Origin of the sequence: Streptomyces sp. NPDC049597 (assembly GCF_040675505.1) — a bacterium.
Classification (GTDB): domain Bacteria; phylum Actinomycetota; class Actinomycetes; order Streptomycetales; family Streptomycetaceae; genus Streptomyces.
In genome coordinates this window covers 57,672-114,376 of sequence record NZ_JBFAOY010000015.1, presented here as the reverse complement: position 1 = coordinate 114,376, position 56,705 = coordinate 57,672, and the positions used below count along the sequence as shown (strand labels likewise).

The following is a 56,705-nucleotide window of genomic DNA, read 5'->3' as shown; positions in this document are numbered from 1 at the left end:
GCCACGCTGGAGGCCCAGCTGCGGCGCACGCCCTCGGAGGCCGAGGTCGCCGCCGAGATGGACATCACGGTCGAGGAACTGCACGCGGTTTTCAGCCAGTTGTCCCTGGCCAACGTCGTGGCGCTGGAAGAGCTGCTGCATGTGGGAGGCGAGGGGGGCGACCGGCTCAGCCTCATGGACACGCTGGAGGACACGGCGGCGGACAACCCGGTCGAGGTCGCCGAGGACCGGGAGCTGCGCCGGCTGCTCGCCCGGGCCATCAACACCCTGCCCGACCGGGAGAAGACCGTCGTCACGCTCTACTACTACGAAGGACTCACCCTGGCCGAGATCGGCCATGTCCTCGGGGTCACCGAGAGCCGCGTCAGCCAGATCCACACGAAGTCGGTCCTGCAACTGCGGGCGAAGCTGGCCGACGTAGGACGTTGACGCCGAGTCGTCCGGGCCGCATCCGTACAGTGGAGGCGTGCCCAGGATTCGAGCGGCCTCCGTGGCCGAGCACCGGACGATGCAGCGAGGCGCCCTGCTGGACGCCGCGCGCTCCCTCCTGTCCGAAGGCGGTACGGAGGCGCTGACCTTCCCCGCACTCGCCGAGCGCACGGGCCTGGCGAGGTCCTCCGTCTACGAGTACTTCCGCTCGCGCGCCGCGGTCGTCGAAGAGCTCTGCGCCGTGGACTTCCCCGTGTGGGCGGCGGAGGTCGAGGCCGCGATGGACCGCGCGGACACGCCCGAGGGCAGGGTCGAGGCGTATGTGCGCCGGCAGCTCGACCTGGTCGGCGACCGGCGCCACCGGGCGGTCGTCGCGATCTCCGCGAGCGAGCTGGACGCCGGAGCGCGCGAGAAGATCCGCGCCGCCCACGGCGGGCTGATCGCGATGATCGTCGAGGCACTGCGGGATTTGGGCCAGGAACAGCCCCGGCTCGGGGCGATGCTGCTGCAGGGCGTCGTGGACGCAGCGGTCCGCCGTATCGAGCTCGGCGCGGCCGAGGACCCGGCCACCGTCGCCGACGCGGCGGTCGCGATGGCGCTGCGCGGCGTCCGGGGCTGAGGCAGGCGGGGCGGCGGGCCAGGGGCGTCGCGGGCTAGGGGAGCGGTACGCCGAAGACCGGGAGCAGCCTGGACGGTGGTCGGCGCAGTATCGAGGGCGACAGCAGGCTGAGCGGATTCAGGTACTCCGTGCCCCGCAGCAGGCCCCAGTGCAGGCACCCCGCGGCGCAGTGCGACGGCCCCGCGTCGATCGTCCCCACGACCTGCCCGGCGGCGACCTCCTCTCCCTTGTCCACCAGGGGGCGGACCGGTTCGTACGTAATCCTCAGCGGCGGCTCACCCGTACCGGTGAGGCTGATGACCAGCACGCTGCGGTTCGCGACCCGGCCGGCGAAGGCGATCCGGCCGGCCGCCGCGGCGCGGACAGGGGTGCCGGGCGGGGCGGCGAGGTCGACGCCGCGATGCCCGGCGCCGTAGGGCGAAGAGGGCGGCGCCCAGCCCCGCACGACGACGGGCCGGGGCGCCCCGACCGGCCAGCTCCGGGCCCCGCCGTCCCCGCCGGCTTCCTGCGGCCGTGGACCCGCAGCCGCTCCGATCCCGAGAGCCGGTTCCCGATGCGTCGTGTGCGCGTGCGCGCCCGGCCCGGCCGCCGCCCCCGCACCCGAGCGCGCCCCCGCCGTCGCAGCCCGCGTCCCCGTCGAAGTCCCTACGGGTGCCGGCTCAGCACTCGGCCGCCCTCGTGGGGACGACGACGCGAGCAGCGTCAGCAGGATCAAGGTCAGGAGCAGGGCGGGCAGGGCGTGGCGCGGGTGCCTCGCGGGACCTGCGCAGTGCACGGCAAGTACGCGGCTCATGGGGGACACCGTCCCGCGGGCCGTCCCAACCGCGGTGATCTTGGCCCTGATCTGTGGACAACCGGGTGGTTGTGGACAGCGCCGTCACCCGGCACGTCACGGGTCCCGTACACTTCTTCTGGCGATCCGGGTCACCGGGTCGACTTCGCACGCCCCGCCACCCACCCTTTCCGCGGTCGGTGGCCGCGCTCCTCGGTCCCTTGTGGCACGGCGCGTCGGGGCGTCAGGACACAACCGAGAACCCAAGGAGATACGGCCATGGCCGTCGTCACGATGCGGGAGCTGCTGGAGAGCGGCGTCCACTTCGGTCACCAGACCCGTCGTTGGAACCCGAAGATGAAGCGCTTCATCTTCACCGAGCGCAACGGCATCTACATCATCGACCTGCTCCAGTCGCTGTCGTACATCGACCGCGCCTACGAGTTCGTCAAGGAGACCGTCGCGCACGGCGGCTCCATCATGTTCGTCGGTACGAAGAAGCAGGCCCAGGAGGCCATCGCCGAGCAGGCGACGCGCGTCGGCATGCCCTACGTCAACCAGCGCTGGCTGGGCGGCATGCTCACCAACTTCTCCACCGTCTACAAGCGTCTGCAGCGCCTCAAGGAGCTGGAGCAGATCGACTTCGAGGACGTGGCCGCCTCCGGCCTCACCAAGAAGGAGCTCCTGGTCCTCTCCCGCGAGAAGGCCAAGCTGGAGAAGACCCTCGGCGGTATCCGCGAGATGCAGAAGGTGCCGAGCGCCGTCTGGATCGTCGACACCAAGAAGGAGCACATCGCCGTCGGTGAGGCGCGCAAGCTCCACATCCCGGTCGTCGCGATCCTCGACACCAACTGCGACCCCGACGAGGTCGACTACAAGATCCCGGGCAACGACGACGCCATCCGCTCCGTCACCCTGCTCACCCGCGTGATCGCCGACGCCGTCGCCGAGGGCCTCATCGCCCGCTCCGGCGCCGCGACCGGCGACCAGAAGCCGGGCGACAAGGCCGCCGGTGAGCCGCTGGCCGAGTGGGAGCGCGACCTCCTCGAGGGCGAGAAGAAGGCGGACGCCGACAAGGCTGACGAGGCCAAGCCGGCCGAGGCCGCTGCCGAGGCTCCGGCCGCTGAGGCTCCGGCCGCCGAGGCCGAGCAGGCCTGACCTACGGCCTGACCTTCACAGGTTCGGTTGACGACGGCGGGGGCGTGCAGCCCCCGCCGTCCACCCGTAGATCTTCCAGATCTTCGTAGATCTTTCAGACTTCGAGAGAGAAACTCAGACTCATGGCGAACTACACCGCCGCTGACGTCAAGAAGCTCCGCGAGCTCACCGGCGCCGGCATGATGGACTGCAAGAAGGCGCTGGACGAGTCGGACGGCAACGTCGACAAGGCCGTCGAGGCCCTGCGCATCAAGGGCCAGAAGGGCGTCGCCAAGCGCGAGGGCCGCTCCGCCGAGAACGGTGCCGTCGTCTCCCTGATCGCCGACGACAACACCTCCGGTGTCATCGTCGAGCTGAAGTGCGAGACGGACTTCGTCGCCAAGGGCGACAAGTTCCAGGCAGTGGCGAACGCTCTCGCCGCGCACGTCGCCGCCACCTCCCCGGCGGACATCGAGGCGCTGCTCGCCTCCGAGATCGAGCCCGGCAAGACCGTGCAGGCGTACGTCGACGAGGCCAACGCCAACCTCGGCGAGAAGATCGTCCTGGACCGCTTCGCGCAGTTCTCCGGTGGCTACGTCACGGCGTACATGCACCGCACCATGCCCGACCTGCCCCCGCAGATCGGTGTTCTCGTCGAGTTCGACAAGGAGAACGCCGAGATCGCCAAGGGTGTCGCCCAGCACATCGCCGCCTTCGCCCCGAAGTACCTCTCCCGCGAGGACGTCCCGGCCGAGGTCGTCGAGGCCGAGCGCCGCGTCGCCGAGGAGACCACGCGCGCCGAGGGCAAGCCCGAGGCCGCTCTGCCGAAGATCGTCGAGGGCCGGGTCAACGGCTTCTTCAAGGAGGCCACCCTCCTCGGCCAGCCGTACGCGCTCGACAACAAGAAGTCCGTCCAGCAGATCCTGGACGAGGCCGGTGTCACCCTGAAGCGCTTCAGCCGCATCAAGGTCGGCATCTGAGTCCGTACGCGACGGACCCCGGACCCGGGTAGGGTCTGAAGCAGTCGCCCGCGCCAGCGCCGGACGACCGCAGATCTGACGAGGAGGCCATTGCCGGCAGGGACAGCATGACCCCAACGGCAATGGCCTTCTTCGCATGTGCACGAGGAGATCTCCATGAACCAGGGCGCCGTACAAGGCGACGACAACCACGACAAAAAGGCCGGCCGCTTCATGCTGAAGCTGTCAGGAGAGGCTTTCTCCGGCGGCACCGGTCTCGGCGTCGACCCCGACGTCGTGCACGCCATCGCACGGGAGATCGCAGCGGTCGTCCGCGACGGCGCAGAGATCGCCGTCGTGATCGGCGGCGGAAACTTCTTCCGCGGAGCCGAACTCCAGCAGCGCGGCATGGACCGGGCACGCTCGGATTACATGGGCATGCTCGGCACCGTCATGAACTGCCTCGCCCTCCAGGACTTCCTGGAGAAGGAGGGCATCGACTCACGTGTGCAGACGGCCATCACGATGGGTCAGGTCGCGGAGCCGTACATCCCGCTGCGTGCCGTACGGCACCTGGAGAAGGGCCGCGTCGTCATCTTCGGTGCCGGTATGGGCATGCCCTACTTCTCCACCGACACCACCGCCGCCCAGCGCGCCCTGGAGATCGACGCCGAAGCACTGCTGATGGGGAAGAACGGTGTCGACGGCGTCTACGACTCCGACCCCAAGGCCAACCCGGACGCGGTGAAGTTCGACGCGCTGGAGTACGGCGAGGTGCTGTCCCGCAACCTCAAGGTCGCCGACGCCACCGCCATCACCCTCTGCCGCGACAACGCTCTCCCGATCCTCGTCTTCGAACTCCTCGCCGAGGGCAATATCGCTCGGGCGGTCCGGGGTGAGAAGATCGGCACGCTCGTGAGCGACCGGGACACCCGGGCCTGACCCGAGGGCCTCGGGGCGCCCTCGGGGGATGGACAACGCCCTGCCGGTCGTACACCGTGCAGGGAACACGCGACGCAGGTTCCGCCGGCCCAGTCCGATGCCGGGCCCAACTCAAGACACGCAGGAGCAAGTGGTGATCGAAGAGACCCTCCTCGAGGCCGAGGAGAAGATGGAGAAGGCCGTCCTGGTCGCCAAGGATGACTTCGCCGCGATCCGCACCGGACGTGCGCACCCGGCGATGTTCAACAAGATCGTGGCGGACTACTACGGTGCCCTGACCCCGATCAACCAGCTGGCGTCGTTCTCGGTCCCGGAGCCGCGGATGGCCGTTGTGACGCCGTTCGACAAGACCGCTCTGCGCAACATCGAGCAGGCGATCCGCGACTCGGACCTCGGTGTCAACCCGAGCAACGACGGCAACATCATCCGCGTGGTCTTCCCGGAGCTCACGCAGGACCGCCGCAAGGAGTTCATCAAGGTCGCCAAGTCGAAGGCCGAGGACTCCAAGATCTCGATCCGCTCCGTCCGCCGCAAGGCGAAGGAGACCATCGACAAGTTCATCAAGGACGGCGAGGTCGGCGAGGACGAGGGCCGGCGTGCGGAGAAGGAGCTCGACGACACCACCGCGAAGTACGTCGCGCAGGTGGACGAGCTGCTCAAGCACAAGGAAGCCGAGCTGCTCGAGGTCTGATGAACGACTCTTCCTGGGGGGCCTCGCACGGCGCCGGATACGCCGGTGCATGGCCACCGCCCGAGCAGGGGCCCCTCCCGGCGGGTCCCGCCTACGATGGGCACGACGCACGGTATACATCAAAGACGCAGCCCATGCCCATCGGGCCGGACTTTCCCGACGCAGGTAGAGACGCCGAATCCCCCGAGGGACCCAGCGGCCGGGCCGGCCGCGAGGACCGCGACCAGGGGGCCGCACGGCCCGGTGGCCCCCTGTTCCGCGACGAGAACACGCAGGAGCCCATGCCCAGCCCGCCGCCGGCAGCGCCTCAGCAGCCGCAGCCGCCGAACAAGAAGCGGGCCGGCCGCGATCTGCGGGCGGCCATAGGGGTCGGCGTGGGGCTCGGCGCGGTGATCGTCGCGTCGCTCTTCATCGTCAAGGCCGTGTTCGTCGGCGTGGTGGCCGTCGCCGTCGTCGTCGGCCTGTGGGAGCTGACCTCGCGCCTGCAGGAGCGCAAGCAGATCAAGGCGCCGCTGGTACCGCTCGCGGTCGGCGGCGCGGCCATGGTCGTGGCCGGTTACGTGCGCGGGGCCGAGGGCGCCTGGGTGGCCATGGCGCTGACGGCGCTCGCGGTGCTCGTCTGGCGTATGACCGAGCCGCCCGAGGGCTACCTCAGGGACGTCACGGCAGGTGTCTTCGCCGCCTTCTACGTGCCCTTCCTCGCCACGTTCGTGGCGCTGATGCTCAGCGCGGACGACGGGCCGGAACGGGTGATCACCTTCCTGGTGCTCACGGTCGTCAGCGACACCGGTGCGTACGCGGTCGGCTGGCGCTTCGGCAAGCACAAGCTCGCGCCGCGCATCAGCCCCGGCAAGACCCGCGAAGGGCTGCTCGGAGCGGTGGCCTTCGCGATGGCGGCGGGCGCGCTGTGCATGCAGTTCCTCGTCGAGGGCGGCACCTGGTGGCAGGGTCTGCTGATCGGTCTCGCGGTCGCGGCCAGCGCGACGCTGGGCGACCTCGGGGAGTCGATGATCAAGCGGGATCTCGGCATCAAGGACATGGGCACCCTGCTCCCCGGCCACGGCGGCATCATGGACCGGCTGGACTCGCTGCTGCCGACGGCCCCGGTGGTGTGGCTGCTGCTGGTGCTGTTCGTCGGCGCCGGCTGACCTGCGGTCTTCTGCGTGAGGGCTCGTCGTCCACAGGGGCGGCGGGCCCTTTGTCGCGTCTCTGGGACACTGGCAGCACCCTGCCCGAGCCCGGAGGGCGCGCACCCAGAGCCCGCCAGTACGGCGCTTGACCCGGCCATACACGGGGGTGAGCGGCCCTGAGCGGGCGCCGGGTCGTCACGCACAGTCGGGGAGGCAGTGTGGCCAGGCGAAGGCAGCGCCGTAAGGCACCACCGCTCAACGCGATTTTCGCCGCTGATACGCAGGTGTTCCGCTTCTACCCGGACGGCACCGTCCTGGACGTGCTCGTACGACCCGCCCCTCAGCCCTCGAGCGCAGAGACTCTGGCGGGCTGGCTGCGCAGAGACAACGTGATCCCGGGCGTGCACGTGGCGCGGTACGTCCTTGAGGGCGAGCAGGTCACGTTCACGACGCGCGGACGCTACCGGGACGAGGAGATCACGGTCCGTGGGACGTGGGTCCGAGGCGTGCTGACGCTCGGCCAGGTCGGCCGAGGCTGGGAGATCCCCCCTCGACGCTTCCAGCGCTTCGATCAACGGCTGGGACGAGTCTGCGATCAGTGACCGGCCTGTGCTGAATCTCTCGGCAGAACACGGCATGACCGGTACTCGCTCACGGCAGTGACGCCCTGTCTCCAGCGATGGATCTCGGGCCGTCTCCGGGTCGTCTCCGGACCGTCCCGGGCCGCCGGAGACGACCCGGACGGCCGGGACGGCCAGCACCGGCGGCTCGGGCCCCTGGCCACAGGGATCCGTCTGCGACACTGGTAGCACCATGCCCAAGCCCGGAGAACTCACTTTCGTCGCGCCCCGCGGAGCCAAGAAGCCCCCGCGGCACCTTGCCGACCTCTCACCCGCCGAGCGCAAGGACGCCGTCGCCGCGATCGGCGAGAAGCCGTTCCGCGCCAAGCAGCTGTCCCAGCACTACTTCGCGCGCTACGCGCACGACCCGGCGCAGTGGACCGACATTCCCGCCTCCGCGCGGGAGAAGCTCGCCACGGAGCTGCTGCCCGACCTGATGTCGGTCGTGCGGCACATCTCCTGCGACAACGACACCACCCGCAAGACGCTGTGGCGCCTCCACGACGGCACGCTCGTCGAGTCCGTCCTGATGCGCTATCCGGACCGCGTCACGATGTGCATCTCCTCGCAGGCGGGCTGCGGGATGAACTGCCCGTTCTGCGCGACCGGGCAGGCCGGTCTCGACCGCAATCTGTCCACCGCCGAGATCGTGCACCAGATCGTCGACGGCATGCGCGCCCTGCGGGACGGAGAGGTGCCCGGGGGCCCCGCCCGGCTGTCCAACATCGTGTTCATGGGCATGGGTGAGCCGCTCGCCAACTACAAGCGGGTCGTCGGCGCCATCCGCCGGCTGACCGACCCCGAGCCGGACGGTCTCGGCCTCTCGCAGCGCGGCATCACCGTCTCCACGGTGGGCCTCGTCCCCGCGATGCTGCGCTTCGCCGACGAGGGCTTCAAGTGCCGCCTCGCCGTCTCCCTGCACGCACCGGACGACGAGCTGCGCGACACCCTCGTCCCGGTCAACACCCGCTGGAAGGTCCGCGAGGTCCTCGACGCCGCATGGGAGTACGCGGAGAAGTCCGGCCGCCGGATCTCCATCGAGTACGCGCTGATCCGCGACATCAACGACCAGGCGTGGCGCGGCGATCTGCTCGGCCGCCTCCTCAAGGGCAAGAGGGTCCACGTCAACCTGATCCCGCTGAACCCGACGCCCGGCTCCAAGTGGACGGCGTCGCGGCCGGAGGACGAGAAGGCGTTCGTCGAGGCCATCGCGGCCCATGGCGTACCGGTCACCGTCCGGGACACCCGGGGGCAGGAGATCGACGGCGCCTGCGGGCAGCTGGCAGCGCAGGAGCGGTGACCGGGGGCCGTCAGCCGTGTGGCTGATACTGTGCCCTGTGCGTTCGCACAAATGAACATCGAAACATTCCGACAGGGGAGCGCAGCAGCGCTGAGAGTGCGGCAGGGGCGCGTCAGGACGCGCCGGGGCCGCAGACCCTCGGACCTGATCCGGGTCATACCGGCGTAGGGAGTCAGCACCATCATGAACAGCCAGCTTCGGCGTGCCACCGGCACGGCGCTCGCCGCCGCCCTCGGCGTCACCGCCCTCGCGGCCTGCGGCGGACAGTCCGAGGACTCCGGGTCCGGCACCGGCGGCGCGTCAAAGACCGTCACCCTCGTCAGCCACGACTCCTTCGCGGCGTCCGACGCCGTGCTCAAGGAGTTCACCCGGCAGACCGGGTACACGGTCAAGGTCCTCAAGAGCGGGGACGCGGGCGCCGCGCTCAACAAGGAGATCCTCACCAAGGGCTCCCCGCAGGGCGACGTCTTCTTCGGCGTCGACAACACCCTGCTCTCCCGCGCCCTCGACAACGACCTGTTCACGCCGTACGAGGCCAAGGGGCTCGACCAGGTGGCGGACGAGGCGCGGCTCGACGCGGACAAGCACCGGGTCACGCCCGTCGACACCGGCGACATCTGCGTGAACTACGACAAGAAGTTCTTCGCCGACAAGAAGCTCGCGCCCCCGAAGACCTTCGCCGACCTCACGAAGCCCGAGTACAAGAACCTGCTCGTCGTGGAGAACCCGGCGACCTCCTCGCCCGGACTCGGCTTCCTGCTCGGCAGCGTCGGCGCGTTCGGCGAGTCCGGCTGGCAGGACTACTGGAAGAAGCTCAAGGCCAACGGCGTCAAGGTCGTCGACGGCTGGGAGCAGGCGTACAACGAGGAGTTCTCCGGCTCCGCCGGCGGGAAGAAGGCGGGGGCCGACCGTCCCCTCGTCGTCTCGTACGCCTCCAGCCCGCCGGTCGAGGTCCTCTACGCCGACCCGCAGCCCGCCGAGGCGCCCACGGGTGTCGCGACCGGCACCTGCTTCCGCCAGATCGAGTTCGCCGGTCTGCTCAAGGGCGCGAAGAACGAGGCGGGAGGCAAGGCGCTGCTGGACTTCCTGATCACCAGGACGTTCCAGGAGGACATGCCGCTCACCATGTTCGTCAACCCCGTGGTCGAGGGCACCAAGCTGCCCGAGCTGTTCACCGAGCACGGTGTGGTCGTCGACAAGCCCGAGACGGTCGCTCCCGGCACGATCGCCGAGAACCGTGAGCAGTGGATCCGGTCGTGGTCCTCGCTCGTCCTGAAGTAGGGCAATCCCTGCGGGGGAACGCGGCGCGGCTCGCCCTGATGGCCGGCCCCGTCGCGTTCTTCGCCGTCTTCTTCGCCTATCCGGTCACCGCGATCGTCGGCCGCGGCCTGCGCGTCGGGGGCGCCTGGCAGTTCGGGCGGTTCGGCGAGGTCCTCGCACGTCCGGACATCCTGCACGTCCTGTGGTTCACCACCTGGCAGGCGCTCGCCTCCACCGCGCTCACCCTGCTCGTCGCCCTGCCCGGCGCCTACGTGTTCGCCCGGCTCGACTTCCCCGGCAAGCGCCTCCTGCGCGCCGTGGTCACGGTGCCGTTCGTGCTGCCGACCGTCGTCGTCGGCACGGCCTTCCTCGCCCTGCTGGGCCGCGGCGGGCTGCTCGACGAGCTGTGGGGCATACGCCTGGACACCACGGTCTGGGCCATCCTGCTCGCGCACGTCTTCTTCAACTACGCCGTGGTCGTCCGCACCGTCGGCGGCCTGTGGTCGCAGCTCGACCCGCGTCAGGAGGAGGCCGCGCGGGTGCTCGGCGCCGGGCGGCTCGCGGCCTGGCGGCGGGTGACGCTTCCCGCGCTCGTGCCGTCCCTCGCCGCGGCGGCGCTGATGGTCTTCCTGTTCACCTTCAGCTCGTTCGGCGTCGTGCAGATCCTCGGCGGCCCCTCCTTCTCCACCCTCGAAGTGGAGATCTACCGGCAGACTGCCGAGATGCTCGACCTGCCGACGGCGGCCGTGCTCACCATGCTGCAGTTCCTGGCCGTCTGCGTCGTCCTCGCCGTCCATGCCCGGGTCGTGCGGCGCCGCGAGGGAGCGCTGAGGCTCGTCGACCCGGCCCGTACGGCGCGCCGGCCGCTCGGAGCCGCCCAGTGGACCGTGCTCTGCGGGGTGCTTCTCAGCGTCGCCCTGCTCCTGATCGCGCCGCTCGGCGTGCTGGTCGAGCGGTCCTTCGACACCCCTCGCGGCTACGGGCTCGACTACTACCGCGCGCTCACCGTGCTCGACGAGCGGGGCGGCGCCTTCCTCGTCCCGCCGATCGACGCCGTGGCCAACTCGCTGGAGTACGCGCTCGTCGCGACCGCCGTCTCGGTGCTGGTCGGGGGGCTCGCGGCGGCCGCCCTCACCCGGCGGGCCGGCCGGCTGGTCCGCGGCTTCGACGCCCTGCTGATGCTGCCCCTCGGCGTCTCGGCGGTGACCGTCGGCTTCGGGTTCCTGATCACGCTCGACGAGCCGCCGCTCGATCTGCGCGGCTCGTGGATGCTGGTGCCGCTCGCACAGGCGCTGGTCGGGGTGCCCTTCGTCGTACGGACCATGCTGCCCGTCCTGCGCGCGGTCGACGTCCGGCTGCGCGAGGCGGCGGCCGTGCTCGGCGCGTCGCCGCTGCGCGCCTGGCGCGAGGTGGACCTGCCGCTGGTGAGCCGGGCGCTGCTCGTGGCGGCGGGTTTCGCGTTCGCCGTCTCGCTCGGCGAGTTCGGCGCGACCGTCTTCATCGCCCGGCCCGACCAGCCGACGCTGCCCGTCGCCGTCGCCCGGCTGCTGGGCAGGCCCGGCGAGCTCAACTACGGGCAGGCGATGGCCCTCGGCACGATCCTGATGGTGGTGTGCGCCGCCGCGCTGCTCCTCCTCGAACGCCTCCGTACCGACACCCCCTCCGAGGAGTTGTGATGGCGCTGCTGGAACTGGAGGGCGTCACCGTACGGTTCGGTTCGCGGGCCGCCCTCGACGCGGTGGACCTGAAGGTCGCCGAGCACGAGATCGTCTGCGTGCTGGGACCGAGCGGCAGCGGCAAGTCCACGCTGCTCAGGGTGGTCGCCGGACTCCAGCGCGCCGACGCGGGCCGGGTGCTGCTCGCGGGAGCCGACCAGGCCGGGGTGCCGGTCCACCGTCGGGGCGTGGGGCTGATGTTCCAGGACCATCAGCTCTTCCCGCACCGCGACGTGGCGGGCAACGTCGCGTTCGGGCTGCGCATGCGTCCTCACCGGGCCGGGGAGACATCGCGCGCCGACCGTGGTGAACAGGGCCGCCGGGTGGAGGAGTTGCTGGAGCTCGTCGGTCTGCCGGGGGCGCAGCGGCGGTCCGTGGCCGCGCTGTCCGGCGGCGAGCAGCAGAGGGTCGCGCTCGCCAGGGCGCTGGCGCCGGAGCCCCAGCTGCTGATGCTCGACGAGCCGCTCGGCCAGCTGGACCGCGGGCTGCGCGAGCGGCTCGTCGTCGAACTGCGCGGGCTCTTCGGCAGGTTGGGGACCACGGTCCTCGCCGTCACCCACGACCAGGGGGAGGCCTTCGCGCTCGCCGACCGTGTCGTGGTCATGAGCGAGGGGCGCATCGCCCAGACGGGTACGCCGCTGGAGGTGTGGCAGCGCCCCGCGTCCGAGTTCGTCGCGCGCTTCCTCGGCTTCGACAACGTCGTGCCGGCCACGGTCGGCGGCGGGGCCGCCGACACCCCCTGGGGCAGGATTCCCGTCCCGGACCGCTCGCCGCAGGGCGCACGCATGCTGCTCGTACGGCCGTCCGGCGTGCATGTCGTTGAGCCGGGCCGGGGCTCGGCGGCCACGGTCGTCTCGCGGACCTTCCGCGGCAGCCACGTCGCCCTGCGCCTGCGTCCCGCCGAGGGGCCCGTGCTGGAGGCCGAGTGCTCCCTGCGGGACGCGCCGGGTGAAGGAGAGGGAGTCGGCGTGGTGTTCGCCGCGGACGACGTGGTGGTCCTGGAGTCCGGAGCCTGATCACGGGGCCCGCTGCCGGCAGCTACGCGCCGGCCCCCAGCCGCAGCAGTGCCCGGGGCACCTCGTCGACCGAGTCCACCAGGGCGATCCGCGACTCCATGGCCCGGCCCCGTGCGAGCGAGCGCAGCAGGGGCCACGTGGGCAGATGGCCGGTCCAGTGGGCGCGGTCGACGAGCACCATGGGGGTCGGTTCGCCGTGCGACCCGTAGTAGTTCGGGGTCGCGTTGTCGAAGATCTCCTGCACCGTTCCCGCCGCGCCCGGCAGGAAGACCACGCCCGCGTCGCAGCGGGCCAGCAGGCCGTCCTCGCGCGTGGCGTTGGCGAAGTACTTGGCGATGTGCCCGGCGAACGCGTTCGGCGGCTCGTGCCCGTAGAACCAGGTGGGGATGCCGACCGAGTCGGCGCCCCGCGGCCAGCGGGCGCGCACCTCGAAGGCCGCCTGTGCCCAGTCGGTCACCGAGGGCATGAAGGAAGGCGCCTTCGCCAGCAACTGGAGCGCGTCCTCCAGCATGTCCTCGGAGTGCGCGGCCGCGTAGGCGCCGAGGTTGGCGGCCTCCATCGCGCCCGGTCCGCCCCCGGTCGCCACCGTGAAGCCCGCACGGGTGAGAGTGCGGCCGAGCCGTGCCGCGCCGGCGTACGCCTCGGTGCCCCGGCCCATCGCGTGGCCGCCCATCACGCCCACCACACGTGCGCCGACGAGGAGTTCGTCGAGGGCGTCCGAGAGGGCGTCGTCGTGGATCGCGCGGAGCATCGAGGCGAACACGTCGCCGTCGGCCCTGGTGCGCCGGAACCAGTCGTGGGCGAGGGCGTCCGGGGTGGCCGCGTATCCGCCGTCGAGCCCGGCGAAGAGCTCGTCCGCGGTGTAGAGGCGGCCGCGGTACGGGTCGATGGGCACGTCCGGAACGGGTGGGAAGACGAGGGCCCCGTCGGCGCGGACCTTCGCCGCGGCCGCGGGCTCCATCGGGCAGCCGAGGAACACGGCCTGGTCGGTGTCCGCGGACAACAGCACGGACGTGCGCCGTGTGAGGTCGACGGACTGGACGCGGAATCCGGCGAGCGAGCCGCGGGAGACGACCCGGTCGAATGCCTCGAGTGACTCGATCTCGCGGTGCTCCGCCTGCGGTTCGGGGTGCGTCATGGGCCCACGATAGGCCGCGCCCGGGGGTCCGTACCGCCCGTGGGGAAGGGCGGGGGCCCGCGAGGGGGCGGGGTACGGAGGAGAGGCCTAGCCCTTCAGCGGCGCGGCCGCCAGAGTGGCGATCGTCAGGGTCAGCGGTGCGAACAGCAGCAGCAGCGCCCCCGCGCGCAGCCACGCGGCCCGGCGCAGCGCCGCCGGGTGCGCGCCCAGCCGCAGCAGGGCCTCGGTCGTGCCGGCGCGCGACTGCCGGGCCTCCAGCGCCGCGGTGAGAAGCGTGGCCGTCGTGCAGGCGACGACGAGTGCCGCGCCCAGCGCGGTCATCGGGCCCCAGAGGCGGGACACGTCCCCGTGGAGCGCGGTCACCGCGAGCGCCCCGGAGGCCGTCGCGCAGACCACCCCGAGCGGGCGGCCGATACGGCGGGCCTCCGCCATGAGGACGCGGCCCGCGAGCAGCCGGGTCGCACCGGGCCGTACGGCCTGCAGGAGACGGCCGCACAGGTGCGTCAGGGCCGGGCCCGCGAGCCACAGGCCGGCCGCGGCCAGCACCCAGCCGGCGAGGACTCCGGCCGGGTGGCCGCCGATCGGGCCGGGCAGGGCGAGCGCATGACCGGAGGGCCGTCCGCTCGCGTACGTCTCGACGGCGAGGCCGCCGGCGATCATGGCGACACCCCACGGCAGCCCGGCGGGCGCCGAGGCGGGAGCCTCGTCCTCGGCGGCGGGCCGGGGGCGCAGCGCGATCGCGGCGGCGGCCGTCGCGGTCACCGGAACGAGCGACAGCAGCGTCAGCACGGCGCCGATCGGCAGCGGGTGACCGGCCGCGAGCAGGTCGGCGGCCGCTCCGTCGAACGGCAGTCCGCCCAGATCGCCCCGCAGATGCAGGAAGAACAGCAGCGCGACCGCGCTGCCCAGCGTCGTCGCGACGGCCGTCGTCACCGCGGCGACCGCCATGAGCCCGGACGGGCCGAGACCGACGGCCGCGAGGCCCGACCGCGGCCGGGTGCTCGGGTCGGCGCGGGCGACGGCGACGGCGAAGTACGCGGTCGCCGCGAGCGGGATCGCACACCACAGCAGCCGCTCGGTCGCGGTGCGGGAGTCGGCGGGATGGGACAGCGCGTACGTCAGTGTGCAGAGCATCAGGAAGCCGACGCCCGCGGACGCCGCGGCCACCAGGAGGCGCCGCAGCTGGACGAGGGCGTGGGCGCCGCGGGTCAGACGGAGAGCGAGCACGCGGCCCGGCCTTCCGCCTCGGCCGCCTGCGGGGAGCCGGCCCGGCGGCCGTCGGCGAGCAGGATCACGCGGTCCGCGAGGGCGGCCACGTCGGCGTCGTGCGTGGCGAGGACCATGGTCATGCGGTGGGACCTGGCGGCGGCCACCACCGTACGCAGCACATGGGCGCGGTCGGCGCTGTGCAGCGTCGCGGTCGGCTCGTCGGCGAAGAGCACGGACGGGGTCGTGACGAGTGCGCGGGCGACGGCGACGCGTTGTTGCTCGGCACGGACGAGGCCGTGCGGCCGCTTGGCCGCGGTGGCACCGACGTCCAGGCGGTCCATCCACTCCAGGGCGGTCTTCTTGGCCTTGCGGTGGGAGACGCCGTGCATCAGCAGCGGCAGGGCGACGTTCTCCCAGGCCCGCAGCTCGGGAACGAGGGTCGGTTCGGAATCGATCCAGCCGAAGCGGTCGCGCCGCAGCCGCTCGCGCTGGAGCGGGCGCATGGTGTGGACGGGTGCGCTGTTGAACCAGACCTCGCCCCGCTGCGGCACGAGCTGGCCGGACAGGCACCGCAGGAGCGTGGTCTTCCCGCTCCCGCGCGCTCCGTGCACGGCGAGGATCTCGCCTTCGCGTACGCCGAGCGACACCCCGACGAGCGCCGGGGAGCCGCGGTGGGAGTGGTGCAGGGAACGAGCCCAGATCACGTCGTTGTCCGGCGGGGCAACCATCGCGCACACCTCGGTTCTGATCAGATTTCCGGCCCCCCTTACGGGGGAACGAAGACAGGGCCGATCGGTCACTGGGCACGCTAGGGAGTCACCGGCGGGCTCCTGGGAAGCACGCGGCCCGGGCACCGCCCATCTCACTCGGATGGGGGTACCCGGGCCGTTCGTGCGGGCGCCGGAGCCTGGGGCCTAGAGCTTCGTCCAGGCCTCGGTGAGGACCGAGCGCAGGATCTGCTCGATCTCGTCGAAGGTCGCCTGGTCCGAGATCAGCGGCGGCGCCAGCTGGATGACCGGGTCGCCGCGGTCGTCGGCCCGGCAGTACAGACCGGCGTCGAACAGTGCCTTGGACAGGAAGCCGTACAGGACGCGCTCGGTCTCCTCGTCGTTGAAGGACTCCTTGGTGACCTTGTCCTTCACCAGCTCGATGCCGTAGAAGAAGCCGTTGCCGCGGACGTCGCCGACGATCGGCAGGTCGTGCAGCTTCTGCAGCGTCGACAGGAAGTTGCCCTCGTTGTCGAGCACGTGCTGGTTGAGCTTCTCGTTCTCGAAGATGTCGAGGTTGGCGAGACCCACGGCCGCGGAGACCGGGTGGCCACCGAAGGTGTAGCCGTGCAGGAAGGTGTTGTCGCCCTTGTAGAACGGCTCCGCCAGGCGGTCCGAGACGATGCAGGCGCCGATCGGGGAGTAGCCCGAGGTCATGCCCTTGGCGCAGGTGATCATGTCCGGCACGTAGCCGAACTTGTCACAGGCGAAGGTCGTGCCGAGGCGGCCGAAGGCGCAGATGACCTCGTCGGAGACCAGCAGCACGTCGTACTGGTCGCAGATCTCGCGCACGCGCCGGAAGTACCCGGGCGGGGGCGGGAAGCAGCCGCCCGCGTTCTGCACGGGCTCCAGGAAGACCGCGGCGACGGTCTCGGGGCCCTCGAAGAGGATCTGCTGCTCGATCTGGTCGGCGGCCCAGCGGCCGAAGGCCTCGGGGTCGTCGCCGTGGATCGGGGCGCGGTAGATGTTGGTGTTCGGCACCTTGTGCGCACCGGGGACCAGCGGCTCGAAGGGGGCCTTCAGGCTGGGCAGGCCGGTGATGGACAGGGCGCCCTGCGGGGTGCCGTGGTAGGCGACCGCACGGGAGATGACCTTGTACTTGGTCGGCTTGCCCTGGAGCTTGAAGTACTGCTTGGCGAGCTTCCAGGCGGTCTCGACGGCCTCGCCGCCGCCGGTGGTGAAGAAGACCTTGTTGAGGTCGCCCGGGGCGTGGTGGGCGAGGCGCTCGGCCAGCTCGACGGCCTTCGGGTGGGCGTAGGACCACACGGGGAAGAACGCCAGCTCCTGTGCCTGCTTGGCGGCGACCTCGGCGAGCTCCCTGCGGCCGTGGCCCGCCTGGACCACGAAGAGGCCGGCGAGGCCGTCCAGGTAGCGCCTGCCCTTGTCGTCGAAGATGTAGGTGCCCTCACCACGAACGATGGTGGGCACGGGTGCGTTCTCGTACGACGACATGCGGGTGAAGTGCATCCACAGGTGGTCGTAGGCGGTCTTGGAGAGGTCCTTGCTCACGGCTATCGGGTTCCCCACATATAGGTCTGCTTCTTGAGCTTGAGGTAGACGAAGCTCTCGGTGGAGCGCACGCCGGGGAGCGCACGGATCCGCTTGTTGATCACTTCGAGCAGGTGGTCGTCGTCCTCGCAGACGATCTCCACCATCAGGTCGAAGGAGCCCGCGGTCATCACCACGTACTCGCACTCGGCCATGGCCGTGAGCGCGTCTGCCACGGGGTCGAGGTCTCCCTCGACCTTGATGCCGACCATCGCCTGGCGTCGCAGGCCCACGGTGAGCGGGTCCGTGACGGCGACGATCTGCATCACACCTTGATCAAGCAGCTTCTGGACGCGCTGTCGCACGGCGGCCTCGGAAAGGCCCACGGCCTTGCCGATCGCCGCGTACGGACGGCGCCCGTCCTCTTGAAGCTGTTCGATGATCGCGAGGGAGACAGCGTCGATCGTCGGGGACGACGAACCGCTGCCGACCTGGTTCCTGGAGTCTGCGCTACGACTGGCCACGACCTCACTCTGCACCGGTACCCGTCGATCTGGCAAGCCCCGAGTGATGAAATTCGTTGTTTGTGAGATCGAATCTCACTGAATCCGAAGTTGGGGGGCGTCGGGCCTGTTGAAAACGTCGCCCGAGACATTAGGGTGGGTTGTCTCACCCATCGGGACATCTGACAGGAGGGGTGGCAACAGTGACCACCGAGCTGCGTCGTCTGCGCAACTACATCAACGGGGAGTTCAGGGACGCCGCCGACGGCCGGACCATCGACGTCGTCAACCCCGTCACCGGCGAGGTGTACGCCACATCGCCGCTCTCCGGACAGGCTGACGTCGACGCCGCCATGGAGGCCGCCGCGGCCGCGTTCCCCGCCTGGCGTGACACCACGCCCGCCGAGCGCCAGAAGGTGCTCCTGAAGATCGCGGACGCCTTCGAGGAGCGGGCCGAGGACCTGATCGCCGCCGAGTCGGAGAACACGGGCAAGCCGCTCGGGCTGACCCGCACCGAAGAGATCCCGCCGATGGTGGACCAGATCCGCTTCTTCGCGGGCGCCGCGCGCATGCTCGAGGGCCGCTCCGCCGGTGAGTACATGGAGGGCATGACCTCCATCGTCCGCCGCGAGCCGGTCGGCGTCTGCGCCCAGGTCGCGCCGTGGAACTACCCGATGATGATGGCGGTCTGGAAGTTCGCCCCGGCGCTCGCGGCGGGCAACACCGTCGTTCTCAAGCCGTCCGACACCACCCCGGCGTCGACCGTGCTGATCGCCGAGATCATCGGCTCCGTGGTGCCCAAGGGCGTCTTCAACGTCATCTGCGGCGACCGCGAGACCGGCCGCGCGATGGTCGAGCACCCGACGCCGGCGATGGCCTCCATCACCGGCTCGGTCCGCGCCGGCATCCAGGTCGCCGCGTCCGCCGCCAAGGACGTCAAGCGCGTGCACCTGGAGCTCGGCGGCAAGGCGCCGGTCGTGGTCTTCGAGGACACCGACATCGCCAAGGCCGTCGAGGACATCTCGGTCGCGGGCTTCTTCAACGCCGGCCAGGACTGTACGGCCGCCACGCGCGTGCTCGTGCAGGAGTCGATCCACGACGAGTTCGTGGCGGCGCTCGCGAAGGCCGCGTCGGAGACCAAGACGGGTGCGCCGGACGACGACGACGTGCTCTTCGGCCCGCTCAACAACGCCAACCAGCTGGCGCAGGTGACCGGCTTCATCGACCGTCTGCCGGCGCACGCCAAGGTCGAGGCGGGCGGCCACCGCGTGGGCGACAAGGGCTACTTCTACGCCCCGACCGTCGTCTCCGGCCTCAAGCAGGACGACGAGATCATCCAGAACGAGGTCTTCGGCCCGGTGATCACCGTCCAGTCCTTCTCCGGCGAGGAGCAGGCGCTGGAGTGGGCGAACGGTGTGGAGTACGCGCTGGCCTCGTCGGTGTGGACCAAGGACCACGCGCGCGCGATGCGCATGTCCAAGGCGCTGGACTTCGGCTGCGTCTGGATCAACACGCACATCCCGCTGGTGGCCGAGATGCCGCACGGCGGCTTCAAGAAGTCCGGCTACGGCAAGGACCTGTCGGCGTACGGCTTCGACGACTACACGCGGATCAAGCACGTGATGACGTCGCTGGACGGCTGATCGCGCCCGGCCGCGAGGGGCGGAGCGGGGGAGTTTCCCCGCTCCGCCCCTTTTCCGTGCGCCGGGGCGCCTGGGCGGGGCAGACTGGCGATCATGACTGATGACCGCCTGAACCCCCTTGTCACCTATGGCCTGTTGGCCGCCTGGGCGCTCCACGACGCCGAGGAGCTGGCCACCGGACCGCGCTGGCTGCGCGAGAACGTGCCGGTGCTGCGCGAGCGGTTCCCGCAGGTGCCGGAGCGCGTGTGGCGCGTGATGGAGGCCGTCGACCAGCGCGAGTTCACGGCCGCCGTGGGCGTGATGGCCGCCGTCGTCGGCTCCGCCGCCGTCGCCGGTCACCGCTCGGGCGGCCGGTCCGGCTTCTACCAGGGCGCGTTGGACGGCTTCGGGCTGCACGGCCTGGTCCATCTCGCCCAGGCCGCCGCCGTCCGCGGCTACACCCCGGGCTCGGTGACCTCGCCGCTGATCGTGGTGCCGTTCACCCTCTGGGCGCGCGGCCGGCTGCGGCGGGCCGGGGTCCTGCGTCCCGCTCGGGCGCGGGACGCGGCGCTCGGTCTCGCCCTGGCCGCGGGCGCCACCGCCGTCTCGCACCTGATCGCCAGGAGAGTCACCGCGTGACTGTCTTTTGAACGCGTTCACTTCTCGCGTAGTGTGACGCCATGAGTGAGCGACAAGCCCTCCTGCGGGGGATACGCGTGTGGCTGGTCTTCTTCGTCGTGTGCCTGGTGCTCAGCGGCGCGACCGCCTTTCCGCTCGTCACCGAACTCCGCTGGCTGGAGGGGCTGGTGAGGTCCGCCGCCTCGCCCGTCCCGGAGCACCTGCCCGGCCTCGCCGAATGGATCGGCCGGGTGCGCGAGGGGCTCGACGCCACCGAGGAGGGCTACCCCTTCGTGCTGTACGGCACCGACTGGCTGGCCTTCGCGCACCTGGTGATCGCGGTCGCCTTCTACGGGCCCTACCGCGATCCGGTGCGCAACATCTGGGTGGTCGAGTTCGGCATGATCGCGTGCGCCGGGATCATTCCGCTCGCCCTGATCTGCGGCCCGATCCGGGGCATCCCGTTGTGGTGGTCGGTCATCGACATGTCCTTCGGCGTCTTCGGCGTGATCCCGCTGTACGCCGTCCGCCGCAGGATCAAGCGGCTGGAGGCGCTGGAGGCGCGGGGGGTCGGGGAGCCGACCGCCGTACCGGCCCCGGCGGGCGCGTGACGCGCCCGCCGGGGCCCGGGCGGCCGGACCGCCGACTGCTCGGCGGCCATCACGGCTTGCGGCCCGCCGCGCCGAACCGCGGCTTCAGGCTCGCCGTGCCGAACCGAGACCCTTCGGCCTGCCGCGCCGTGGCGCGCAGCTTTCGTGCCGTGCCGACCTGCGCGCACGTCGGGCGGGCCGTGTCGAACCGGGTGGGCTCGGGCCTGCCGCGCCGTGGGGAGCAGCTTTCGGCTTGCCGTGCCGACCTGCGCGCACGTCGGCGGGCCGTGCGGAACCGGGCGGGCTCGCGCCTGCCGCGCCGTGGCGCGCAGCTTTCGTGCCAGTGCCGACCTGCGCACATGTCGGCGGGCCGTGCGGAACCGGGTGGGCTCGGGCCCGCCGTGCCGTGGCGCGCAGACTTCTGCCCGCCGTGCGGAGCCGGGCGGCCCTCGGCTCGCCGCGCCGCAGTGCGCCCCTTCCCGCTGCTGCAAGCGCCGGACCGCGCGGTCTGCGGCTCGCCGCCCTCCATGGTCCCCAGCCCCGGCGTCGGCGCGCGGTGCGAGGGAGGTGCCGGACGGCGTGGCCTCCATCAGCGTGTGCCGGTGCCGAACTCTCCGGTCACGTACGGAGGTCCTTCGAGTGCCGTGCCTCGCGCAGTACGACGCCGAGCGCGTCCACACGGTTGGTCGTGATCGAGTCCACACCGCACGCGACCAGCCGGCGCATCGTGCGCCGCGTGTCCGCGGTCCAGGCCGACACCAGCATGCCCTGTTGGTGCACCCGGTCGGTCAGCTCACGCCCGACCAGCCCGAACCGGTAGTTCAGCCAGCGCGGCCGCACCGCGTCCAGCAGCACCGGGCGCGGCGGGGCGAGCGTCGTCCAGGTCATCGCGATCTCGGCCGACGGGTCGGCGGACCGGACGGCGAGCATGGTCCCCGGGCCCGCGCAGTAGTACACCCGCTCTCCGGCACCGCACTCGCGGACCGTTCCCACCACGGTGCGCACCGACTCCGCCGTGGCGCCGGGCAGATCGATCATCAGCCGGTGCCCGCCCACCTCGGCCAGCGCCTGCCGCAGCGTCGGCACACCGCCTCCGGTCAGGGACTCCACGTCGGCGTGCGTCAGCCGCGCGAGCGGTACGTCGTGCCCCCACAGCCGCTTCAGTGAGTCGTCGTGCAGCAGCACGGGCACGCCGTCCCGGGTCAGCCGCACGTCGATCTCGACCGCGTCCGCCCCGTGCTCGATCGCCGACCGCAGCGACGGCAGGGTGTTCTCCCGCGCCCGGTAGGGGTCGCCGCGGTGGGCGACGACGGTGACCGCACGCGCCGCCCCGGGAAGGCCCCCGGCCCGCCCTTGTGGCCCGCCGCGGGGAAACCCGCCACCGGACGGAAACCGCCCACGCCCCCTGGCCTGTTGAGCCATGGCCCGGGCAGGCCCGCTCAGCGGGCGAGCCACGCGGCGGTGTACTCGTCGATCTCGGCCGCGATGCGGGACTTGCCCGCCGCGTCCAGGAACGACGCCTCGACCGCGTTCTTCGCGAGGTCGGCCAGTCCGCGCTCGTCGAGGCCGAGCAGGCGGGCGGCGACCGCGTACTCGTTGTTCAGGTCGGTGCCGAACATCGGCGGGTCGTCGCTGTTGATCGTCACCAGCACACCCGCCGCGACCATCTCCTTGATCGGGTGCTCGTCGAGGTCGGTGACCGCCCGGGTGGCGATGTTGGAGGTGGGGCAGACCTCCAGCGGGATGCGCCGCTCGGCGAGGTGCGCCAGCAGCCGCGCGTCCTGCGTGGAGCTGGTGCCGTGGCCGATGCGCTCGGCACGCAGGTCGTTCAGCGCGTCCCAGACGGTCTGCGGTCCCGTCGTCTCGCCCGCGTGCGGCACGGAGTGCAGGCCCGCGGCGATCGCGCGGTCGAAGTACGGCTTGAACTGCGGGCGCGGCACGCCGATTTCGGGGCCGCCGAGCCCGAACGACACGAGGCCCTCCGGGCGCAGGTCCACCGCGAGCCGCGCCGTCTCCTCGGCCGCCTCCAGGCCCGCCTCGCCCGGGATGTCGAAGCACCAGCGCAGCACGACCCCGAGCTCGCTCTCGGCCGCCTTGCGGGCGTCCTCGATCGCCGCCATGAACGCCTTCTCCTCGATGCCGCGGCGGGTCGAGGAGAACGGCGTGATGGTCAGCTCCGCGTAGCGGATGTTCTGCCGGGCCATGTCGCGGGCCACCTCGAAGGTGAGGAGCCGTACGTCGTCCGGGGTGCGGACCAGGTCCACGACCGAGAGATAGACCTCGACGAAGTGTGCGAAGTCGGTGAAGGTGAAGTAGTCGGCCAGGGCCTCGGGGTCGGTCGGCACCTTGGAGTCGGGGTGGTTCGCGGCCAGTTCGGCGACGATGCGGGGCGAGGCCGAGCCGACGTGGTGCACATGCAGTTCGGCCTTGGGCAGCCCTGCGATGAAGGGGTGCAGATCGGTCATCGGGTACCTCCGTGTGCGATGCGCCGCGCCTGGTGAGGGGATCATCGTAGGCGGCCGGTCGGGCTCGGGACCGAGGTCGTAGCATGACCGGACCACCTATGGGGGAGATCCATGTCTGACTACCAGGGCAACCAGGGCGGGCCGGCGGGCGCGCCCCAGCCGAACGACCCGTGGGCCCCGCCGGCCGGCGGGGCCTCGCAGGACAAGGTGCCGCTGGACAAGCCGCAGTCCGCGCCCACGCCGCCGAGCGTGCACGACCAGCCGACGGTCATCGGGACGCCCGGCGACACCGGCTCCGTGCCGCCGCCCCCGGTCGCGCCGGGCGGGCCCGCGCCCGGCTACGGCTACCCGGCCGCCACGAGCCTGCCCCAGCCCCCCGCCTCCGGCGGCTTCGGCGCGCCCACGGAGGGCTTCGGCGCACCCTCCGACCCGTACGGCGCCGCCTACCCGGGCTACGCGCCCTACGCCGGACCGAACCCGGGCTGGACGCCGAGCCCGGCGAACGGCATGGGCATCACGGCGATGGTGCTCGGCATCCTGTCCGTGTGCCTGTTCTGCCTGTACGGGATCGTCGGCATCATCCTCGGCGTGCTCGCGCTGATCTTCGGCATCCTCGGGCGCAAGCGGGCCCAGCGGGGCGAGGCCACCAACGGCGGCATGGCGCTGTCCGGCATCATCCTCGGTTCCATCGGCATCGTGCTCGGCCTCATCTTCATCGCCCTCGTCGCCTGGGGCATCACCACGGCGATCAACGAGGAGAAGAAGAGGCAGGACGACTACGACTACGACAGCTACTCGAACCACCTGGTCGTCAACGTCACCCGCTGACAAGGGCGGGCCCTCGCTCCTGGGGGCCCGCCGCACCGGGGCCTACCCGCGGCCCCGCAGCTCCTCACGCGCCTCCATGAGCGCGAACCCGAGCAGATTCAGCCCGCGCCAGCGCGCCGGGTCCTGTGCCCGCTCGTCGTCCGCGGCCAGCCCGATGCCCCATATGCGGTCGAGCGGGCTGGCCTCCACGAGGACCCGGTCGCCGGTGCCCAGCAGGAAGTCCCGCAGCGCGGCGTCCTGGCCGAACTTGTGGACGCTGCCCGCGCGCACGATCGCGAACCGCTCCCGCCGCCACGCCGCCTCGTCGAAGCGGCGCACCAGCCGCCCCGCCTTCTTCGCCTCGGCGGGGCTCTTCGCCTCCAGCGCCCGCCGCTCCGCCTCCGCGTCCCCGAACAGCCGCGCCTTGGCCGCCATCATCCAGTGCTCCGCGGTCGCGTACCGCACGCCGTCGACCTCGAACGGCGAGGGCCACCACTGACTCAGGCAGCTCGCTCCGATCCGGCCGTCGCGGCGCGGCGTGTGCCCCCAGAAGTGCAGGTACTTGATTCGCTGTCCTTCGGCGGCCAGCTCGATCAGTTCTTCCGTCCCCATGCACGCGAGTCTGTCAGCCGCCTGTGACACTCCGTCTGGGGAGGGGGTCGCTGACGCGACACATGGTCGACCGAATCCGTCGCGTAATCAAAAGGCAACAACGGAATCCCTTGTTGCGTGGGTCACTCTCTGCCAGGATCGGCACTCACTTCGAGCTGGAACAACGGAGAGCATCATGGGCAACGGCCACCCGATGCGGGACCGCTTCGCGGCCGGCACGCAGTACATCGGCGGACGGCTTCGATCCGGCACCTCGGGACGCACGCAGGACGTGGTGGACCCCGCGACGGGCGAGACCGTCCACACCTACGAGCTCGCGTCGGCCGCGGACGTCGACGCCGCCGTCGCCGCCGCGCGGGAGGCACTGCCCGCCTGGGCGGGCGCCACCCCGGGCGAACGGTCGGACGCGCTGCACCGGTTCGCCGGGGTGCTCGCCGACCGGGCCGAGGACCTGGCGCACACGGAGTCCGTCCAGTGCGGCAAGCCGATCAGGCTCACCACCGAGTTCGACGTCCCCGGAACCGTGGACAACACCGCCTTCTTCGCCGGGGCCGCCCGCCACCTCCAGGGCCAGTCGGCCGGTGAGTACAGCGGCGACCACACCTCGTACGTACGGCGGGAGCCCATCGGGACGGTCGGCTCGATCGCGCCCTGGAACTACCCGCTGCAGATGGCGGCCTGGAAGATCCTCCCGGCGATCGCGGCGGGTAACACCATCGTCCTCAAGCCGGCCGAGATCACCCCGCTCACCTCGCTGATGTTCGCCGAGGCCGCCGCGGAGGCGGGCGTTCCCGATGGCGTCGTCAACATCGTCAACGGGGCGGGCCGGGACGCGGGCGAGCACCTGGTCGGCCACCCGGACATCGCCATGACGTCGTTCACCGGCTCCACCGCCGTCGGCAGGCGCGTCGCGGAGATCGCCACCAAGAGCGTCAAGCGGCTGCACCTCGAACTCGGCGGCAAGGCCCCCTTCGTGGTCTTCGACGACGCCGACGTCGAGGCCGCGGCCCACGGCGCGGTCGCGGGCTCCCTCATCAACTCGGGCCAGGACTGCACGGCGGCCACCCGTGCCTATGTGCAGCGGCCGCTGTACGACGCCTTCGTAGCCGCGGTCGCCGACCTGATGGCCACGGTCCGGCTCGGGGACCCCCTCGATCCCGCGACCGACCTCGGTCCGCTCGTGTCGCACCTCCAGCGTGACCGCGTCGCCGGTTTCGTCGACCGGGCGCGCGCCCACGCCACCGTCGTCACCGGCGGCGAAGCGCCCCAGGGCGACCTCAAGCGCGGTGCGTACTACCGGCCTACGCTGATCACAGGGGCCGCCCAGGACAGCGAGATCGTCCAGTGCGAGGTCTTCGGCCCGGTCCTGGTCGTGCTCCCCTTCGACACCGACGACGAGGGCATCGACCTCGCCAACGACACCCCCTACGGACTCGCCGCCTCCGCCTGGAGCCGCGACGTCTACCGGGCCGGCCGGGCCACCCGCGAGATCAAGGCCGGCTGCGTCTGGGTCAACGACCACATTCCGATCATCAGCGAGATGCCGCACGGCGGATACAAGGCATCCGGCTTCGGCAAGGACATGTCGGCGTACTCCTTCGAGGAGTACACGCAGGTCAAACACGTCATGTACGACAACACCGCGATCGCCAGGAAGGACTGGCACCGCACGATCTTCGGGGACCGTCCGTAACGACATGCGGCTACCGCCGCGTGGTGTCAGGCCGCGTGACAAGCGGCCGAACCCACCCGAAAGGGCAGAGCGTCATGGAGCAGTACGAGTCCGAGCGCCTCTCGGCGGCGCAGATCGCCGCGATGCGGCGCAGCCTGACCAACGGGCGGGGTGCCCTCTCCCGCCGTTCGATGCTGCGCGCGTCCGGTATCGGCGCACTCACGGCCGGCGGTGCCGGCCTGCTGAGCGCCTGCGGCATCCCGCCCGCCAAGCGCGAGGCCGGGGCCCAGGGCTCCGACGACTTCTCGGACAAGGAGAAGCGGCTGACCTTCTCCAACTGGACCGAGTACATGGACATCAGCGAGGACGGGAAGAGCCGTCCGACGCTGCAGGAGTTCACCCGGCGGACCGGGATCACGGTCAAGTACAACGAGGACATCAACGACAACGTCGAGTTCTTCGGCAAGATCCAGCCGCAGCTCGCTGCCGGGCAGGACACCGGCCGCGACCTGATCAACGTCACCGACTGGCTGGCCGCACGGATCATCCGCCTCGGCTGGGCGCAGAAGCTCGACCCCTCACTGCTGCCGAACGCCTACGCCAACCTCTCCCAGCAGTTCCGCAGCCCCGACTGGGACCCGGGCCGCGCCCACAGCTACCCCTGGACGGGCATCCCCACCGTCATCGCCTACAACATCAAGGCCACCGGCGGCCGCAAGGTGGACTCCGTCACCCAGCTGCTGGACGACCCGAGGCTCAAGGGCCGGGTCAGCTTCCTCACCGAGATGCGCGACACGGTCGGCATGACCCTCCTCGACATGGGCAAGGACCCGGTCAAGGTCACCGACGCCGACTACGACGCCGCACTCGGCAGGCTCCAGAAGGCCGTCGACAAGAAGCAGATCCGCCGCTTCACCGGCAACGACTACACCTCGGACCTCGACAAGGGCGACATCGCCGCCTGCGTCGCCTGGGCCGGTGACCTGATCCAGCTCCAGGTCGACAACCCCGACATCCGCTACGCGATCCCCGCCGCCGGCTACATGACGGCCACCGACAACCTGCTGGTGCCGGCCCAGGCACGGCACCGGAAGAACGCCACCCGGCTGATCGACTACTACTACGAGCTGCCGGTGGCCGCGAAGCTCGCCGCGTACATCAACTACGTCACGCCGGTCACCGGAGTCGGCCGGGAACTGGCGAAGATCGACCCCGCGCTGGCCGAGAACCCGCTGATCCTCCCGGACGAGGCCATGGCGGCCAAGTCCCACTCCTTCCGCTCGCTCAGCAGCGAGGAAGAGACGGCGTACGAAGAGAAGTTCGCCAAGCTCATCGGCGCCTGACCGCCCCCGTCCTGACGACCCGACACACCTGGGACCGCGACCCATGACTGAGAAGACAGAGGGCGGCGACGTCCGCCTCTCCGGGATCAGCAAGACCTACGGCTCCTTCACCGCCGTCCACCCGCTCGACCTGACCGTCCCGCAGGGGTCGTTCTTCGCGCTGCTCGGCGCGTCCGGCTGCGGCAAGACCACCACCCTGCGCATGATCGCCGGCCTGGAGGACCCCTCCACCGGAACCGTCTCGCTCGGCGCGCGCGACGTCACGGCCCTGCCGCCGCACAAGCGCCCCGTCAACACCGTCTTCCAGAGCTACGCGCTCTTCCCGCACCTGACCATCTACGAGAACATCGCCTTCGGACTGCGCCGCCGCGGCGTGAAGTCCGTGACGAAGCAGGTCGGCGACATGCTCGACCTCGTCCAGCTCGGCGACTTCGCCCAGCGCAAACCGCACCAGCTCTCCGGCGGCCAGCAGCAGCGCGTCGCCGTCGCCCGCGCGCTGATCAACCACCCTCAGGTCCTCCTGCTCGACGAGCCGCTCGGCGCGCTCGACCTGAAGCTGCGCCGCCAGATGCAGCTGGAGCTCAAGCGCATCCAGACCGAGGTCGGCATCACCTTCGTCCATGTCACCCACGACCAGGAGGAGGCCATGACCATGGCCGACACGGTCGCGGTCATGAACGGCGGCCGGGTCGAGCAGCTCGGCGCACCCGCCGAGCTCTACGAGAACCCCCGCACCACCTTCGTCGCCAACTTCCTCGGCACCTCCAACCTCATCGAGGCGGAAGTCGTGGACAGCAGCGGCGACGAGGTCGTCGTCACCGCGGGCGGCGGCAAGCTGCGGCTGCCGGCGGAGCGCTGTCCCGACGCGGTGCGCACGGGCGGAAGGCTGCTGGTGGGCGTCCGCCCCGAGAAGATCTCCCTCACCGCCGCCGACGAGGCCGACTCCGTCGCCGCCGGCCGGAACGCCGTCACCGGCCGGATCGTGGACTCCTCCTTCATCGGCGTCTCCACGCAGTACGTGGTGGAGAGTCCCGCGGGCAGGGCGCTCGAGGTGTACGCACAGAACGTGGAGCACCGCGAGGGGCTCGTACCCGGCGCCGAGGTCGTCCTGCACTGGAACCCCGAGCACACCTTCGGTCTCGACGCCGCCCAGGACATCACCGCGGGCGTGGAGACGGTGGAGGAGACGCCATGACCGTCACCGAGGCGCCACCCGCCGCCCCGGCCCCCGCCGGACCACCGGCCCACAAGCCCTCCGTGCGCCGCCGGCTCGTCCCGTACTGGCTGCTGCTGCCGGGCATCCTGTGGCTGCTCGTGTTCTTCGCGCTGCCGCTCGTCTACCAGGCGTCGACCTCCGTGCAGACCGGCTCCCTGGAGCAGGGCTTCGAGGTCACCTGGCACTTCGCGACCTACTGGGACGCGCTGACCGAGTACTACCCGCACTTCCTGCGGTCGCTGCTGTACGCGGGCATCGCCACGGTCCTGTGTCTGCTGCTCGGCTACCCGCTCGCCTACCTGATCGCCTTCCGGGCGGGCCGCTGGCGCAATCTCCTGCTGGTCCTGGTCATCGCCCCGTTCTTCACCAGCTTCCTGATCCGTACGCTCGCCTGGAAGACGATCCTCGCGGACGGCGGACCGGTGGTGGAGGTCCTGAACACCGTCGGGTTCCTCGACGTCACCGGCTGGCTCGGGATGACCGAGGGCGACCGCGTCCTCGCCACCCCGCTCGCCGTCGTCACCGGTCTGACGTACAACTTCCTGCCGTTCATGATCCTTCCGCTGTACACGTCGCTGGAACGGATCGATCCGCGGCTCCACGAGGCGGCCGGCGACCTGTACGCGACGCCCGCCACGGTCTTCCGCAAGGTGACGTTCCCGCTGTCCATGCCGGGCGTCGTCTCCGGAACGCTGCTCACGTTCATCCCCGCGAGCGGCGACTACGTCAACGCCGAACTGCTGGGCTCCACCGACACACGCATGATCGGCAACGTCATCCAGTCGCAGTTCCTCAGGGTGCTCGACTACCCGACTGCGGCCGCCCTGTCATTCATCCTGATGGCGATCGTGCTGATCATGGTCACCGTCTACATCCGCCGGGCCGGAACGGAGGACCTGGTCTGATGCGTTGGATAAGGCGCAACCTCGTGGTGGTCGCAGGCCTGCTCACGCTCGCCTACCTGATCGTGCCGAACATCGTCGTCACGGTGTTCTCCTTCAACAAGCCGGCGGGGCGGTTCAACTACTCCTGGCAGGAGTTCTCCACCGACGCGTGGAAGGACCCGTGCGGTGTGGCCGACCTGTGCGGCTCGCTCACGCTGTCCCTGCAGATCGCGCTGTGGGCGACCATCGGCGCGACCGTCCTCGGCACGATGATCGCGTTCGCGCTCGTGCGCTACCGCTTCCGGGCGCGCGGCACGATCAACTCGCTGATCTTCCTGCCGATGGCGATGCCCGAGGTGGTCATGGCCGCCTCGCTGCTCACGCTCTTCCTCAACCTGGGCGCGGAGCTGGGCTTCTGGACCATCCTCATCGCCCACACCATGTTCTGCCTCAGCTTCGTGGTGGTCGCCGTCAAGGCACGCGTGATGTCGATGGACCCGCGTCTGGAGGAGGCGGCCCGCGACCTGTACGCGGGACCCGTGCAGACGTTCCTGCGGGTCACCCTGCCGATCGCCGCCCCCGGAATCGCGGCCGGTGCGATGCTCGCCTTCGCGCTGTCCTTCGACGACTTCATCATCACCAACTTCAACTCCGGAAACACCGTCACGTTCCCCATGTTCGTGTGGGGTTCGGCCCAGCGCGGTACGCCCGTGCAGATCAACGTCATCGGCACCGCCATGTTCGCCGTCGCCGTGCTGATCGTGGTCGCGGGCCAGGTCGTCAGCAGCCGGCGCAACAAAGCCGGGCTGCCCCAGTAGGCCCCCGGGCCGCTAAGGAGTGGAAACCATGGCCCCCGCCGCCATGCCCTTCGCCTCGTCGCTCGCCGACGCCCAGCCCGTTCCCTTCTGGCTGGACGACCCCGGCAGGCCGGCCGCACTGCCCGCCCTCACCGGGACCGAACGCTGCGACCTTCTCGTCGTCGGCGGTGGCTACAGCGGCCTGTGGACCGCGCTCCTCGCCAAGGAGCGCGACCCCGGGCGGGACGTCGTCCTGATCGAGGGCCGGGAGGCGGGCTGGGCCGCCTCCGGGCGCAACGGCGGCTTCTGCGCCGCCTCCCTCACGCACGGCCTCGGCAACGGACTCGCCCGCTGGCCGGACGAGCTCGCGAAGCTGGAGGAGCTCGGGGCGCGCAACCTGGACGCGATCGAGGACGCCGTCGCCCGCTACGGGATCGACTGCGACTTCGAGCGCACCGGCGAGATCGACGTGGCCACCGAGCCCCACCAGCTCGCCGAACTGCACGAGCTGCACGAGCAGGCGGGTCGGCTCGGCTTCGGCGGGCTGGAGGTGCTCGACCGCGACGCCGTGCGCGCCGAGGTCGACTCGCCGACCTTCCTCGGTGGTCTGTGGGACCGCGACGGCGTCGCCATGCTGCACCCGGCCAAGCTCGCCTGGGGACTCAAGCAGGCGTGCCTGGGCCTCGGCGTCCGCGTCTACGAGAACACCCGCGGGCTCCGACTCGCGGCCTGCGGGCCGGGCATGGCCGTACGCACCCCGTACGGCCGTGTCCTGGCCCGGCAGGTCGCGCTGGGCACCAATGTGTTCCCCTCACTGGTCAAGCGGGTGCGCCCGTACACCGTCCCGGTCTACGACTACGCCCTGATGACCGAACCGCTCAGCAGCGAACAGCTCGCCTCCGTGGGCTGGAAGCGCAGGCAGGGCCTCGGCGACAGCGCCAACCAGTTCCACTATTTCCGCATCACCGCCGACCACCGCATCCTGTGGGGCGGTTACGACGCGGTCTATCCGTTCGGCGGCCGGCTCAGCGCCGAGATGGACCACCGGCCCGAGACGTACCTGAGGCTCGCCGGGCACTTCTTCCGCTGCTTCCCGCAGCTGGAGGGGCTCCGGTTCAGCCATGCCTGGGGCGGGGCCATCGACACCTGCTCACGGTTCGCCGCGTTCTTCGGCACCGCGCACGGCGGCAGGGTCGCCTACGCCGCCGGGTTCACCGGACTCGGCGTCGGCGCGACCCGGTTCGGCGCCGATGTGATGCTCGACCTCCTGGGCGGGGAGCGCACCGAACGCACCGCTTTGGCGATGGTGCGCAGCAAGCCGCTGCCGTTCCCGCCCGAGCCCGTGGCCTGGGCCGGTATCGGGCTCACCAAGTGGTCGCTGGCCAGGGCGGATGCCAATGGCGGGCGGCGCAACGTGTGGCTGCGGACGCTGGACCGGCTCGGTCTCGGGTTCGACAGCTGAGCCGCCGGACCCCTCCGGTTGACACGTGACCGAAGTCGCTTGCGACAAGGGCATGTTCGCGCTCTCCGTGCGGAAGCATCGTATGCGCACACGGAATGGAGGCCGCCATGGGTGGCTCGGGGGGCACGACCGCGGTGGAGTGGCTCGCAGGGGCGGCGCCGGACCCGGACGCCTGTCGGCGGGAGTGGCAGCGCGATCCGCACGGGATCGCGCTGCTGCCCGCCGGCAGGCGCTGGGACGTGCTGGTCCTGCCCGGTGAACTGGGCTATCCCACGCTCGACGTGGTGACCCGGCTGGTCGACCGGCCGGGTCCGGTCCTCGCCGGCTTCGGCGACGCGCGCATGGGATTCTTCGTGCCGCCGGGCACGGCCGGGCGCTGGGTGGGCACCGGCATCCGCACGGTGGGCGAGGGCGCGTGGATCGTCGTGCCCCTGCCGGGCCGGACGGCGGGCGGGGCGCGGTGGCTGATCGCACCGGACGGCTCGGGAATCCTCCACGACGCCTCGCTGCTGGAGCTCGCCATGCACGAGGCGGCGGCCGGCATCGCGCGGGCCGTGGAGCACCGGGACGGCAGGGGGCGCTGAGAGCCGGGGAGTGCCGGAGGTCTTGACAACCGCATTGGTCTGGACCATGTTGTGCGCGCCGCCCCACTCCGAATTCCCCCACGCCCGGAGGCAGTTGTGGACCGCACAGGACTCAGGGCTGCCCTCGTGGCAGTCGTGCTCGCAGCGTCAGGACTGCTCGCCACGGCCCCGCCCGCGACCGCCGCCGACGCCGAACTCGCCCGCAACGGTGGCTTCGAGGCCGGTCTGACCGGCTGGAGCTGCACCGCGGGCAGCGGCGCGACGGTCACCTCGCCCACCCACGGCGGCACGTCCGCCCTCAAGGCCACCCCGGCCGGCAACGACAACGCCAAGTGCTCCCAGACGGTCACCGTCCAGCCCAACTCCGACTACACGCTGAGCGGTTGGGTGCAGGGCGGTCACGTCCACCTCGGCGCGTCGGGCACCGGCGCCACCGACGTGTCCACCTGGACCGGATCGGCGTCGAGCTGGCAGAAGCTGACGACGTCCTTCCGCACCGGGGCCACGACCACCTCGGTGACCGTCTACACCCACGGCTGGTACGGCACCCCCGCCTACCACGCCGACGACATCTCCCTCCGCGGCCCCGGCACCGACCCCGTCGGCGTCCCCGCGGCGCCCACCGGCCTGCGCGCAGGGGCCCCGGGCCCGTCCTCGGTGCCGCTGACCTGGACGGCGTCGCCCGGCGCGACCGGCTACCACGTCCACCGCGACGGCGCCAGGGTCGCGACCGTCAGCGGGACCTCGGCCACGGTCACCGGCCTGGCCGCGTCCACCACGTACAGCTTCCAGGTCTCGGCGGTCAACGCGGCGGGCGAGTCGCCGAAGTCCGCCGCGGTGAGCGCGACGACCACCGCGGGCGGCGGGAACGGCGGTGGCCTGCCCGCACACGCCCTCGTCGGCTACCTCCACGCGAGCTTCGCCAACGGCTCCGGCTACACACGCATGGCCGACGTGCCCGACTCGTGGGACGTCATCAACCTCGCCTTCGGCGAACCGACCTCCGCCACCTCCGGCGACATCCGCTTCAGCCTCTGTCCGGTCGCCGAGTGCCCGAACGTCGAGTCGGCCGCCGACTTCAAGGCCGCCGTCAAGGCCAAGCAGGCCGCCGGCAAGAAAGTCCTGATCTCGATCGGCGGCGCCAACGGCCAGGTCCAGCTGTCCACCACCGCCGCACGCGACGCCTTCGTCACCTCCGTCTCGAAGATCATCGACGAATACGGACTCGACGGTCTCGACATCGACTTCGAGGGCCACTCGCTGTCGCTGAACACCGGTGACACCGACTTCCGCAGCCCCACCACGCCGGTCGTCGTCAACCTGGTCTCGGCGATCAGGACGCTCAAGGCGAAGTACGGCTCGGACTTCGTCCTGACGATGGCGCCGGAGACCTTCTTCGTCCAGCTCGGGTACCAGTACTACGGCTCCGGACCCTGGGGCGGGCAGGACCCGCGCGCCGGCGCGTACCTCCCCGTCATCCACGCCCTGCGCGACGACCTCACGCTGCTGCACGTCCAGGACTACAACTCAGGTCCGATCATGGGACTCGACAACCAGTACCACTCCATGGGCGGCGCCGACTTCCACATCGCCATGACCGACATGCTGCTCACCGGTTTCCCCGTCGCCGGCGACCAGAGCAAGGTCTTCCCCGCGCTGCGCCCCGAGCAGGTCGCCATCGGCCTGCCGGCCTCCACCCAGGCGGGCAACGGCCACACCGTCCCGGCCGAGGTGAACAAGGCGCTGAACTGTTTGACGAGGAAGACCGACTGCGGCTCCTACACGCCCCACGGCACCTGGCCCGCGCTGCGCGGCCTGATGACCTGGTCGGTCAACTGGGACCGCTTCAACCAGTGGGAATTCTCCCGGAACTTCGACGCGTACCCTTGGAGTTGAGCACCAGCAGCACCGCGCCGAACAGGCACCAGCTGCCCGCCACGTCCAGCGGCCAGTGGTAGCCGCGCAGGACGAGCCCGATGCCCGTCGCCACCGTGAGCACCACGGCGACGGGCATCGCCCATCGTCGGCGCAGATACGGAGCGACCAGCAGTGCGGCGCCGCAGTAGGCGACCATCGCCGTTGCGGTGTGCCCCGAGGGGTACCAGCCCGTGCCCGGCTCCAGCGGTCCCGGGCGGGCGATCCACGCCTTGAGCGGAACCACGAGCGCGGGCACCGCCGCCATGGCGAGCGCGGTGGCCATAACGGGCCGCCACCGTCCGCCGCGCCACAGCGTCCAGGCCAGGGCGGCGGCGAGCACGGGCAGGGCGACGGTCATGCCGCCGAGGTCGGCGAGCGGTTCGGTCAGCGCGTCGGGCACGTCGCGGAAGACGGCGCGCCCGACGCGCTCGTCCGCCCTCCGCAGCGGTCCGTGCGCGGCGACCTGCCAGGTGATCAGTGCGAAGAGGGCGCAGCACACCGCGAGCGCGACGGCCCGCAGACGCCGAGAGGCCGGCCGCGTCGGAACAGGGGGGGTGGTTCCGATGCGGCCGGCCGGACCGGTTCGCCGCACGCCCCGGGGGGTTTGGGACGGGCGGCCATCCGATCGGTGAGGAGTTCCGGAGCGTGAGGCTCCAGTGGTGTGCGCTGTGGCACGACCGGGTCGGCGCTGGGGGGGCTCCGGCCCGGGGTCGCCCACGGTTCCCCGTGAGCTGGGTGTTTCTCTCATCTGCAGAAACCGTACGGCAGAGGCCGGGGGGACCGACAGACGGATTCCCATCCCGCCATCGGCCCCCCACACTCTCTTCACAGAGCGGCTGCGTCGTTGCCGGTCAGATGGCTGCGAACGCCTGCTCGATGATGTCCAGGCCCTCGTTCAGGAGGTCCTCGCCGATGACGAGCGGGGGCAGGAAGCGCAGCACGTTGCCGTAGGTGCCGCAGGTGAGGACGATCAGGCCCTCGGCGTGGCAGGCCTTGGCGAGCGCGCCGGCGGCCTCCGCGTTCGGCTCCTTGGTCGCCGGGTCCTTCACCAGCTCGATCGCGATCATGGCGCCGCGGCCGCGGATGTCGCCGATGATCTCGTACTTCTCCTGCATCGCCGTGAGGCGGCCCTTCATGACCTCCTCGATGCGCTTGGCCTTGCCGTTGAGGTCGAGCTCCTTCATCGTCTCGATGGAGCCGAGCGCACCGGCGCAGGCCACCGGGTTGCCGCCGTAGGTGCCGCCGAGGCCGCCCGCGTGCGGGGCGTCCATGATCTCGGCGCGGCCGGTGACGGCGGCGAGCGGCAGGCCGCCCGCGATGCCCTTGGCGGTGGTGATCAGGTCCGGGACGATGCCCTCGTCCTCGCAGGCGAACCACTGGCCGGTGCGGCAGAAGCCGGACTGGATCTCGTCGGCGACGAAGACGATGCCGTTGTCGTTGGCGAACTTCACGATCGCCGGCAGGAAGCCCTTGGCCGGCTCGATGAAGCCGCCCTCGCCGAGGACCGGCTCGATGATGATCGCGGCGACGTTCTCCGCGCCGACCTGCTTGGTGATCTGGTCGATGGCCTGGGCGGCGGCCTCGGGGCCGCAGTTCTCCTCACCGGTGGGCCAGCGGTAGCCGTAGGCGACCGGGACGCGGTAGACCTCGGGGGCGAACGGGCCGAAGCCGTGCTTGTACGGCATGTTCTTGGCGGTCAGCGCCATCGTGAGGTTGGTGCGGCCGTGGTAGCCGTGGTCGAAGACGACGACGGCCTGGCGCTTGGTGTACGCGCGGGCGATCTTGACGGCGTTCTCGACGGCCTCGGCGCCCGAGTTGAACAGCGCGGACTTCTTGGCGTGGTCGCCCGGGGTCAGCTCGGCGAGCGCCTCGCAGACCTCCACGTAGCCCTCGTACGGGGTGACCATGAAACAGGTGTGGGTGAAGTCGGCGAGCTGCGCGGAGGCGCGGCGCACGACGGCCTCGGCGGAGGCGCCGACCGAGGTCACGGCGATGCCGGAGCCGAAGTCGATCAGGCGGTTGCCGTCGATGTCCTCGATGATCCCGCCGCCCGCACGGGCCGTGAAGACGGGCAGCACGGATCCCACACCGCCGGCGACCGTGGCCGTACGGCGGGCCTGAAGCTCCTGCGACTTCGGGCCGGGGATGGCGGTGACGACGCGGCGCTCCTGCGGGATTGCGGTCATGAGGGGCTCCTGGGGGTGTATCCGGACGCTTCTTGTCTTTCTCCGCAGGCTAGGTCCGGGGAGGGGATGCGGGCATGCGCCGTTCGGGAGTGTTGGGGGTGTGTCGTTGTCCTCGACGGCCATACGCGGGGGTGCGCGAGTCCCGGCGGGCCCCCTTGGTGCCGGGTGCTGCCGTCCCGGGCGGTGGCGGGCGGTCCGGGGCCGCCGGCTCGTCCGGGCGGGCGCGGTTCGCCACCGCCGGCCCGGCGGCGCGGGACGTGGCTCGGGACGGCCGTCCGGGCCTGGACGTGCTGCCGGGCCTGGCGGCCGGGCGTGGGTGGCCCGGACGCCTCCGTGCCGTCCGGGGGACGCCCGCATCGGGGCCGCCGTCCCGCTGCCGCCCGGCCCGCAGCCGGGCGCGGGCGCGGCTTCGGGGCGAGCGCCCCGCCGCACAATAGGGGGCAGCCGCAGCCCGCGGCGGTGTGCGGCGGGCCACCACACCCGTGCGAGTCGCTGAACTCCCCGTGCGGGGGCACTAGATTGGCGGTGCACAGAGCGGGCCTGGCTGGTCAGGGGGCAGCGGTTCAATGGAATCCGAAGGCACATTCGACGCACGCGGCACACGCGCCAATCCCGTGCCCCGTCCGGCCGGACCGCCGCCCGAGGCGCCCGCACCGCCCGTGCCGCCGGGCGCGCCCGCCGTGCCGGGGCACGCCCCCACGACCCGCCCCGCCGTACTGGAGTGGCTGCGCACCCCGCGGCCCCAGGCCGACCCCGGGGTGTGGCGGCTCGGCCACCGCCCCCGCCCCGAGGAGGAGCCCGAACTCGTCCCGGCGAGGCGGCTGTTCTCCGGCGCGCTCGTCTCGCTGCTCAGCGGCTGGCTGCTGTGGTCCCTGCTGTGGAACGGCTACCTCGGCCGCTACTGGCTGTGGCCCCTCCTCGTGCTCACCCCCGACTCCTGGCGCGCCGACGCCACCACCTGGGCCAACGCCAGCTACGTCTACTACGCCGTGGTCGGCGGCGGCATGCTGGTGCTCTTCGCCCGCATCGGCCACGTCCCCGAGATCTGGCAGCGCTACGTCGTCCGCCGCCGCAAACCCGCCCGACCCGCCCCGCCCGCGCCCGAAACGGACCCGGCGGACTGGCCCGAGCTGCGCCGCGCCGGGCTCCCCGACGCCGCCGCGCGCCTCGGCGAGGCCGCCCGTACCGGGGCCCTCGGCGACGTCGACTACGCCCGCATCCGGCGCGCCTGGCAGGGCGTCCACGCCCGGCCCGAACGGCTCGCCGCCTTCGCGGACACCGTCCGCAGGCACGGCCCCGCCGCCTGTGCCCACCCCTCCGGCCTGCGGGACCTGCCCGTACGCGCCGCCACCCACGACCTGGTCACCGGCCAGGTCAGGATCGGCACCGTCGTCGACGACGCCCGCAACCCCTACGCCCGGCGCACCACCGGCGTGGCCCTGGAGCCCGCGCTGCTCGGGACCTCGCTGCTCGCGGTCGGCCCCTCGGGGTCCGGCAAGAGCGTGCGGCTCGTCCGGCCCGTCGTCGAGTCGCTGTGCCTGCACGCCCTCGCCAACCGCGCCGCCGTCGTCGCCGTCACCGCCCACGGCTCCGTCGTCGCCCCGGACGGCGACTTCGACCTGGTCATCTCGGTGGGCCGGCCCGGATCCACCCACGACCTCGATCTGTACGGCGGCGCCGACGACCCCGACGAGGCCGCCCGCATGCTCGCCGAGGCGCTCGTCGGCGACCTCGCGGCCGGCCTCCCCGGCGGGGACAGCCGCCGCGCCGCCACCGCCCTCGCCCAGCTCATCGGTCCCTACCAATGCGTCCACGGTCACTTCCCGGCCGTCCCCGAGCTGCGCGAACTCCTCGGCGGCGCGCCCGGCGCCCTGGACGGCCTGCGCTCGGCGCTGGAGGCCGCGGGCGAGGCGTCGCAGCTGCGCGAACTCGACGCCCGCGAGCGGCAGTCGGCGCGCGGCGACGACATCGGCGTCCTGCTTGCCGAGCGGATCGCGTTCCTGGACCGGCCCGCCTTCGCGGACTTCTTCCGTACCGACGGCGACGGCCGGCAGTTCTCGCTGCGCTCGATCGAGCACCCGCTGCGGGTCCGGGTCGACCTTCCCGAGCGCGGCCACGCCGAGGCGTCCCGGATCGTCGCGCGGCTGGTGCTGGCCCAGTTCACCGAGGCCGCGCTCAGCCGCACCGACCGCTCGCTGTTCGCCTGCCTGGTCCTCGACGACGCCTCGTACACGGTCACCGGCGACTCGGTGCGCGCCGTGCAGCGGCTGCGCAGCGCCAACGCGGGCGTCGTGTTCGCGCTGCGGACGCTGGAGGACGTGCCGGAGCCGCTGCGCGGACCGCTGCTCGGCGCGGTCGGCTGCCGCATGGCGTTCGCGGGGCTCGCCCCCTGGGACGGCGGGCACTTCGCCGAGACCTGGGGCACCGAGTGGGTGCAGACCCGGGACGTCACCAACCGGCAGATCGTCTCCGACGAACCGCTCACCAAGGCGTTGCACATGATCCGCCGCCTGGCCACCGGCAAGGCTGCGACGGCCGAGGCGGTGACCGTGCGCGAGGTCGAACGCCCCCGCTGGTCGGCGTCCGACCTCGCGCACGGGCTGCCGGCCGGGCACGCGGTACTGTCGCTGACCAGCGTCCGGGGAGAGCACGCGCCGCCGCTCCTGGTCGACCTGCGGACCTGAGCGGAGTCCCGGACTGCTACGCCCTGGCAGAATCGAGGTAGGCCGTTCGTACGGGACGGCGAAAATCACACCTCTGCTCGAAGGGCCCCAGGTCCATGCCGCCCACCCTCGCCTCGCTCGTCCAGCACTCGGCGCTCAAGCTCACCGTGCGCGCCGGAGAGGACCGCCTCGAGACGCCCGTGCGCTGGGCCCATGTCAGCGAGCTCGCCGACCCCGTGCCGTATCTGGAGGGCGGCGAGCTGCTGCTCGTCACCGCCATGACCCTGGACGCCGAGGACCCCGAGGCGATGCGGCGCTATGTGCGCAGGCTGGTCGCGGCGGGCGTGGTCGGCCTCGGCTTCGCGGTCGGCGTGAACTACGAGGACGTGCCCGACGCGCTGGTCGAGGCGGCGAAGGAGGAGCGGCTGCCGCTGCTCGCGGTGCCGCGCCGCACTCCGTTCATCGCCATCTCCAAGGCGGTCTCGGCCGCGATCGCCGCGGACCAGTACCGGGCCGTGACCGCCGGCTTCGAGGCGCAGCGCGAGATGACCCGTGCGGCGCTCGCCGAGGGGCCGGCCGCGGTCGTCGCCCGGCTCGCCGCGCACGTCGACGGCTGGGCCGCCCTGTACGACGCCTCCGGCGCGGTCGTGGCCGCCGCCCCCGAGTGGGCGACCCGCCGGGCCGCCCGCTTCACGGGAGACGTGGAACGGCTGCGGGAGCGGTCCGCGCCCGCGAGCGCGGTCGTCGGCGGTGCGGAGGGCGACGACCGGGTCGAGTTGCAGTCCCTCGGCTCCGGCCGCCGTGTGCGCGGCGCGCTCGCCGTCGGCACCGGGGCGCCCCTCGGCACGGCGGAGCGCTACGCCGTCCACTCGGCCGTCGCCCTGCTCACCCTCGCCACGGAACGGTCCCGCTCGCTCCAGGCCGCGGAAGCGCGCCTCGGTGCCGCGGTGCTGCGGATGCTGCTGTCCGGTCAGCCGGACCACGCCCGGGCGGTCGCCGGCGACCTGTACGGCGGGCTGCTCGACGCGCCCTTCCGGCTGCTGATCGCCGAGCTCTCGACAGAGCCGGACGCCGACGCCGGCGGCGCCCCGCTCGCCGCGTTCGCCGAGTCACTGGAGTCGTCGGCGGCCCGGGCCGGCGAGACGGTGCTCGTCGTGCCGGACAGCGACAGCCGTCTGGTGGTGCTGGCCGCGGACGGCGGCGCGGTGGTCACCTCCTGCACGGCCATGTACGCGGACAAGGAGGCCGAGGACGCGCAGACGGTCGTCGGGCTCTCCGCGCCGACGGGGCCGACAGCGGCCGCCGGGGCGTACAAGCAGGCCGAACAGGCGCTGTCGGTGGCCCGGCGACGGGGCCGCGCGCTGGTCGAGCACGAGGAGCTCGCGGCCGGTTCGATCCTTCCGCTGCTCGCGGACGACGCCGTGCGTGCCTTCGCCGACGGCATGCTGCGCGCCCTGCGCGAGCACGACGCCACCGGCCGCGGCGACCTCGTCGAGTCGCTGCGCGCATGGCTGTCCCGCCACGGGCAGTGGGACGCGGCGGCGGCGGACCTCGGCGTGCACCGCCATACGCTGCGCTACCGGATGCGCCGCGTCGAGGAGATCCTCGGCCGCTCCCTGGACGACCCGGACGTCCGGATGGAGCTGTGGCTCTCCCTGAAGACGACGTCGGCACCCGCCTCGGACTGACGTCGCCGGCCGCGCTGTCCGCCGCGTGTTCCCGCACGGCCGAAACCCCACCCTTGGCGGAAAACCCTCGTCATCAGCCAAGGATTTGCCGCCTTCCTGCCCGATACCGGGCAGAATTATTGCAGTTCACTCGGTGGCTTCCTATCTTCCTGGCTTGTGATGGCGCGCCCGCCCGACGGCAGGACGCGCACGGAGGAGACGAGGAGCACCGATGCCCCCACGCGTTACCGGCGAGCACGTGACCGTCGAGGGCGTCGAGCCCCCTGTTCCCCAGGGGCGGCGGATCAGCGGTGCCGTCTGGGCCGCCCTCGTCGTCGTGTACGTCGTCTGGGGCTCCACCTACCTCGGCATCCGCGTCGCGGTCGAGACCATGCCGCCCTTCCTGTCGGCCGCCGCCCGGTTCGTCGTCGCGGGCGTCGTCCTCGGCGCGCTCGTCGCCTGGCACCACGGCCCCTCGGCGCTGAAGGTCACACGGGCCCAGCTCGGTTCCGCCGCCCTCGTCGGCCTGCTGCTGCTCCTCGGCGGCAACGGGCTCGTCGTCCTCGCCGAGACCTCGGTGCCCTCCGGGCTGACCGCCCTGCTGATCGCCGTCGTCCCCGCCTGGGTCGTCGTCCTGCGCCGGTCCTTCGGCGACCGCCCGGGTCCCGGCGCCTACGCGGGCGTGCTGCTGGGCCTCGCCGGCCTCGCCGTCCTCACCCTGCCCGGGCTCAGCGGCGACGTGCGGATCGGCGGCGTGCTCACGGTGGTCGTCGCGACCGTCCTGTGGGCGGTCGGCTCGTTCTCGTCGTCCCGCATCCCGATGCCGGCCGACCCGTTCGCGGCCAGCGCGTACGAGATGGTCGCGGGCGGGCTCGGCTGCGCCGTCGTCGCCCTCTCCCGCGGCGAGCTGCACGGATTCCGTCTCGAGGAGGTGTCAGCCCGGTCCTGGACCGCTCTCGCCTACCTGATCGTCTTCGGATCGCTGATGGCGTTCACCGCCTACGCCTGGCTGCTGCACTCCGCGCCCCTGTCCCTCGTGGCGACGTACGCCTATGTGAACCCGGTCGTCGCCGTGCTGCTGGGCGCGCTCGTTCTCGACGAGCGGCTGTCCTGGCCGATCGCCGTCGGCGGTGGGGTCGTCGTGGCCGGTGTGTGCCTCATCGTCAGCACCGAACGGCGCCGCTGACCCGGGCCTTCGGCCCCCGTCTACGCGGCGGTGCCCACTCACTCGCCAAAGCGTCGCAGACCGCCCGGCGACCAGTACACCTCGGACAAACACATCCGCCGCTCCCCGGTCCTACGGTGGGCACAGACCAACCCCCATCTACTTCGGAAGGGCCGGGACCCGGACATGACTGCCACCCACGCCTTCTGGCTCGCCGGCCGCCAGGCCACCGGCGAGGCCGCCTTCGACGTCACCTCCCCCTGGGACGGCCGGGTCGTCGGCCGGGTCTCCGTGCCCACCGAGGCGCAGGTCGAAGAGGCCGTCGCCGCGGCGCACGCCGTGATCGACGAGTTCGCCGCGACCCCGGCCCACGTACGCGCCGCCGCCCTGGACCACGTCTCGAAGCGCCTCGTCGAGCGCACCGAGGAGATCGCCCAGCTGATCTCCGCCGAGAACGGCAAGCCGATCAAGTGGGCGCGCGGTGAGGTCGGCCGTGCCGTCTCCGTCTTCCGCTTCGCCGCCGAGGAGGCCCGCCGGTTCAACGGCGGCGAGGCCCAGCGGCTCGACACCGACGCCGGCGGCCAGGGCCGTCTCGCGCTGACCCGCCGCTTCCCCAAGGGCGTCGTCCTCGGCATCGCGCCGTTCAACTTCCCGCTGAACCTGTGCGCCCACAAGATCGCTCCGGCGATCGCGGTCGGCGCGCCGATCATCCTCAAGCCGGCCCCGGCCACGCCGCTGTCCGGGCTGATCCTCGGTGAGCTGCTCGCCGAGACCGACCTGCCCGCCGGTTCCTGGTCCGTGCTGACCGTCCCGAACGAGCAGATGCCCGCCCTCGTGAAGGACGAGCGGCTGCCGGTCATCTCCTTCACGGGCTCCGACAAGGTCGGTTACGCGATCATGGACTCCGTCCCGCGCAAGCACTGCACCCTGGAGCTCGGCGGCAACGGCGCCGCGGTCGTCCTCGCCGACTTCGCGAGCGAGAAGGACCTGGACTGGGCGGCGACCCGTATCGCCACCTTCTCCAACTACCAGGGCGGACAGTCCTGCATCTCCGTGCAGCGCGTGATCGCCGACGCGTCCGTCTACGACCTGCTGCTGCCGAAGATCGTCGCGGCCGTCGAGGCCCAGGTCACCGGTGACCCGTCCGACGCGGCGACCGACGTCGGCCCGCTCGTCAACGAGGACGCCGCCAAGCGCGTGGAGTCCTGGGTCGACGAGGCCGTCCAGGGCGGCGCGAAGCTGCTGACCGGCGGCAAGCGCGACGGCGCCAGCTACGCTCCCACCGTTCTCACCGACGTCCCCGCCGACGTCACCCTCGCCTGCGAGGAGGTCTTCGGCCCCGTCCTGACGGTGACGAAGGTCGACGGCGAGGACGAGGCGTTCGCCGCCGTCAACGACTCCAAGTACGGCCTGCAGGCAGGCGTGTTCACGCACGACCTGCAGACCGCCTTCCGCGCCCACCGCGCCCTGGAGGTCGGCGGCGTGATCGTCGGCGACGTCCCGTCCTACCGCGCCGACCAGATGCCCTACGGCGGCGCGAAGCAGTCCGGCGTCGGCCGCGAGGGCGTGGCCTTCGCGATGGACGACTACACGTACGAGCGCGTGCTGGTCCTCACGGGCCTGGCCCTCTAGTACGTCACCGAACCGACGGCCGGAGCCCACTGTGCGGGGGCTCCGGCCGTTGTCATGGCCGGGCACCGGCTCCGGGGCGGCGCCTGAACCGGGCAGAGCCCCGACGGCCGGGCCGGGCCGTGGTCCTCGCGCATGGGACCGCCTCGTCACTTCCCGCTGCCCGGGCCGAACGGGCCGGGGTGCTGTATAAGCGCCAACGGCGGCCCGCACGGCGCGCGAAGGCTGGTGAGAGTCGGCCGGATCGGGTAGAGACTCACAAGTAGCACCGACCGGTAGTTCCCCACGGATTCGAGTGATTCCAGGACTCCACCACACCGCGGCGAGGTGACTTCCTTCATGTCCGCACCGACCAAGCCCAAAGTCTCCGAGCGTGAAGCCCGCCAGGTCGCCGAGGCGGCGCGCGAGCAGGACTGGCGGAAGCCCAGCTTCGCCAAGGAGCTGTTCCTCGGTCGCTTCCGGCTCGACCTCATCCACCCCCACCCCATGCCGTCCAGGGACGACGTACAGCGCGGCGAGGAGTTCCTCGCCAAGCTCCGCGACTTCTGCGAGACGAAGGTCGACGGCGCCCAGATCGAGCGCGACGCCCGGATCCCCGACGCGGTGATCGACGGCCTCAAGGAGCTCGGCGCCCTCGGGATGAAGATCGACACCAAGTACGGCGGCCTGGGACTCACCCAGGTGTACTACAACAAGGCCCTGGCCCTGGCCGGCTCGGCGAGCCCGGCGATCGGCGCGCTGCTCTCCGCCCATCAGTCGATCGGCGTACCCCAGCCGCTGAAACTTTTCGGCACGCAGGAGCAGAAGGACGCCTTCCTGCCGCGGCTGGCCCGCACCGACATCTCCGCGTTCCTGCTCACCGAGCCGGACGTCGGCTCCGACCCGGCGCGCCTGGCCACCACCGCCGTCCCCGACGGGGAGGACTACATCCTCGACGGGGTCAAGCTCTGGACGACCAACGGCGTCGTCGCCGACCTCCTCGTCGTCATGGCACGGGTCCCGAGGACCGAGGGGCACAAGGGCGGCATCACCGCGTTCGTCGTCGAGTCGAGCTCGCCCGGCATCACCGTCGAGAACCGCAACGCCTTCATGGGCCTGCGCGGCCTCGAGAACGGCGTCACCCGGTTCCACCGGGTCCGCGTCCCGGCGGCGAACCGCATCGGCCCCGAGGGCTCCGGCCTCAAGATCGCCCTGACCACCCTCAACACCGGCCGGCTCTCGCTGCCCGCGATGTGCGCCGGCGCGGGCAAGTGGTGCCTGAAGATCGCCCGCGAGTGGACGTCCGTCCGCGAGCAGTGGGGCAAGCCGGTCGCCCACCACGAGGCCGTCGGCGCCAAGATCTCCTTCATCGCCGCCACCACCTTCGCCCTCGAAGCCGTCCTCGACCTGTCCAGCCAGATGGCGGACGAGAACCGCAACGACATCCGCATCGAGGCCGCCCTCGCCAAGCTGTACGGCTCCGAGATGGCCTGGCTGATGGCGGACGAACTGGTCCAGATCCGCGGCGGCCGCGGCTACGAGACCGCCGACTCCCTCGCCGCTCGTGGCGAACGGGCCGTCCCCGCCGAGCAGTTGCTGCGCGACCTGCGCATCAACCGCATCTTCGAGGGATCGACGGAGATCATGCACCTGCTGATCGCCCGCGAGGCGGTCGACGCCCACCTCGCGGTCGCCGGCGACATCATCGACCCCGACAAGTCCCTCGGCGACAAGGCCAGGGCCGGGGCCCAGGCCACCGCCTTCTACGCTCGCTGGCTGCCCAAGCTGGTCGCGGGCCCGGGCCAGCTCCCGCGCTCGTACGCCGAGTTCCACCCCCGTGGCCACGCGGACCTGTCGGTTCACCTGCGCTACGTCGAACGGGCCGCGCGCAAGCTCGCCCGGTCCACCTTCTACGCCATGTCCCGGTGGCAGGGCCGGATGGAGACCAAGCAGGGCTTCCTCGGGCGCATCGTCGACATCGGCGCCGAACTGTTCGCGATGAGCGCCGCCTGCGTGCGGGCGGAACTGCTGCGGACCACCGGCGACCACGGCCGCGAGGCGTACCAGCTCGCCGACGCCTTCTGCCGGCAGTCCCGCGTCCGTGTCGAGGAGCTCTTCGGCCGGCTCTGGAACAACACCGACGACCTGGACCGCACGGTGGTCAAGGGCGTCCTGGCCGGCACGTACACCTGGCTGGAGGAGGGCGTCATCGACGCGAGCGGGGACGGCCCCTGGATCGCGGACGCGACTCCCGGCCCCTCCCAGCGGGAGAACGTGCACCGGCCGATCCGCTGAGCGGCACCGGGGTGCGGCCGGAGGTCACCGGCCGCGCCCCGCGCGCGGCCGCGCGGGGCGCGGGAAGGTGGCGCGCGGTGCCCCGGTGGACCCACAATCGGCCTTCGGTCGCGGTCAACAGGGGAACGGGGCACGGATGTTCGGGGCGGGACACGTCAACGGCGGCAACCGGCACGCCCGCGGGCTCCGCGGCCTCGCGCTGGCCGGACTGCTGGCCGCCTCGGCCGCGTGCGGCGGCGGTGACGCCGGCACGGACACCGCGGACAGGACAGCCGAGAGGAAGACGGACAGGAGCGACGTCGGCCGGTCCGCCTCCCCCTCCGGCGGCGGCGTGCCCACCGAGGCCGCCCTGAGGGCCGTCGCCTTCGCGGACGGCGAGCGGATCGGCCCCTACACCGCGACCGAGACCGACGGGGCCCCGCTCGGCGAGGACTACACCGCCGATCCGGCCCGGTGCCGCCCACTCGTCAGCCTCGCCGCGGGCGCGACCGCGCACGACCCGGCCGCCGAGGTCCACCGGGAGGTCGACGTCGCGGACGAGGTGGCCGGCATCGGGGTCCTGGTGCAGCTGCGCTCCTACGCGGGGGACGGGGCCGCCGCCGTGATGAAGGACCTCGCCGCCGCGGGAGACGCCTGCGCCGGCGGCTACACCGAGGTGCGGACTCTCGCGCGGGCCCGGGTGCTGAAGGCCGAACCCGTCGAGGCGCCCGCCATCGGCGACGAGGCCGAGGCGTTCCGTTTCACCGTCCTCGACGTGAAGGGCGAGCTGAAGCTGTACGAGTACCTGACCGTCGTCCGCTCCGGTGCGGTCACGCTCTCCTTCCGCGCCGACTTCCTCGGCACGAAGGACATCGGGGCCGTGCCCCGGGAGATCATCGACGCCCAGTGGAAGAAGTTCTCCGCCGCTCGCGGAGGCGGCGGGTAGCTCCAGCGGCGAGGGGGCGCACAGGGACGCCCTGTCCGGGCGCACAGGCCGAACGGCCACAATGGGGGGATGAGCGACAGCCCATCACCCCTCGCCGACCCGCATCTGACCTTCGACGCCTCTCAGGGGCGCCGGGACATCGTCGTCCTCGGCTCGACCGGGTCCATCGGCACGCAGGCCATCGACCTGGTCCTGCGCAACCCCGACCGCTTCCGCGTCACCGCGCTGTCCGCCGCCGGCGGACGGGTCGGCCTGCTCGCCGAGCAGGCGCACCGGCTGCGCGTCGAGACCGTCGCCGTGGCCCGCGAGGACGTCGTTCCCGCGCTGCGCGAGGCATTGGCGGCCCAGTACGGGACCGAGCCCCTGCCCACGGTCATCGCCGGCCCGGACGCGGCCACCGAGCTCGCCGCATCGCCGTGCCACACGGTGCTCAACGGCATCACGGGCTCCATCGGTCTGGCGCCCACCCTCGCCGCGCTCGAGGCCGGCCGTACGCTCGCACTGGCCAACAAGGAGTCGCTCATCGTCGGCGGGCCCCTGGTCAAGGCAGTCGCCAAGCCGGGCCAGATCATCCCGGTCGACTCGGAGCACGCCGCGCTCTTCCAGGCGCTCGCCTGCGGCACCCGCGCCGACGTGCGCAAGCTCGTGGTCACCGCCTCGGGCGGCCCCTTCCGCGGCCGCACGAAGGCGGAGCTCGCGAACGTCACGCCCGAGGACGCGCTCGCGCACCCCACCTGGGCCATGGGCCCGGTGATCACGGTCAACAGCGCGACCCTCGTCAACAAGGGCCTCGAGGTCATCGAGGCCCACCTCCTCTACGACATCCCCTTCGACCGCATCGAGGTCGTCGTCCACCCCCAGTCGTACGTCCACTCGATGGTGGAGTTCACCGACGGCTCGACGCTCGCCCAGGCCACCCCGCCGGACATGCGCGGCCCGATCGCGATCGGCCTCGGCTGGCCCGAACGCGTCCCCGACGCGGCGCCCGCGTTCGACTGGTCCACGGCCTCGACGTGGGAGTTCTTCCCCCTCGACGACGAGGCGTTCCCCTCCGTGGGACTCGCCCGGCACGTGGGGGAGCTGGGCGGCACGGCCCCGGCGGTGTTCAATGCGGCGAACGAGGAGTGCGTCGAGGCGTTCCTCGCCGGGCGGCTGCCTTTCAACGCCATCATGGATACGGTCACCCGTGTGGTCGCCGAGCACGGGACACCCGCCCCGGGAACCTCGCTCACCGTGACGGACGTCCTCGAAGCGGACGCCTGGGCCCGGAGGAGGGCCCGTGAGACGGCGGCGACGTACACACACAGCGGCGAAGAACGGCCTGCGGAGGCTCGCGCATGACGATGGTGTTGACGGTTCTCGGCATAGTGCTGTTCGGCGTGGGGCTGCTGTTCTCCATCGCCTGGCACGAGCTGGGCCATCTGTCGACGGCGAAGCTGTTCGGCATCCGGGTGCCGCAGTACATGGTCGGCTTCGGCCCGACCCTGTTCTCCCGGCAGAAGGGCGAGACCGAGTACGGCATCAAGGCCATCCCGATGGGCGGCTACATCCGCATGATCGGGATGTTCCCGCCCGGGGACGACGGCCGCATCGAGGCGCGCTCCACGTCCCCGTGGCGCGGGATGATCGAGGACGCCCGCTCCGCCGCGTACGAGGAGCTGCAGCCCGGCGACGAGACACGGCTGTTCTACACGCGCAAGCCGTGGAAGCGCGTCATCGTGATGTTCGCGGGGCCGTTCATGAACCTCGTGCTCGCGGTGGCGATCTTCGTCGGCGTGATGATGACCTTCGGCACGCCGACGCAGACCACCGAGGTGGCGGGCGTCCAGAAGTGCGTCATCGAGCAGAGCGAGAAGCGCGACACGTGCGCCAAGGGCGACCCCGACTCGCCCGCCGCGCTCGCGGGGCTCAAGGAGGGCGACAGGATCGTCGCCTTCGAGGGGGAGCGCATCGACGACTGGCCCACGCTCTCCGAGCGCATCCGCGACACGATCGGCCCCGCCGAGATCACCGTGGAGCGCGACGGCCGGGAGCAGGTCCTGCACGCGACGCTCATCGAGAACATGGTGGTCAAGAAGGACGAGGACGGTGAGGTCGTCTCCGGCTACGAGCCCGCTGGCTACCTCGGCTTCGCCGCCAGGACCGAGATCCTGCCGCTGTCGTTCGGCGAGTCCGTCGACCGCATGGGCGGCATGATCGAGAACGGCGCCGAGTCGATCATCGCTCTGCCCTCCAAGGTCCCGGACCTGTGGGACGCGGCCTTCGGTGACGGGGAGCGCAAGGACGACTCCCCGGTGGGCGTGGTCGGCGCGGCCCGGCTCAGCGGCGAGGTCCTCAACCTCGACATGCCGACGACCAACATCGTCGCCACGTTCCTGATGCTGCTCGCCGGCTTCAACCTCTCGCTGTTCCTGTTCAACATGCTGCCGCTGCTGCCCCTCGACGGCGGACACATCGCCGGCGCGCTGTGGGAGTCCGCGCGGCGGGGGATCGCCAAGGTGTTCCGGCGCCCGGACCCGGGGCCGTTCGACGTGGCGAAGCTGATGCCCGTCGCCTATGTGGTGGCCGGGATCTTCATCTGTTTCACCCTGCTCGTGCTGGTCGCCGACATCGTCAACCCGGTGAAGATCAGCTGACGGAACGGTCAGGGGATCACCCTCGCGACGGCCGGACACCCTGGGTGTCCGGCCGTCCTCTTTGGGTGGACTTCGGGCGGCGGATGTGCCCGGCCGAACGCCAGTGCCGTAATCTCGGGTCCTGGAGCCCGCCGATCTCGGGACCTCGATCCATACCTTGGGGTTGCACAGCAGATGACTGCAATTTCTCTCGGAATTCCGTCCGTTCCGACGAAGCTCGCCGACCGGAGGGTCAGCCGGAAGATCCAGGTCGGTTCCGTCGCGGTCGGCGGCGACGCACCCGTCTCGGTGCAGTCCATGACGACGACCCGGACCTCCGACGTCGGCGCGACGCTGCAGCAGATCGCCGAGCTGACGGCTTCGGGCTGCCAGATCGTCCGGGTCGCGTGCCCCACGCAGGACGACGCGGACGCCCTCGCGACCATCGCCCGGAAGTCGCAGATCCCGGTCATCGCCGACATCCACTTCCAGCCGAAGTACGTCTTCGCGGCGATCGACGCCGGCTGCGCGGCGGTGCGGGTCAACCCGGGCAACATCAAGCAGTTCGACGACAAGGTCAAGGAGATCGCGAAGGCGGCGGGGGAGACGGGCACCCCCATCCGCATCGGCGTCAACGCGGGCTCGCTGGACCGCCGCCTGCTGGAGAAGTACGGCAAGGCGACCCCCGAGGCGCTCGTCGAGTCCGCCCTGTGGGAGGCGTCGCTCTTCGAGGAGCACGGTTTCCGCGACATCAAGATCTCGGTCAAGCACAACGACCCGGTCGTGATGGTCAACGCCTACCGCCAGCTCGCCGCCCAGTGCGACTACCCGCTGCACCTCGGCGTCACCGAGGCCGGCCCCGCCTTCCAGGGCACGATCAAGTCCGCGGTCGCCTTCGGCGCGCTGCTGTCGGAGGGCATCGGCGACACCATCCGCGTCTCCCTCTCCGCCCCGCCGGCGGAGGAGGTCAAGGTCGGCATCCAGATCCTGGAATCGCTGAACCTGCGCCAGCGCCGCCTGGAGATCGTCTCCTGCCCGTCCTGCGGCCGCGCCCAGGTCGACGTCTACAAGCTGGCGGACGAGGTCTCGGCGGGCCTCGAGGGCATGGAGGTCCCCCTGCGCGTCGCTGTCATGGGCTGCGTGGTGAACGGTCCCGGCGAGGCCCGTGAGGCCGACCTCGGTGTCGCCTCCGGCAACGGCAAGGGCCAGATCTTCGTCAAGGGCGAGGTCATCAAGACCGTGCCCGAGTCGAAGATCGTCGAGACGCTGATCGACGAGGCGATGAAGATCGCCGAGCAGATGGAGAAGGACGGCGTCGCCTCCGGCGAGCCCCAGATCTCCGTCGCCGGCTGACGCGTCCACGCGTCCCCGAGGCCCCGCCCCCACCGGGACGCGGGGCCTCGCGCCGTCCTGGCCCGGCCCCGGCACCCGCCCGCAGGCCGGTCCGTTTCCCCGGACCGGACACGACGCCGAAGCGGCAGGTACAGTGCCAGGATCAGCAAACCGCATGGTGAGGCCCTTGTGTTGACGCAGACCACCACCCGGGTCCTCGACCCCGGCGATCTCGGCGCAGCGCTCGCCATCCTCGAGAGCGATCCCGTGGCGAATGCTTTCGTCACCGCCCGGGTCCAGGTAGCCGGACTCGATCCCTGGCGCCTCGGCGGCGAGATGTGGGGCTGGTACGCGGACGGGCAGCTGCGCTCCCTCTGCTACTCCGGCGCCAACCTCGTCCCGGTCTGCGCCACGCCCGAAGCCGTGCGCGCCTTCGCCGACCGGGCCCGCAGGACCGGACGCCGCTGCTCGTCCATCGTGGGCCCCGCCGAACCGACCGCCGCGCTGTGGCGCCTGCTCGAACCGAGCTGGGGCCCCGCCAGGGACGTACGCCCCCACCAGCCGCTGATGGTCACCGAGACGGTCCCCGACGACATCGAGCCCGATCCGTACGTCCGCCGCATCCGCAAGGACGAGATGGACGTGATCATGCCGGCGTGCGTCGCGATGTTCACCGAGGAGGTCGGCGTCTCCCCGATGGCCGGTGACGGCGGCCTGCTCTACCAGGCCCGCGTCGCCGAACTCGTCGGCACGGGACGGGCGTTCGCGCGCATCGAGGACGGCAAGGTCGTCTTCAAGGCCGAGATCGGCGCCGCGACCGCCAAGGCCTGCCAGATCCAGGGCGTCTGGGTCGCGCCCGAGTTCCGCGGCCGCGGACTGTCCGAGACCGGCATGGCGGCCGTCCTGCGCTACGCCCTCGCGGACGTCTCGCCGATCGTGAGCCTGTACGTCAACGACTACAACACCGCCGCCAGGGCCGCCTACCGCAGGGTCGGATTCCGCGAGGTAGGCGCCTTCATGAGCGTGCTGTTCTGAATGGCGGGCGCGGCCAGTAGGGTGCGGCCATGGCAGCAGATCCCGGCGTCGTCATCGGCCCTCTCGACCTGACGGCACGGGTCGACGAGGCGCTCGCCGTCCAGGCACTGGCCTTCGGGCTCAGCGACGAAGAGATCGGCATCCGCCGCTACATCGTGCTGCGGCACCTGACCAGCCCCGGCGCCCGCGCCCTCGGCGCCACCACCGCGGACGACCGGCTCGTCGGCTTCGTCTACGGAATGCCCAACGACCGCGGCCACTGGTGGTCCACCGTCGTCGAGCCGTACCTGCGCCGCAACGGCAGCGACGACTGGCTCGACGACGCCTTCGTCATCACCGAGCTGCACGTCCACCCCGGCTTCCAGGCCCGCGGGATCGGCCGCGCACTGATCACCGACCTCACGGACGCAGCCGACCAGTCGCGCTCCATCCTGTCCGCCATCGACACCGAGAGCCCCGCGCGCCGCCTCTACCGCAGCCTCGGCTACCGGGACCTCGCCGAGCACGTCCTGTTCCCGAGCGCCCCCAGTCCGTACGCGGTGATGGGCGCCCCCCTGCCGCTGCTGCGCGGCAACTGATTTCCGCCTGTCGGTGCCGCCCGGCTAACCTCCTGCACATCACACGTTCCGAGCAGGAGTTCACCATGGCCCAGGTCCAGCGCATGTCCCGTCTGATGGTCAAGACACTGCGCGACGACCCGGCGGACGCCGAGACGCTCAGCCACAAGCTCCTCGTCCGTGCCGGTTACGTCCGCCGCAACGCCGCGGGCATCTGGTCCTGGCTGCCCCTCGGCAAGCGCGTCCTGGAGAACGTCGCCCGCGTCGTGCGCGAGGAGATGGACGCCATCGGCGCCCAGGAGGTCCTGCTGCCGGCCGTGCTGCCCAAGGAGCCGTACGAGGCGACCGGCCGCTGGGAGGAGTACGGCGCCGAGCTGTTCCGCCTCAAGGACCGCAAGGGCGCCGACTACCTCCTCGGCCCCACCCACGAGGAGATCTTCACCCAGCTGGTCAAGGACCAGTGCACGTCCTACAAGGACCTGCCGGTGATCCTCTACCAGATCCAGACGAAGTACCGCGACGAGGCGCGTCCCCGCTCGGGCATCCTGCGCGGCCGCGAGTTCCAGATGAAGGACTCGTACTCCTTCGACACCTCCGACGAGGGCCTCGCCGAGTCCTACGCCCTGCACCGCGAGGCGTACGTGAAGATCTTCGAGCGGCTCGGTCTGGAGCACAAGATCGTTTCGGCGGTCTCGGGGGCGATGGGCGGCTCGGCGTCCGAGGAGTTCCTCGCACCCGCCGCGGCCGGTGAGGACACCTTCGTCTACTGCCCGTCCTGCGACTACGCCGCCAACACCGAGGCCGTCACCTTCGTGCAGGAGCCCGTCGAGGCTGCGGACCACGGCCCGGTCGAGGAGCTGGACACCCCCGACACGCCGACGATCGAGACGCTCGCCCAGCACCTGGGCGTCCCGGCGTCGGCCACCCTCAAGAACCTCCTGGTCAAGGTCGACGGCGAGATCGTCGCGGTCGGCGTCCCCGGAGACCGTGAGGTCGACCTCGGCAAGCTCGGCGACCACCTGGCGCCCGCGACCGTCGACCTGGTCACCGCCGAGGACTTCGTGGACCGCCCGGACCTGGTCCGCGGCTACGTCGGCCCGCAGGGCCTGGAGAAGGTCCGCTACATCGCCGACCCGCGCGTCGCGCCCGGCACCGCCTGGATCACCGGGGCGAACAAGCACGGCTTCCACGCGAAGAACGTCGTCACCGGCCGGGACTTCGAGGTCGACGAGTACCTGGACGTCGTCGTGGTCGAGGAGGGCGACCCCTGCCCGAAGTGCTCCACCGGCCTGAAGCTCGACCGCGCGATCGAGATCGGTCACATCTTCCAGCTGGGCCGCAAGTACGCCGACGCCTTCCAGCTCGACGTGCTCGGCCAGAACGGCAAGCCGGTCCGCGTGACCATGGGCTCGTACGGCATCGGCGTCTCGCGCGCGGTGGCCGCGCTCGCCGAGCAGACGGCCGACGAGCAGGGCCTGTGCTGGCCCCGCGAGATCGCGCCCGCCGACGTGCACGTCGTTGCCGCCGGCAAGGCACTGCAGACGGAGCTGGCCCTGGACGTCGCGCGGCAGCTGGGCGAGGCCGGCCTGCGCGTGCTGGTCGACGACCGGGCCGGTGTGTCGCCGGGCGTGAAGTTCACGGACGCGGAGCTGATCGGCGTCCCGAAGATCCTCGTGGCGGGCCGCCGCGCCGGCGAGGGCGTGGTGGAACTGAAGGACCGCCGCACGGGCGAGCGCGAGGAGCTCCCGGTCGCGGAAGCGGTGGCGCGCCTGCGCGCGTGACGCGCGGCGTCGTGCGCCGGTGAACGGGTCCGCGTGGCGCTGCCCGAACGGGCCGAGGCCCCGCCGCGGCCCCGCCCGCCCGGGGGCCACACCCGCCGCCTTCAGTTCGGCTGCGCGGGCCGGTGCACCTTGATCGCCGAGGGGGCTTGACGCCGGGGCTCTGCCCCGGCCTGCCAGCGCGCAGGGCGGGCTTGCCCCGTTCGGGGCGGGTTTCCTCCATGGCCGCCAGGCCGCGGGACTTGGGGACACCGCGCGAAGCGCGTCGCGGGGGCAGTCCCCGGGCCCGCCTGCCAGGGCGCGCACCGCTGAGGCCCGGGCGAAGCCCCGACGCCCGCGCCCGCCAGAAGCACTGGGCTAGAGTCCCGTGCTTGCCGAGCCGTTGGGTTGGTGGAGACACCGCGCGGAGCACGCAACGCGGCGCTGGGCGGCCCCGAAGCCGGCCCGGCGGGCGGGCGCCATGGAGTCCGGGGCGCACCCGAGAGGGGCTGGGGCAGAGCTCCGAGCCCGCGCCTGCCAGGGCGCAGGGCCGGGGTCCCGTGCTTGCCGAGCCGTTGGGTTGGTGGAGACACCGCGCGAATCACGCAACGGGTGCGGGCCGGGTCCCGAAGCCCGCCCCCAGGCTGGCGCCCTGGAGTCCGGGGCGCACCCGAGAGGGGCCTGGGGTGGAGCCCCGACGCCCGCGCCCGCCGGAAGCACAGGGCCGGGGTCCCGGGCTTGCCCGGGTTCCGGGTGGGTTGGTTGAGGACACCGCGCGAAGCGCGGGCCGGGCGGAGCCCGGCCGACGGGACGAGCGCCGGGGGGTCCGGGGCGGAGCCCCGGTTTCGGGAAGGGGCGCCGCCGCTACAGCCAGCTCGCGAACTCCAGTGCCAGCTCGCCCTCACCCCGGCGGCCCGACGCCACCGCGCGAGTGCCCGACTCGACCGCGCGGAACAGCGTCCAGCCGCGCAGCCGGTCTCGGTCCACCTCCAGTGAGTCCGCCAGTCTGTTCACCCGGCGGCGGGCCGACGCCGCGCCCCCGGCCGAGGCCACCAGGTCCTCGACCCGGTCGCGGACCAGGCGCGCCAGGTCGTAGGCGCGTTCGCCCACCACCGGCTCCGGACCCACCGCGAGCCACGGCACCCGCTCACCCGCCAGCACCTTGCCCTGGCGGAAGTTGCCGTGCAGCAACAGGGCTTCGGGCGACGACGCCGCCAGTTCCTCACGCACCGCGACAGCCGCCGCGACCAGCGGCTCGTCGGCCGCGTGCGCACGCATCGCCTCCGCCTGCCGCTCCGTGCGCCCGGCCACCGTCTCGAAACCGTGGTCCGCGGGCAGCTCGACCCAAAGACGCCGAACCGTTCCAGCAGCCTCCAGCAGCGCTTTCGCCTCGGGCAGGGACCGCAGGGAGACATCGGGCTGCAGCCGCTCCATGAGAAGGCCGTCCCCGTCATCGTCCAGCAGGCGCACCGATCCCCACCCGTTCCAGTGCGCGAGCGCCGCCCGCTCCAGCGCCGGCGCGGCGGCGGGCGGGGCCAGCTTCAGCGCGGCGGGCGTGCCGTCGAGACGGCGTACGAGAAGGACGAGACCGCTCCGGCCGCCCGGCACCACCACCCGTTCGACGTCCAGCTTCCGCCGGTCCACCGCCTCCTGCGCGGTCCGGTGCAGGCGCCCGAGCCACTCGTCGTTCTCCCCGAGTGCCCGGACCAGCCGCTGCGGCGGTTCGAGAGCCATACGTGGTGCGTTCCCTTTCCGGTTCAGCCGATTGCAGGTGAGGTCAGCCGCTTCGGCCGGCGGCCCGCTCGGCGAGCCCAGGAAAGGCTACGCCGCTGCCGCGCCAGCGCACGGCACGGACCGCCGCCTCACGCAGCGCCGCCGCGGCCTCCAGCCGCAGCGGTCCGTCCGCCGCCCGCACGAGGTCGGAGCACACGCCCGCGACCCGCTCCTCCAGCTCGGCCGCGAGCCGGACCGCCGCCGCGGAGTCACGCACGGCGAACGGCAGGTCGTAGGCGGCCGCTGCGACGACCGGCTGCGCACCGAGGTCGCGCGCCGTGCGCACGAGCGCGTCCCGGCGGGCCCGGTGCGCCGCATGGGCGGCGGCGGCCTCGTGGGCGCGGTCGTCGTCGATGCGGCCGCCGACGACCCCGTATCCGTAGACCGCCGCGTGCTCCGCCGCCAGCGCGGCCTGTACGGCGTCGACCGCGCTCATCGCGCGTCCCCCTTCGTGAGCAAGTACGCATGGGCCGCTCCGGCGGCGGCGACCGAGGCCAGCAGCCGGGCCAGCTCCGGTTCCGCGTCCGCCAGTGACGCCGTGTGCGCGTCGGAGGTGCGCCGCTCGGCCGCGGCGAGCGCCTTGAGAGCGGCGACGGGATCGTCCGGGGCGGGGCCGCCGGGCACCACCGATCCGGTCCCCGAGGGCGACGGCGACACCGGCGCGGCCGGTGCCTGCTTCCGGCCGGCGAGGGCAGCCACATGCGCGGCCACGTGCGCGCGCAGCGGCGTCAGCCGCCCGGCGAGCGCGGGATGGCGGGCGATCACGGCGTCGTACTCGTCCAGCAGCGTCCGGCTCCGGGCCGCGAGCCGCCGGCGCAGGGCCTTCTCGGCCTGTGCCGGGTC

The 56,705-nt window shown here is 71.9% G+C and carries 50 protein-coding genes and 1 riboswitch (2 of these 51 cut by a window edge); of the genes, 36 read left to right on the top strand and 14 right to left on the bottom strand.

Features of this window, described 5'->3' with window-relative positions:
• Nucleotides 1-429, top strand: partial view of an RNA polymerase sigma factor WhiG gene (gene whiG / locus AB0K02_RS19070; protein WP_365993617.1) — the 3' portion only. 408 nt of this gene lie to the left of the window's left edge; 429 of the gene's 837 nt are visible here — the last part of the coding sequence; its start codon lies off the left edge, out of view; the stop codon is at nucleotides 427-429.
• Nucleotides 430-490: 61 nt separating this feature from the next.
• Nucleotides 491-1,048, top strand: coding sequence for a helix-turn-helix domain-containing protein (locus AB0K02_RS19065; RefSeq protein WP_365993672.1), 558 nt, complete (start codon nucleotides 491-493; stop codon nucleotides 1,046-1,048).
• 34 nt (nucleotides 1,049-1,082) lie between these two features.
• Here the strand turns inward: AB0K02_RS19065 and AB0K02_RS19060 are convergent, their stop codons facing one another.
• Nucleotides 1,083-1,841 (bottom strand): M23 family metallopeptidase, encoded by a 759-nt coding sequence (locus AB0K02_RS19060; RefSeq protein WP_365993616.1) that lies wholly within the window; start codon nucleotides 1,839-1,841, stop codon nucleotides 1,083-1,085.
• A gap of 258 nt (nucleotides 1,842-2,099) precedes the next feature.
• Between AB0K02_RS19060 and rpsB the strand changes: the two genes are divergently transcribed.
• The 10 genes from rpsB to AB0K02_RS19010 all read left to right on the top strand — a co-directional run bounded on the left by rpsB (nucleotide 2,100) and on the right by AB0K02_RS19010 (nucleotide 12,590).
• Entirely contained in the window at nucleotides 2,100-2,978 is an 879-nt protein-coding gene (gene rpsB / locus AB0K02_RS19055; protein WP_365993615.1) for a 30S ribosomal protein S2, read from the top strand.
• A gap of 122 nt (nucleotides 2,979-3,100) precedes the next feature.
• Nucleotides 3,101-3,937 (top strand): translation elongation factor Ts, encoded by an 837-nt coding sequence (gene tsf, locus AB0K02_RS19050; RefSeq protein ID WP_365993614.1) that lies wholly within the window; start codon nucleotides 3,101-3,103, stop codon nucleotides 3,935-3,937.
• A 156-nt stretch (nucleotides 3,938-4,093) separates the two neighbouring features.
• Nucleotides 4,094-4,858, top strand: coding sequence for a UMP kinase (pyrH, locus tag AB0K02_RS19045; RefSeq protein ID WP_365993613.1), 765 nt, complete (start codon nucleotides 4,094-4,096; stop codon nucleotides 4,856-4,858).
• 133 nt (nucleotides 4,859-4,991) lie between these two features.
• The gene (gene frr, locus AB0K02_RS19040) at nucleotides 4,992-5,549 is read left to right on the top strand and encodes a ribosome recycling factor (RefSeq protein WP_177151386.1); all 558 of its coding nucleotides are present in this window, start codon (nucleotides 4,992-4,994) and stop codon (nucleotides 5,547-5,549) included.
• Nucleotides 5,549-6,697: a phosphatidate cytidylyltransferase gene (locus tag AB0K02_RS19035; protein ID WP_365993612.1), complete on the top strand. Its 1,149-nt coding sequence runs from the start codon at nucleotides 5,549-5,551 to the stop codon at nucleotides 6,695-6,697. The genes frr and AB0K02_RS19035 overlap by 1 nt, the downstream gene beginning before the upstream one ends.
• Nucleotides 6,698-6,897: 200 nt before the next feature.
• Nucleotides 6,898-7,281, top strand: a complete 384-nt coding sequence (locus AB0K02_RS19030; RefSeq protein WP_365993611.1) for a hypothetical protein — start codon at nucleotides 6,898-6,900, stop codon at nucleotides 7,279-7,281.
• A gap of 211 nt (nucleotides 7,282-7,492) precedes the next feature.
• A complete protein-coding gene (gene rlmN / locus AB0K02_RS19025; protein ID WP_365993610.1) occupies nucleotides 7,493-8,599 on the top strand; it encodes a 23S rRNA (adenine(2503)-C(2))-methyltransferase RlmN in 1,107 nt (368 codons plus the stop codon).
• A gap of 63 nt (nucleotides 8,600-8,662) precedes the next feature.
• Nucleotides 8,663-8,787: riboswitch (TPP riboswitch) on the top strand.
• Complete coding sequence (locus AB0K02_RS19020) at nucleotides 8,783-9,880, top strand: thiamine ABC transporter substrate-binding protein (RefSeq protein WP_365993609.1); 1,098 nt, start codon at nucleotides 8,783-8,785, stop codon at nucleotides 9,878-9,880. (Overlaps the previous riboswitch by 5 nt.)
• Nucleotides 9,881-9,918: 38 nt before the next feature.
• Nucleotides 9,919-11,535, top strand: a complete 1,617-nt coding sequence (locus AB0K02_RS19015) for an iron ABC transporter permease (RefSeq protein WP_365993608.1) — start codon at nucleotides 9,919-9,921, stop codon at nucleotides 11,533-11,535.
• Nucleotides 11,535-12,590: an ABC transporter ATP-binding protein gene (locus AB0K02_RS19010; protein ID WP_365993607.1), complete on the top strand. Its 1,056-nt coding sequence runs from the start codon at nucleotides 11,535-11,537 to the stop codon at nucleotides 12,588-12,590. The genes AB0K02_RS19015 and AB0K02_RS19010 overlap by 1 nt, the downstream gene beginning before the upstream one ends.
• 22 nt (nucleotides 12,591-12,612) lie before the next feature.
• Here AB0K02_RS19010 and AB0K02_RS19005 read toward each other — a convergent pair whose 3' ends face one another.
• The 5 genes from AB0K02_RS19005 to AB0K02_RS18985 all read right to left on the bottom strand — a co-directional run bounded on the left by AB0K02_RS19005 (nucleotide 12,613) and on the right by AB0K02_RS18985 (nucleotide 17,731).
• Complete coding sequence (locus AB0K02_RS19005) at nucleotides 12,613-13,728, bottom strand: LOG family protein (RefSeq protein WP_365993606.1); 1,116 nt, start codon at nucleotides 13,726-13,728, stop codon at nucleotides 12,613-12,615.
• An 87-nt stretch (nucleotides 13,729-13,815) separates the two neighbouring features.
• Complete coding sequence (locus tag AB0K02_RS19000; RefSeq protein WP_365993605.1) at nucleotides 13,816-14,955, bottom strand: hypothetical protein; 1,140 nt, start codon at nucleotides 14,953-14,955, stop codon at nucleotides 13,816-13,818.
• Nucleotides 14,937-15,665: an ATP-binding cassette domain-containing protein gene (locus AB0K02_RS18995; RefSeq protein WP_365993604.1), complete on the bottom strand. Its 729-nt coding sequence runs from the start codon at nucleotides 15,663-15,665 to the stop codon at nucleotides 14,937-14,939. Before AB0K02_RS18995 ends, AB0K02_RS19000 begins: the two co-directional genes overlap by 19 nt.
• Before the next feature lie 186 nt (nucleotides 15,666-15,851).
• Complete coding sequence (locus AB0K02_RS18990; RefSeq protein WP_365993603.1) at nucleotides 15,852-17,231, bottom strand: aspartate aminotransferase family protein; 1,380 nt, start codon at nucleotides 17,229-17,231, stop codon at nucleotides 15,852-15,854.
• The gene (locus tag AB0K02_RS18985; protein WP_365993671.1) at nucleotides 17,216-17,731 is read right to left on the bottom strand and encodes an Lrp/AsnC family transcriptional regulator; all 516 of its coding nucleotides are present in this window, start codon (nucleotides 17,729-17,731) and stop codon (nucleotides 17,216-17,218) included. Before AB0K02_RS18985 ends, AB0K02_RS18990 begins: the two co-directional genes overlap by 16 nt.
• Before the next feature lie 167 nt (nucleotides 17,732-17,898).
• Between AB0K02_RS18985 and AB0K02_RS18980 the strand changes: the two genes are divergently transcribed.
• From AB0K02_RS18980 to AB0K02_RS18970, 3 genes are all read left to right on the top strand, one after another.
• The gene (locus AB0K02_RS18980) at nucleotides 17,899-19,338 is read left to right on the top strand and encodes a gamma-aminobutyraldehyde dehydrogenase (protein ID WP_365993602.1); all 1,440 of its coding nucleotides are present in this window, start codon (nucleotides 17,899-17,901) and stop codon (nucleotides 19,336-19,338) included.
• A 93-nt stretch (nucleotides 19,339-19,431) separates the two neighbouring features.
• A complete protein-coding gene (locus AB0K02_RS18975) occupies nucleotides 19,432-19,956 on the top strand; it encodes an HXXEE domain-containing protein (protein ID WP_365993601.1) in 525 nt (174 codons plus the stop codon).
• Nucleotides 19,957-19,997: 41 nt separating this feature from the next.
• On the top strand, nucleotides 19,998-20,546 hold the full coding sequence (locus AB0K02_RS18970) for a hypothetical protein (protein ID WP_365993600.1): 549 nt from the start codon (nucleotides 19,998-20,000) through the stop codon (nucleotides 20,544-20,546).
• A 597-nt stretch (nucleotides 20,547-21,143) separates the two neighbouring features.
• On the opposite strand, the gene AB0K02_RS18965 is transcribed toward AB0K02_RS18970, so the two are convergent.
• Nucleotides 21,144-21,947: a glycerophosphodiester phosphodiesterase gene (locus AB0K02_RS18965; RefSeq protein ID WP_365993599.1), complete on the bottom strand. Its 804-nt coding sequence runs from the start codon at nucleotides 21,945-21,947 to the stop codon at nucleotides 21,144-21,146.
• Nucleotides 21,948-21,964: 17 nt separating this feature from the next.
• Nucleotides 21,965-22,990: an adenosine deaminase gene (locus AB0K02_RS18960; protein ID WP_365993598.1), complete on the bottom strand. Its 1,026-nt coding sequence runs from the start codon at nucleotides 22,988-22,990 to the stop codon at nucleotides 21,965-21,967.
• A 111-nt stretch (nucleotides 22,991-23,101) separates the two neighbouring features.
• Here AB0K02_RS18960 and AB0K02_RS18955 point away from each other — a divergent pair, with 111 nt between their 5' ends.
• Nucleotides 23,102-23,818, top strand: coding sequence for a DUF4190 domain-containing protein (locus tag AB0K02_RS18955; protein ID WP_365993597.1), 717 nt, complete (start codon nucleotides 23,102-23,104; stop codon nucleotides 23,816-23,818).
• Between the two features lie 42 nt (nucleotides 23,819-23,860).
• Here AB0K02_RS18955 and AB0K02_RS18950 read toward each other — a convergent pair whose 3' ends face one another.
• On the bottom strand, nucleotides 23,861-24,409 hold the full coding sequence (locus AB0K02_RS18950) for an NADAR family protein (RefSeq protein WP_365993596.1): 549 nt from the start codon (nucleotides 24,407-24,409) through the stop codon (nucleotides 23,861-23,863).
• Nucleotides 24,410-24,584: 175 nt separating this feature from the next.
• Between AB0K02_RS18950 and AB0K02_RS18945 the strand changes: the two genes are divergently transcribed.
• The 8 genes from AB0K02_RS18945 to AB0K02_RS18910 all read left to right on the top strand — a co-directional run bounded on the left by AB0K02_RS18945 (nucleotide 24,585) and on the right by AB0K02_RS18910 (nucleotide 34,263).
• Nucleotides 24,585-26,102 (top strand): gamma-aminobutyraldehyde dehydrogenase, encoded by a 1,518-nt coding sequence (locus tag AB0K02_RS18945; RefSeq protein ID WP_365993595.1) that lies wholly within the window; start codon nucleotides 24,585-24,587, stop codon nucleotides 26,100-26,102.
• Between the two features lie 74 nt (nucleotides 26,103-26,176).
• A complete protein-coding gene (locus AB0K02_RS18940; protein ID WP_365993594.1) occupies nucleotides 26,177-27,424 on the top strand; it encodes a spermidine/putrescine ABC transporter substrate-binding protein in 1,248 nt (415 codons plus the stop codon).
• A gap of 43 nt (nucleotides 27,425-27,467) precedes the next feature.
• Nucleotides 27,468-28,619: an ABC transporter ATP-binding protein gene (locus tag AB0K02_RS18935; RefSeq protein WP_365993593.1), complete on the top strand. Its 1,152-nt coding sequence runs from the start codon at nucleotides 27,468-27,470 to the stop codon at nucleotides 28,617-28,619.
• Nucleotides 28,616-29,545, top strand: a complete 930-nt coding sequence (locus tag AB0K02_RS18930; protein ID WP_365993592.1) for an ABC transporter permease — start codon at nucleotides 28,616-28,618, stop codon at nucleotides 29,543-29,545. The genes AB0K02_RS18935 and AB0K02_RS18930 overlap by 4 nt, the downstream gene beginning before the upstream one ends.
• Nucleotides 29,545-30,342 (top strand): ABC transporter permease, encoded by a 798-nt coding sequence (locus AB0K02_RS18925; protein ID WP_365993591.1) that lies wholly within the window; start codon nucleotides 29,545-29,547, stop codon nucleotides 30,340-30,342. Before AB0K02_RS18930 ends, AB0K02_RS18925 begins: the two co-directional genes overlap by 1 nt.
• A gap of 28 nt (nucleotides 30,343-30,370) precedes the next feature.
• Nucleotides 30,371-31,783 (top strand): FAD-dependent oxidoreductase, encoded by a 1,413-nt coding sequence (locus AB0K02_RS18920; RefSeq protein WP_365993590.1) that lies wholly within the window; start codon nucleotides 30,371-30,373, stop codon nucleotides 31,781-31,783.
• A 107-nt stretch (nucleotides 31,784-31,890) separates the two neighbouring features.
• Nucleotides 31,891-32,367: a hypothetical protein gene (locus AB0K02_RS18915; protein ID WP_365993589.1), complete on the top strand. Its 477-nt coding sequence runs from the start codon at nucleotides 31,891-31,893 to the stop codon at nucleotides 32,365-32,367.
• Between the two features lie 96 nt (nucleotides 32,368-32,463).
• Nucleotides 32,464-34,263, top strand: coding sequence for a glycoside hydrolase family 18 protein (locus tag AB0K02_RS18910; protein WP_365993588.1), 1,800 nt, complete (start codon nucleotides 32,464-32,466; stop codon nucleotides 34,261-34,263).
• On the opposite strand, the gene AB0K02_RS18905 is transcribed toward AB0K02_RS18910, so the two are convergent.
• On the bottom strand, nucleotides 34,214-35,032 hold the full coding sequence (locus AB0K02_RS18905) for a phosphatase PAP2 family protein (protein WP_365993587.1): 819 nt from the start codon (nucleotides 35,030-35,032) through the stop codon (nucleotides 34,214-34,216). The genes AB0K02_RS18910 and AB0K02_RS18905 overlap by 50 nt on opposite strands.
• A 103-nt stretch (nucleotides 35,033-35,135) precedes the next feature.
• A complete protein-coding gene (gabT, locus tag AB0K02_RS18900; protein ID WP_365993586.1) occupies nucleotides 35,136-36,470 on the bottom strand; it encodes a 4-aminobutyrate--2-oxoglutarate transaminase in 1,335 nt (444 codons plus the stop codon).
• Nucleotides 36,471-37,036: 566 nt separating this feature from the next.
• Here gabT and AB0K02_RS18895 point away from each other — a divergent pair.
• The 12 genes from AB0K02_RS18895 (at nucleotide 37,037) to AB0K02_RS18840 (ending at nucleotide 54,113) form a co-directional block, all read left to right on the top strand.
• A complete protein-coding gene (locus AB0K02_RS18895; protein WP_365993585.1) occupies nucleotides 37,037-39,154 on the top strand; it encodes an ATP-binding protein in 2,118 nt (705 codons plus the stop codon).
• Between the two features lie 95 nt (nucleotides 39,155-39,249).
• Nucleotides 39,250-40,821, top strand: a complete 1,572-nt coding sequence (locus tag AB0K02_RS18890) for a PucR family transcriptional regulator (protein WP_365993584.1) — start codon at nucleotides 39,250-39,252, stop codon at nucleotides 40,819-40,821.
• Between the two features lie 211 nt (nucleotides 40,822-41,032).
• Nucleotides 41,033-41,986, top strand: coding sequence for an EamA family transporter (locus tag AB0K02_RS18885; RefSeq protein ID WP_365993583.1), 954 nt, complete (start codon nucleotides 41,033-41,035; stop codon nucleotides 41,984-41,986).
• Between the two features lie 165 nt (nucleotides 41,987-42,151).
• Entirely contained in the window at nucleotides 42,152-43,597 is a 1,446-nt protein-coding gene (locus tag AB0K02_RS18880) for an aldehyde dehydrogenase family protein (protein ID WP_365993582.1), read from the top strand.
• 336 nt (nucleotides 43,598-43,933) lie between these two features.
• Nucleotides 43,934-45,868: an acyl-CoA dehydrogenase family protein gene (locus tag AB0K02_RS18875; protein WP_365993581.1), complete on the top strand. Its 1,935-nt coding sequence runs from the start codon at nucleotides 43,934-43,936 to the stop codon at nucleotides 45,866-45,868.
• Between the two features lie 136 nt (nucleotides 45,869-46,004).
• Nucleotides 46,005-46,793, top strand: a complete 789-nt coding sequence (locus AB0K02_RS18870) for a hypothetical protein (RefSeq protein WP_365993580.1) — start codon at nucleotides 46,005-46,007, stop codon at nucleotides 46,791-46,793.
• A 69-nt stretch (nucleotides 46,794-46,862) separates the two neighbouring features.
• Nucleotides 46,863-48,134 (top strand): 1-deoxy-D-xylulose-5-phosphate reductoisomerase, encoded by a 1,272-nt coding sequence (dxr, locus tag AB0K02_RS18865; protein ID WP_365993579.1) that lies wholly within the window; start codon nucleotides 46,863-46,865, stop codon nucleotides 48,132-48,134.
• Nucleotides 48,131-49,429 carry a site-2 protease family protein gene (locus AB0K02_RS18860; RefSeq protein ID WP_365993578.1) on the top strand — a complete coding sequence of 433 codons (1,299 nt, stop codon included), beginning with the start codon at nucleotides 48,131-48,133 and terminating at the stop codon, nucleotides 49,427-49,429. Before dxr ends, AB0K02_RS18860 begins: the two co-directional genes overlap by 4 nt.
• Nucleotides 49,430-49,603: 174 nt before the next feature.
• Entirely contained in the window at nucleotides 49,604-50,761 is a 1,158-nt protein-coding gene (ispG, locus tag AB0K02_RS18855; RefSeq protein ID WP_365993577.1) for a flavodoxin-dependent (E)-4-hydroxy-3-methylbut-2-enyl-diphosphate synthase, read from the top strand.
• 168 nt (nucleotides 50,762-50,929) lie between these two features.
• The gene (locus AB0K02_RS18850) at nucleotides 50,930-51,775 is read left to right on the top strand and encodes a GNAT family N-acetyltransferase (RefSeq protein ID WP_365993576.1); all 846 of its coding nucleotides are present in this window, start codon (nucleotides 50,930-50,932) and stop codon (nucleotides 51,773-51,775) included.
• 29 nt (nucleotides 51,776-51,804) lie between these two features.
• On the top strand, nucleotides 51,805-52,353 hold the full coding sequence (locus AB0K02_RS18845; RefSeq protein WP_365993575.1) for a GNAT family N-acetyltransferase: 549 nt from the start codon (nucleotides 51,805-51,807) through the stop codon (nucleotides 52,351-52,353).
• A gap of 65 nt (nucleotides 52,354-52,418) precedes the next feature.
• The gene (locus tag AB0K02_RS18840; RefSeq protein WP_365993574.1) at nucleotides 52,419-54,113 is read left to right on the top strand and encodes a proline--tRNA ligase; all 1,695 of its coding nucleotides are present in this window, start codon (nucleotides 52,419-52,421) and stop codon (nucleotides 54,111-54,113) included.
• Between the two features lie 840 nt (nucleotides 54,114-54,953).
• Here AB0K02_RS18840 and AB0K02_RS18835 read toward each other — a convergent pair.
• The 3 genes in view from AB0K02_RS18835 to AB0K02_RS18825 are tightly spaced (at most 43 nt apart) and all read right to left on the bottom strand, a layout consistent with a single transcriptional unit that may run on beyond the window.
• A complete protein-coding gene (locus AB0K02_RS18835; protein WP_365993573.1) occupies nucleotides 54,954-55,823 on the bottom strand; it encodes an aminoglycoside phosphotransferase family protein in 870 nt (289 codons plus the stop codon).
• Nucleotides 55,824-55,866: 43 nt separating this feature from the next.
• Nucleotides 55,867-56,298, bottom strand: a complete 432-nt coding sequence (locus AB0K02_RS18830) for a DUF4439 domain-containing protein (RefSeq protein ID WP_365993572.1) — start codon at nucleotides 56,296-56,298, stop codon at nucleotides 55,867-55,869.
• On the bottom strand, nucleotides 56,295-56,705 hold the 3' portion of the coding sequence (locus AB0K02_RS18825) for a hypothetical protein (RefSeq protein ID WP_365993571.1). The gene runs 153 nt beyond the window's last position; the window shows 411 of its 564 coding nt (coding positions 154-564); its start codon lies beyond the right edge, outside the window; the stop codon is at nucleotides 56,295-56,297. The genes AB0K02_RS18830 and AB0K02_RS18825 overlap by 4 nt, the downstream gene beginning before the upstream one ends.

Coding starts and splice junctions, on each gene's coding strand:
- AB0K02_RS18955 (WP_365993597.1), top strand. CDS start 23,102: ATGTCTGACTACCAGGGCAACCAGGGCGGGCCGGCGGGCGCGCCCCAG.
- AB0K02_RS18930 (WP_365993592.1), top strand. CDS start 28,616: ATGACCGTCACCGAGGCGCCACCCGCCGCCCCGGCCCCCGCCGGACCA.
- tsf (WP_365993614.1), top strand. CDS start 3,101: ATGGCGAACTACACCGCCGCTGACGTCAAGAAGCTCCGCGAGCTCACC.
- AB0K02_RS18895 (WP_365993585.1), top strand. CDS start 37,037: ATGGAATCCGAAGGCACATTCGACGCACGCGGCACACGCGCCAATCCC.
- AB0K02_RS18870 (WP_365993580.1), top strand. CDS start 46,005: ATGTTCGGGGCGGGACACGTCAACGGCGGCAACCGGCACGCCCGCGGG.
- AB0K02_RS18925 (WP_365993591.1), top strand. CDS start 29,545: ATGCGTTGGATAAGGCGCAACCTCGTGGTGGTCGCAGGCCTGCTCACG.
- AB0K02_RS18885 (WP_365993583.1), top strand. CDS start 41,033: ATGCCCCCACGCGTTACCGGCGAGCACGTGACCGTCGAGGGCGTCGAG.
- AB0K02_RS19005 (WP_365993606.1), bottom strand. CDS start 13,728: ATGACGCACCCCGAACCGCAGGCGGAGCACCGCGAGATCGAGTCACTC.
- ispG (WP_365993577.1), top strand. CDS start 49,604: ATGACTGCAATTTCTCTCGGAATTCCGTCCGTTCCGACGAAGCTCGCC.
- AB0K02_RS18915 (WP_365993589.1), top strand. CDS start 31,891: ATGGGTGGCTCGGGGGGCACGACCGCGGTGGAGTGGCTCGCAGGGGCG.
- AB0K02_RS19060 (WP_365993616.1), bottom strand. CDS start 1,841: ATGAGCCGCGTACTTGCCGTGCACTGCGCAGGTCCCGCGAGGCACCCG.
- AB0K02_RS18935 (WP_365993593.1), top strand. CDS start 27,468: ATGACTGAGAAGACAGAGGGCGGCGACGTCCGCCTCTCCGGGATCAGC.
- dxr (WP_365993579.1), top strand. CDS start 46,863: ATGAGCGACAGCCCATCACCCCTCGCCGACCCGCATCTGACCTTCGAC.
- AB0K02_RS19020 (WP_365993609.1), top strand. CDS start 8,783: ATGAACAGCCAGCTTCGGCGTGCCACCGGCACGGCGCTCGCCGCCGCC.
- AB0K02_RS19010 (WP_365993607.1), top strand. CDS start 11,535: ATGGCGCTGCTGGAACTGGAGGGCGTCACCGTACGGTTCGGTTCGCGG.
- AB0K02_RS18880 (WP_365993582.1), top strand. CDS start 42,152: ATGACTGCCACCCACGCCTTCTGGCTCGCCGGCCGCCAGGCCACCGGC.
- AB0K02_RS18875 (WP_365993581.1), top strand. CDS start 43,934: ATGTCCGCACCGACCAAGCCCAAAGTCTCCGAGCGTGAAGCCCGCCAG.
- AB0K02_RS18845 (WP_365993575.1), top strand. CDS start 51,805: ATGGCAGCAGATCCCGGCGTCGTCATCGGCCCTCTCGACCTGACGGCA.
- AB0K02_RS18945 (WP_365993595.1), top strand. CDS start 24,585: ATGGGCAACGGCCACCCGATGCGGGACCGCTTCGCGGCCGGCACGCAG.
- AB0K02_RS18905 (WP_365993587.1), bottom strand. CDS start 35,032: ATGAGAGAAACACCCAGCTCACGGGGAACCGTGGGCGACCCCGGGCCG.
- AB0K02_RS18965 (WP_365993599.1), bottom strand. CDS start 21,947: ATGGCTCAACAGGCCAGGGGGCGTGGGCGGTTTCCGTCCGGTGGCGGG.
- AB0K02_RS18940 (WP_365993594.1), top strand. CDS start 26,177: ATGGAGCAGTACGAGTCCGAGCGCCTCTCGGCGGCGCAGATCGCCGCG.
- AB0K02_RS18860 (WP_365993578.1), top strand. CDS start 48,131: ATGACGATGGTGTTGACGGTTCTCGGCATAGTGCTGTTCGGCGTGGGG.
- AB0K02_RS18950 (WP_365993596.1), bottom strand. CDS start 24,409: ATGGGGACGGAAGAACTGATCGAGCTGGCCGCCGAAGGACAGCGAATC.
- AB0K02_RS19035 (WP_365993612.1), top strand. CDS start 5,549: ATGAACGACTCTTCCTGGGGGGCCTCGCACGGCGCCGGATACGCCGGT.
- AB0K02_RS19015 (WP_365993608.1), top strand. CDS start 9,919: ATGGCCGGCCCCGTCGCGTTCTTCGCCGTCTTCTTCGCCTATCCGGTC.
- AB0K02_RS18890 (WP_365993584.1), top strand. CDS start 39,250: ATGCCGCCCACCCTCGCCTCGCTCGTCCAGCACTCGGCGCTCAAGCTC.
- rlmN (WP_365993610.1), top strand. CDS start 7,493: ATGCCCAAGCCCGGAGAACTCACTTTCGTCGCGCCCCGCGGAGCCAAG.
- gabT (WP_365993586.1), bottom strand. CDS start 36,470: ATGACCGCAATCCCGCAGGAGCGCCGCGTCGTCACCGCCATCCCCGGC.
- AB0K02_RS18975 (WP_365993601.1), top strand. CDS start 19,432: ATGACTGATGACCGCCTGAACCCCCTTGTCACCTATGGCCTGTTGGCC.
- AB0K02_RS18830 (WP_365993572.1), bottom strand. CDS start 56,298: ATGAGCGCGGTCGACGCCGTACAGGCCGCGCTGGCGGCGGAGCACGCG.
- AB0K02_RS18960 (WP_365993598.1), bottom strand. CDS start 22,990: ATGACCGATCTGCACCCCTTCATCGCAGGGCTGCCCAAGGCCGAACTG.
- AB0K02_RS18835 (WP_365993573.1), bottom strand. CDS start 55,823: ATGGCTCTCGAACCGCCGCAGCGGCTGGTCCGGGCACTCGGGGAGAAC.
- AB0K02_RS18920 (WP_365993590.1), top strand. CDS start 30,371: ATGGCCCCCGCCGCCATGCCCTTCGCCTCGTCGCTCGCCGACGCCCAG.
- pyrH (WP_365993613.1), top strand. CDS start 4,094: ATGAACCAGGGCGCCGTACAAGGCGACGACAACCACGACAAAAAGGCC.
- AB0K02_RS18970 (WP_365993600.1), top strand. CDS start 19,998: ATGAGTGAGCGACAAGCCCTCCTGCGGGGGATACGCGTGTGGCTGGTC.
- rpsB (WP_365993615.1), top strand. CDS start 2,100: ATGGCCGTCGTCACGATGCGGGAGCTGCTGGAGAGCGGCGTCCACTTC.
- AB0K02_RS18995 (WP_365993604.1), bottom strand. CDS start 15,665: ATGGTTGCCCCGCCGGACAACGACGTGATCTGGGCTCGTTCCCTGCAC.
- AB0K02_RS18840 (WP_365993574.1), top strand. CDS start 52,419: ATGGCCCAGGTCCAGCGCATGTCCCGTCTGATGGTCAAGACACTGCGC.